We start from the raw sequence: 55,333 nt of genomic DNA on the forward strand, positions 1-55,333 counted from the left end.
CGCCGAATAGGCCAAAGTGGTCAATCGCCGCGGCGCTGATCAACTGGCCCAGCAGCACAAAGAACACTGCGTTTCCAACGCCGAAATGGGGCGCGATATAGGTGATGGACAGCACGTAAAAGGCAATCAGCACTCCGGCCAGCAACAGGTGCTTGGGCGCAGAGGCAACCTTGCTCAAACCCTGCGCGCCCGTCAGCACAAAGACGATGCTGGCCGAGCTGAGTGCAATCAGAAACAGAACCGTCGCCGCTGCTGCCGGGCTGCCCAGCCGCGTGCCAAGGGCCGCGTTCAGCGCCGCCAGAATGGGAATGCCGATCCCGGCAAGCAACATGATCAGCGCGTATTGGGCCATGGCAACGCCTCCTTCTTCTTCTTTCGTGTCGGGCTGTGTCGGGAACCTAGCCGCAAATTCCATTCAGTTCGACGCCGTCCCAGGGCAACCGCACGTCGTGCTGACGCGACTGCGGCAGCGCCTCGACGGGCATGGCGCCTGCGATCAGGGCATGCAAGCGCTTGGTTCGCGGCGCTTGTGGCGCCAGCGCACGACAGCACACGAACTCTTCCACGATCGACCCCTGCTGCTCATAGCCAAATTCCGAGAACGCCCGTTCCTCTGCAATATCAAACAGATAGGGATCACCGCCAAACTTGTGCTCCCGCGCGGCCTTGAGCGGGGAATACCCGGTCACCGCGCGGTTCTGCCATTGCCACACATGCGTCAACTCATGCGCCAGCAGCATCGCCGCAATCAGGTTGATCTCTCCGGGATAGTCGGGGACGTAGTCCTCCAGGTACCAATCCTCGTCAAACAGAACATGCGTCCACAGCGCCACGGCAGCGGGTTTTGCGGTCACGATTTCGTCCTTGGGCGGCGGGAGGATCAACTCGCGGCACGTGGTGCGCGGGCGTGCCTTGCGGCGGAAGGTGACCGCACGCGTCGGCGCGCCATCCACCAACCGCACCCGCGTCACATCCAGCGCATCACCATGCACGGTCCGGGCAAATGCAATCTCGGTCTCGGTCAGCGGACGCCCGCAACCGGCAACAAGAACAAAAATAACGATCAGGCGCAGAAACATGGCCGCAGTAGGGGCCAGATTGCGCGCAGGATCAAGACGCGAAAACGTGACTCACGCCGGAAGCGCAAAGGTCGCCGTCGCCAGGGCCACATCCTTGCGCGATGGCAGGGCGATCAACTGGCACTGGGCAAAGGCCAGCGCGCGGCCTGCGCGGGTCACCGTGGCGTGCGCGCGGATGGCGTCGCCCGCTCCGGGGCGCAGGAATTGCGTGTCCAGCGTGACTGTGGCCACAGGCAACATACGGCCCAGATGCGCCCCAACCGCCAGCACCATGGCCGTGTCCGCCAGCGTCGCCAGGGCTTGCCCGGACACAATGCCCCCAACGCGCGCGATCTGCGGCGTGATCGGAATATCCAGCGACACGCCATCAGGTCCAACATCGGTCACCTGCGGGCCTAACGCACAGACCCACGGGGCAAAATTCTCGTCGAGAAAGCGTTGAACCTGATCCACATCCACCATTGTGCCATGGTGCCGGTCCACGGCCACGCTGACAACCCTGTCGCGCGCCCGTGAACCCAAGTGATGAGCGTGTCCCTTTACCTGACAGCTTGTCGCACCCACCTCGATTGCATGAACGCAGGGCAAAGCGCCCCGCGGCACGCACCGCAGGCCACCACTCACGGGTTCCCGGCCTGCCTGGAAAGGAGAAAGACAATGGAAAAAGTGATCATTCCCACTGTTTTTGGGTTTGCCAGCATGATGGGCCTGTGGGCCGTTGTTGGCGCAGTGATCTGAGATCACACAGATACGTTGCCGCCCTGTCATGGACGTCTGGGGCGGCAACGGATGGGCGGCGGGTCAGGCGCAACTGTCCCCCCTTTTGAACGCTTCGTGCCCGCCGCCTCAAAATCGCCTTGGTGTTGCCCCGGTTTGGTAAACGCTCATTAACCTTTGACAGGGCATATGGAGGACAACACGGGCAGCGTATTGGCCCGTCTGGATTTAGCGAGTACCGGCGGGGGCGAAAGCCTCCGCCTTTTTCAAGCGTACAGCAACGCTGTGCGCGTCGCTCGCCAACTTGCTGGCGCGTAGCTTGGCAGCACATCGCAGCGCGATGTGTGAGAAAGCACGGAGCGATGCGCGAGAGGGTCCTCCGTCGCAATTCTTGAGCCGCACCACACCAAGCCCGTTCAATCTACGCACTCCAGGGCGGAATCAAGGCCGCAGGCCGCCGCCCCATCGCCGGGCCGCCCCCCGGCACGGCGATTTGGTTGATGTCTGCGCGTCGCTCTTATGGAAGATGTACGTGGCAGCTATAAAGTGCTGCCGCTCAGAAGTCAGATCGCCGTACCGCGGCCCGCCGATGGGGCGGGGAATAGGAACGAGCGTAGATCAATCGGTCGACGTTTCGCAGAAACTGACCAGCGCTCGCAGGATTGCGTCTGCATTCTTCAAAACCGTTTCAATGTCATTCATTGTGCAGGGTGTTTCTCGGAGCCTATGATCCTTTGGTTGTGCATTAATGTAGAAGGTGCTGCCCACCTGATAATGCCGCCCATGTATTGCTAGATGCCTTGCGTCAACGTTCTCTCTGGATAACCATCCAGTCAGTTCTTCGAAGTACTTCTTCCACGGATCCATTGCTTCTAGTCTTGCCGAGCACTTCTTCAGTTCAGAGATTTGAGAACTAATTGCACTAACGCGTAGGGTATCGTGTCTAGGCAGCCATTGCTCGTCAGACGGGTTCAAGCCTTCCGAGATGCAAATTGCGCTGCAGATATAGTATTCAATTTGTGCGCAGGACTGAGCATAAACACCCAGTCGGTAAAGGTAACTTGCGGGCAGCTTTTCTTCAACGTACCTTACTGCTTCACTCAAACATCCAACTCCTCCACAAACCGCGCGTTCTCCTGGATGTACTGAAACCGCATCTCCGGCTTCTTGCCCATCAGGCGCTCCACAAGGTCCCCGGTCTCGCCCGGTTCATCCTCGTCAATGCTCACCCGGATCAATTTCCGCGTCGCAGGGTTCATGGTGGTGTCTTTCAGGTCCTTCGCGTCCATCTCGCCCAGACCCTTAAAGCGGGACACGTCGATCTTGCCCTTGCCGCCCAGACCCGTCTCCATCAGCGCGGCTTTCTCGGCCTCGTCCAGACAGTACACACGCCGCGCGCCCTGGGTCAGGCGGAACAGGGGCGGGCAGGCGAGGTACAGGTGGCCCGCGTCGATCATCGGGCGCATCTGCGTGTAGAAAAACGTCATCAACAGCGCCGCGATATGCGCGCCGTCCACGTCCGCGTCCGTCATGATGATGACCTTGTCATAGCGCAGATCGTCCAGGTTGAACTTGGTCCCCAGACCCACGCCAAGCGCCTGCGTCAGGTCCGAAATCTCGGCGTTCGAGCCCAGTTTCGACGAGGCCGCCCCGAGCACGTTCAGGATCTTGCCGCGCAGGGGCAACAGCGCCTGCGTCTTGCGGTCCCGCGCCATCTTGGCCGACCCGCCCGCGCTGTCGCCTTCGACGATGAACAGCTCGGTGCCGTCGCGGTTGGTGGCGGAACAATCGACCAACTTGCCGGGCAGGCGCAGCTTTTTGGTGGCGGTCTTGCGCGCGGTCTCTTTCTCCTGACGGCGGCGCAGCCGTTCCTCGGCCCGCAGCACCAGAAAATCCAGGATTGCGCCCGCGGATTTCGTATCCGCCGCCAGCCAGTTGTCAAAATGGTCACGGACAGAGTTTTCGACCATCCGCTGCGCTTCGACCGTGGCCAGACGGTCCTTGGTCTGGCCCACGAATTCCGGTTCGCGGATAAAGCACGACACCAATGCGCCCGCGCCCGTGGTCAGGTCTTCGCGGGTGATCGTGCTGGCTTTCTTGTTGTTCACCAACTCGCCGTAGGCCTTTATCCCCTTGAGGATCGCGGCCCAGAACCCGGCCTCGTGCGTGCCGCCTTCGGGCGTGGGCACGGTGTTACAATAGCTCTGGATGAACCCGTCACGGCTGGGTGTCCAGTTGATCGCCCACTCGACCTTGCCCGGCACCTGGAATTTCTCGAACGACACCGACCCGGCAAAGGGGTTCTCGGCATAGGTGGTCGCACCGCCCATGGCTTCGGTCAGATAATCGGCCAGACCACCGGGAAAGTGGAACGTGGCCTCGCGCGGCGTCTCGCCGTCATCAATGCCGGACTTCCAGCGGATTTCAACGCCCGAAAAGAGATACGCCTTGGACCGCGCCATCTTGAACAGACGCCCGGGCTTCAGCTTGAGCGACCCGAAAATCTCGGCGTCGGGGTGAAAGGTCACGGCCGTGCCGCGCCGGTTGGGGGCGGCGCCGATCTTTGCCAGCGGGGCCTGCGGCACACCGCGCGAAAACTCCATCGCAAAGAGCTCGCGGTTGCGCGCCACCTCGACCCGCAAATGATCCGACAGCGCATTCACAACCGACGACCCAACCCCGTGCAGCCCCCCGGACGTCTCATAGGAATCGCCCGAAAACTTGCCGCCCGCATTCAACGTGCAAAAGATGATCTCGAGCGCGGTCTTGCTGGGGTCCTTGGGGTGCGGACCCACCGGAATGCCCCGCCCATTGTCGCGCACCGACACATGGCCGTTCTCATGCAGCTCCACCTCGATCCACGTGGCATGGCCCGCAACCGCTTCGTCCATCGAGTTGTCGATGATCTCGGCCACCATGTGGTGCAGCGCGCGGTCATCTTTGCCGCCGATATACATGCCGGGGCGCAGGCGGACGTGCTCCATATCCTCAAGGACCTGGATCGAAGAGGCGTCATAGTCCGAAGGCTCAGGCGCCCCGCTCAGTAGGTCTGTCATGGCAGCTGCTCTTTTTCATTGGTTGGCCGACAGTATGCCAGAGCGCGCGCATGTGGGGAAGGGGCCTAGCGCGCTGGCCAATGGCTCTCCAGCGCGCCATCCGCCTGCAATTTGGTCACCATCTCGCGGTAGCGCGCCATCTTGTGATCAAAACGCAGGAACTTGCGCTGGCCCACGCCTGTGCGGATGTTGCCCAGATGCTCGAACGACGACGGCAGGTCGCAGACCTTGTCGTCCAACCGGTTCAAACACAGGCACTTGGACGCGGGCGCTGGAACGGCTGTGCCACGCGTCACACGCGGCGCAGCAAAGGCGATGCCATGCACGTCATGGGTCCGCACCAGGATCTGTGTGGCCGCAGCGCCGAGGGAATGACCCACAATGAACTTGGGCTTGTACCCGTTCTGCCGCATCCAGTCGGATATGATCTTGGCGTGTTTCATGAACCCCTGATGCCAGGTCACATTCGATCCCCACGTCTCGGTCAGATCGTCATTCATGCGGTATTTCTTGCCGCCCAGGTTCAGAACCCGAAGGTTGAACATGATGTAGTCGCCAACCGAATTTGACCCGGGGATCAGCAGGATGTTCTGCGTCGTGAAGACTGCCTGCACGTGCCGGTCATTCAACGACCCCTTCACATTGCCTTTCAGCGAATTGCGCCGCTTGGGGTGTTTGAACAGCTCATAGGACGCCTCGACCATCTTGGCCGCCAGCGCAATATCGTATCTAAAACTCAATGCAATCAGTCCCTTCCAAATCTGCACACGACTATGAAGCGAAAAATGCAACCTGTGAAGAGGCCGGGCGTGGATCGGGTCAGGCCAGCCAATCCCGTATGGCTTGTGCCACCTTTTCAGGCGCCTGATGCAACAGCCAGTGATCCGCATCCGGGATCGCAACGCGCGTCAGATCGGGGGCAAAGGCCTCCAACCCTTCGGTCGAGATCGGCAGCAATGCGGTGTCGCCGTCACCCCACACCAACAGGTGCGGACATTGCACCCGCAACCGGTCCAAAGGCAGGTCCGGCATCGCCACAGGCACACCGGGGTCGGCCACGATCAGGGGCGACGCGCGATACCAGTTGATCATGCCGCGCAGTCCCGATTGCCGCCACACGGCCTTATAGGCATCCGCCCTGTCGCCCTGCATCCAGTCAAGGTCCATCTTGGCGGAGAAAAGCCGCAGCAAACGCGCAAAATCATCTGCTGCCAACGCGTCCTCGGACCCTGCCGCGCGCAGGTGGTTGATGTATTGCGAGGCCTCGGATTGCGCACCACCCGCCGCCATGGCCCGTTGGAACGGCACGGGGTGGACCCCGTTCGCGATGATCAGACGGCTGACCAGTTCAGGCCGGAACATCGCCAACCCATAAGCCACCGATGCGCCCCAGTCGTGGCCCATCACGATCACCGGCGCATCGTCTCCGATCACGGCGGCCATGTCCCCAACCAGTTTCGACAGGGTATAGTCGGCCACATCTTCAGGGGCATGGCTCGCGCCATAGCCGCGCTGGTCGGGTGCGATACAGTGATAGCTGTCGGACAACGCGGTGGCCACTTCGTCCCACGCCCCGCCATATTCGGGAAAACCGTGCAACATCAGGATCTTGGGCGCGCCGTCTTGGCCCCATTCACGGATGGTGAACGGTTTCCCGTCCAGATGCTGCGTGCGGACACGCATCATTCGTTGCGTGCCTTGCTTTCAAACCGCAGACCCTTTGCGGTGCGGGGGGCAAAGCCGCGCCAATAGGTATGATCCTCGGTGGGTGTGCCATTGTCGTCCAGATCGACCAGCCCGTCGCCCGCATTGGGGATCAGGTCCAGGTAGGTCGCTGCGTCGCCGTCCGCCTTGAGGTGTTGGCCCAGGAACGCGGTGGCAAAGTGCTGCGCGATGTTGTTCATGCGCACGCTGTCCCAGACGGCGTCGGCATAGTGCTCGAACGGCACGAAATCGAGCCCCTCAACCGGCGTCCAGCTTTCGGCAGGGGCGGGCATGGGGGCGGCGGCATTGTGGTTTGCGTGGTCAAAGGTCAGCAAATGGCGCTCGGTGCCGACCGCGCCGTCGAAAATGCCCCGGATCGCGTCATAGACCGACACGTCATCGGCCCCTCCGGCCATCAACAGCGTCGGCACCCGCAAACCGGCCAGCCCGTTGGTGTCCCAAAAGCCCGCATTATTGCCCCAGGGGCCAATGGCGATGATCGCCTTGACGCGCGGGTCCATCAGCGCCTCGTGGCTGTCGGACATCGCCATATGCTGGGCCAGCAGGCCGTTGGGCGTGCCCCAGCTGTATTCCGTCGAGGCCTGCGTGACGCCCGCACCCCCAAAGACCAGCGCGCCGTAGCCGCCCATCGAATAGCCGACGACGCCGGTGTTGTCGGCATCGACCAGCGCGCCCAACGGTCCGTCCAGCGACGCCATATGGTCCAGCACAAACGCCTGATCCAGCGGGCGGTTCAACAGGGTCGAGCCAAAGGCCGCCTGGTCGGAATAGGTGCTGTCTGTGTGGTCAATGGACACGGTGACGTATCCCTTGGACGCCAGGTTCTCGCCCAGATGGCTCATCAGATAGCGGTTGCCGGGATAGCCGTGGCTGATGATGACCAGCGGATAGCGTGCACCTGTGGCCGGTGTGGCATCGCGCATCGCCCGGCCCGTCAGCGTGACCTCGGTGGCCCCGTCGCGGATCATCGCACGGTAGGTGCCGCCCTGTGGCGTGTCCGGTGCCGCAGGATACCACACCTCCAGCGTCAGGGGGCGGTCATAGGTCGGCACCGTGTTGCCCTCGATGCCGAGCACGTCAATGCTGCCCGGTATGGTGACCTCCAGCGTCTGAACCCCGATTGGCAGATCGCCAAAGGCCGCCAGCGCCGGGGCATCGGGGCGTATCTGGTCAATGGGATTGGCGTGTGCGCCGGAAATGGCTGCTGTCAGGGCAATGCCGAGCGCGGCGGTTTTTGCAGTCGAAGACGTCATGTCGGTCAAGTCCTTGGATGGCCAAATTGGCTGGGATGCGCGGGCAACATGCTTCACCGTCTACAACCACACTGTGACAGAGCCATGCGAGGTCGATCAACCCGTGACCGATCACCCATCCGCGCGACCTTGCGCTTACGTGATCCTTACAGGGTTGAGGCCGCCATGACCACTCGCTACATCTGCGTTATGCAAATGCGCACCGCTCTCCTTTTGTCGTCCGTGATGTCGCTGGTCCCCGTCTGGGGCGCGGCCCACCCGCATGTCTTTGTGGACACCGAACTGACCGTCTATGTCGACGCCACAGGCCAGATGGAGGGGATCGAGGTCGCATGGACCTATGACGACTTCTATTCGCTGCTGATCCTCGCCGATCTCAAGCTGGACAATGACGGGGATGGGCGGCTCGACCCGTCCGAACTGCAACGGCTCGACGGGTTCGACCTGCAATGGGTCGAGGGCTATCAGGGCGACAGCTATGTCACCCGCAACGGCAAACCTGCGAGTTTGGGCGCGCCCGAAACGCGCGGCGTGTCGGTTGATCGCGGCCTGATCACCTCGCGCCACTTTCGCGCCCTGTCTGGCCCGGCCGATGGGGTCGAAATCAAGGCCTTCGACCCCACGTTCTACACCGCCTACAGCCTCACCGGGACCGTCACAGTCAAAGGCCCTTGCACAGCGACGCAGACACCTGCAGACCTCGACGCCGCCTACACGCTGGTCGAAGAATTGCTCTATGCCACCCCCGCCGCTGACCTCGAAGAGGGCTACCCCGAGGTTGGCGAAGCCTTTGCAGACACAGTAAGCCTGTCATGCACAAGCTGAGATTTGGCGTTCTGGCCGCCGTGGCAGTGGCGCTTGCGTGGCTCTTTGGGTTTGGCGGCATGGCCGACATCAGCGCATGGGCGGCAGAACAGCAACGCAGCACCCAAACCGCCCTTGCACAAGGGCTGCGCGCTGTGCGTGCGGGTGAACCGGGGGCGTGGCTGGCGCTGATGGGAGTCTGTGCGGCCTACGGGTTCTTTCACGCGGCGGGCCCCGGTCACGGCAAACTGGTGATTGGCGGCTATGGTGCTGCGGCACGTGTCACCGCGTGGCGCTTGTCTGGCCTTGCCGTCGCATCCTCGCTGGCTCAGGCAGTCATGGCCATCGTGCTGGTGGCGCTGGGCGCATTTGTGTTGGGCTGGGGGCGGACAGAGCTGACTGACACCGCCGAACGGGTCCTCGCACCGGCAAGCTATGCGGCGATTGCGCTGGTGGGCCTCTGGCTGCTGCTGCGCGGTGCGCGGCGGGTCTGGTCTGTGGCCCGGTCACAGGCCGACCATGCCCATACCCATGATCACGACCACGATCACACGGACGGGCACTGCCACACCTGCGGCCACGCCCACGGTCCCACAGTCGAAGAAGCCGCCGCCGTCACCTCTTGGCGCGACGCCGTCGCCATCGTGGCATCCATCGCCATACGGCCCTGTACGGGCGCGGTGTTCCTGCTGATCCTGTGTTTCGGCCTGGGCATCCCGCTTGCGGGTATCTCCGGTGCGCTGGTGATGGGCCTTGGCACGGCCAGCGTGACAGTGCTGGTGGCGCTGGCCGCTGTGGGCGCGCGCACATCCTTTCTGGCGAACTGGAGCGGGGCAGGCGCCCTGCGCGCCATGGCGCTGATCGAGATCGCCGCCGGTGGCCTGATTGCATTGGTCGCCACAGCCCTGCTGCTGCCCCTGATCTGAAAACGCATTTTTGGACCGCCTTGCCATGCGCCGGGGCGGCATCCCGTCACCCGTGGGGCAGGGGGGCTTTTATTGCACAAAAAGCAGGCTTAAGGGTGAGGGATGTCCACCACACCCATGTCATATCCCGCGCACGCGCGCGCCTCTCTGGTTCTGGGCCTGCCGCTGATTGGCGGGCACCTGGGGCAAGTGGCAATTGGTGTGACCGACACGATGATGCTGGGCTGGTACGGGGTGCCGGAACTGGCTGCACTGACGGCGGCAGGGTCGTGGTTCTTTGTGCTCTACCTGATGGGGTCGGGCTTTGCCTGGGCGGTGATGCCGATGGTCGCGGCCTTTCACGCCGAAGGGGACGAGACTCGGGTGCGCCGCGCCACGCGGATGGGCCTGTGGCTCAGTCTCGCCTTTGCGGTGCTGTCGATGCCGCTGATGCTGTGGTCCGAACCGATCCTGCTGGCACTGGGCCAGACACCCACCGTGGCGGCCCTGGGCAGCGAATACCTGATGATCGCGGGCTGGGGCATCTTTCCGGCCCTGATTGTCATGACACTCAAGAGCTATCTGGCGGCGCTGGAGCGTACGCAGATCGTGTTCTGGATCACTGCGCTGGCCGCTGCGGTGAACGCGATTGCCAATTATGTGCTGATCTTTGGATATTTTGGCGCGCCTGAAATGGGCATCACAGGCGCGGCGCTGGCGTCGGTCGCCACACAGATGGTGATGCTGCTGGGGGTGCTGGTCTATGCAGTCTGGGTCTTGCCGGAACACAGCCTGTTTCAGCGCCTTTGGCGCGCGGATTGGGACATGTTCGGGCAGGTGTTCCGCCTGGGCTGGCCCATTGGTCTGACCAGCCTGAGCGAAGTGGGTCTGTTTGCGGCCTCGGCCTTTATGATGGGCTGGCTGGGTGAGGTGCCGCAGGCCGCGCACGGGATTGCGCTGCAACTGGCGTCGATCACCTTCATGGTGCATCTGGGCCTCAGCAATGTGGCGACGATCCGGGCGGGCAATGCGCTGGGTCGGCACGATCTGCCGCATATGGTGCGGGGGGCGTGGACGGTCACGGCGCTGAGTGTTGCGATGGCGCTGGCCACGATTGTCCTGTTTGTGGCGGTGCCCGAACCGCTTGTGTCGCTGTTCATTGGCCGCGACGTAGATGCGCGGGCCGAGATCCTGTCGATTGGCGTGGTTCTGCTGGCGCTGGCGGCGCTGTTTCAACTGGTCGACGGGGCGCAGGTGATTGCGCTGGGCCTGTTGCGCGGGGTGCAGGACACGCGGGTGCCGATGGTTCTGGCGGGCGTGTCCTATTGGTTGATCGGGATGCCGGTGTCTTATGTGCTGGGCTTCGTTCTGGGCTGGGAAGGTGTTGGCGTGTGGCTGGGCCTTGTGTTTGGTCTGGCCTGTGCCGGTGTGGCGCTGATGTTGCGGTTCTGGACCGTGTCGGTGCCTGCCTTGCAACGCGCCGCCGGGTCGGACGCTGTTTCCACCCCCTGACGGGGGCGGAAAGACGCCCCGCCCGCCGTCCCGTTTGGTCTGTTGCGGCTGGGCTAGAGGATGAAGTCCGCCGCTTCGACCGCGTTCACCCATTCCAGCTCGATCATTTCGTCGACCACGCCGTCGCCATTGCTGTCGATCTGGACAAAGTCACCGTCGAAGAGCACCTCGCTTTGGGTGCCGGAAAAGGCAGTGCCGGTGACAAAGGTGAGGCCGCCGAAGTCCGTCAGGTCGATGCTGTCGATGATCGAGGTAAAGCCGCGGATGACGTCCATGGTGGCTGCCGTGGTGCCGCTGTCGCCCTGGTAGAAGACAAAGGTGTCGCGCGCCTCGATGTCTTCGTAGTCCAGCAGCAGATCGGCACCGGCGCGCCCCATGATGATGTCTTCGCCGTTGCCGCCCGACACCGTGTCGTTGCCGCTGCCGCCGGACACCGTATCGCGGCCATCGCCGCCGTGGATGTCGTCTGCGCCGCGCCCGCCAGAAATGCGGTCGTCACCGTCCTCGCCGCGCAGGCTGTCGTTGCCGCTGTCTCCGATCAGGCGGTCGTTGTCGTCGCCCCCGCGCAGCGTGTCGTTGCCGGAGCCGCCGTTGAGCAGGTCGTTGCCTTCCTGTCCGCCCAGGCTGTCGTTGCCCGCCTCTCCGAGCAGCGTGTCATTGCCGGTGCCGCCGCCCATGTCGTCATTGCCCGCCCCACCGCTGATCCGGTCATCGCCGTCGGCACCCCAGGCAGAGTCGTTGCCTGCGTTGAGGTAGATGAGGTCGTCACCGGCTCCGCCATCTGCGCGGTCATCGCCTTGTCCGCCAAAGATCCGGTCGTCGCCGTCATCCCCCCAGATGCGGTCATTGCCGTCGTCCCCGGTGAGATAGTCGTTGCCCGTCCCACCTGCGACGGTGTCTGCGTCCGCGCCTCCACGCAGCGTGTCATTGCCTGCATCGCCATAGATGCGGTCTTCGCCTGCGCCGCCTTCTGCGCGGTCGTCGCCGTCATTGCCGCCCAGCGTGTCGTCACCCGCCTCGCCAAAGAGCCGGTCATTGCCGGCATCGCCGTTCAGGTGGTCGTTGCCAGTGCCACCATAGAGGCGGTCCGCACCGTCACCGCCACCCGCGCGGTCGTCGCCCGCCCCGGCATAGATGCTGTCATTGCCCAACCCGCCCCAGACACGGTCGTCGCCGCCAAACGCCTGGAAAATCTCATCCGCCGCGGCATCCAGCGCGAAACTGTAGTGACCCGAATGCAGGGTCTCTCCGGCCTCGGTGCCATAGACCCGGTTCTGGCCGTTCACATAGTAGTTCATCCACCCCGCGATATCCTCGACCGTCTCATTGGCGTTGCCGTCTTCGTTCTGAAACCGCCCATCCACGATGGCGAACCCGACGTGGTAAATGGCATCCGCCACCGTATCCACAAAATCGCGCCCCTGGAAAATCAACGCGCCACCGTCGCCCTGCACCAGATGAAACCCGGTCTCCTCGTTGCCCTCGTCGTCGCCATGCCCTTCCAGGAACGTGGCATAAAGCCCGGCATCCGCGCGGATAAAGGCCGACAGCGTATAAAGATCACCGGGGGTCAACTTGCCGTCCGCATTGACGCCCGTCGCGGCGATGGCGGTCTCGATCACACCGTTCATCAGACGGGCCGCATCGGCCCCGGCCTGTATCTCATCCGGGTAAATGTTGGCGATCAAACCCGGCTCGGTCTCTACGATTTCGGCAATGGTTTCGAGGCTGATTGCTGGCTGTGTGGCTGGCATGATGATGTCCCTGCATTGGTCTGTTGTGCAGACCGCCGTGGCACGGGACGCCCCAATTTCACAGCACCAGCAAAAGACCGCCGCCCCATCAGCGGGAAAGCGGTGTTTTACACTCGGAACTGAACATAACTTCGGTCAGGATCTGCCGATGCCACACGGGCGCGGACGGCCTCAGCCGCGATCCACACCACTCAGCAGACGATCCGCCTTCTTGCGCACCAGCACGGACCGCAAATCATGCATCGCCAGCAACAGCGTATCGGTCACGTTCTCAAGCTGATCCTCGGTTGCGCGGCTTTGCGCCCACTGCGTCGTGAGGTTCAGGTAATCCACCGCGCGGTGAATGTCGTCAATGTCGCGGTGGGCCAGAACCTCGGCGCGGTCCGCCATCCATGCCTGAATGCGCTCCAGGTCCTCGGGCGACAACGTCCGGTCGCCATGCGGCTTGATCTCGCCATTGCGGATGTTGACGATCGCGATCTGATCCATCTCGATCCGTCGCTGACGGTTCTCGGTGTCCACACGAAACACCGCCGCCCCATTCTCGCGCACGCGGAAATAATAGTCAGGAAGCTCCGCACCCATAAAAAAACCCTCGTTACGTCAACCCGGCACAGAACGACTGAATACGGGTACAGGCCTCTTTCAGGGCCTCATCCGACGTAGCGTAGCTGACGCGGAAGTTTGGGGAAAGGCCGAAGGCCGCACCAAACACCACGGCCACACCCGTCTCTTCCAACAGTGCTGTGCAAAACGCCTCGTCATCCTTGATGGGCGTGCCAGCGGCAGATGTCTTGCCAATGCAGCCCGCAATCGACGGGTATACGTAAAACGCGCCATCCGGCACCGGGCAAGCAATCCCCTCTGCGGCGTTCAGCATGTCCACAACCAGATCGCGGCGACGCTTGAACACCTCGTTGTTGGGCGCAATGAACTCCTGCGTGCCGTTCAACGCCTCGACCGCCGCGTGCTGGCTGATCGAACAGGGGTTTGATGTCGATTGCGACTGCACCTTGCGCATCGCCTTGATCAATTCCTCGGGGCCAGCGGCATAGCCAATGCGCCAGCCGGTCATGGCATAGGCCTTGCTGACACCGTTCACGGTCAGCGTCCGGTCATAAAGGCGCGGCTCGATCTGGGCCGGGGTGGTGAATTCGAAATCGTCGTAAACGAGGTGCTCGTACATATCGTCCGTCATCACCCAGACATGGGGGTGCCGCATCAGAACATCTGTGATCTCTTTCAACTCCGCGCGGGTGTACCCGGCCCCGGTCGGGTTCGAGGGCGAGTTGAAAATCAGCCACTTCGTCTTGTCGGTGATCGCCGCTTCCAATTGGTCTGCGGTCAGCTTGAAACCGGTCTGCAACGACGCCTCCGCAACCACCGGCGTGCCGCCGGCCAGCAGAACCATATCGGGATAGCTCACCCAATAGGGCGCCGGGATCACAACCTCGTCCCCTTCGTTCAACGTCGCCATCAGCGCGTTATAGAGGATCTGCTTGCCGCCGGTGCCCACGGTGACCTGTGCGGGGGTATAGTCGAGGTCACTGTCGCGCTTGAACTTGTCGACAATCGCCTGCTTCAGCTCTGGAATGCCGTCCACGGGCGTGTATTTCGTCTTGCCAAGGGCAATCGCCACCACGGCCGCGTCCTTGATATTCTGCGGCGTGTCGAAATCCGGCTCACCTGCGCCCAGCCCGATGATGTCCTTGCCTTGCGCCTTCAGCGCGGCGACCTGCCCGGTCAGAGCGACGGTCGGGGACGGTTTGACGCGGTCGAGAGTCGCGGAAAGGAATGTCATTTTTGCCTCAGGGTGCTAGGTCACTGTCGAACCCCTCATAGGCGGCGCACCTTCTTCGATCAAGCGCTACCACCGAAACGGAGACACCCCATGGACGATCTGCAAGACTGGTACGGCGCTGACGCAGCCACATTCGGAGACCGGGTGGCCGGAGCACGCGAACAGGCGGGCATGACCCAAAAGCAGTTGGCCAAGCGGCTGGGCGTGCGCGTCGCAACCCTGCGCGCATGGGAAGAAGACCTGAGCGAGCCGCGCGCCAACCGGCTGTCGATGCTGGCGGGTTTGTTGAATGTCTCGATGATGTGGCTGATCAACGGCGAGGGTGAGGGGCTGGATGGTCCGGACGAGGGCGGCGCGCTCAACGTCGAAATGCGCGACATCCTGACCGAGGTGCGGGACTTGCGCGCTGACCTGCTGGCGCGCGCTGAACAGGTCGGGCGTCTGGAAAAGCGTCTGCGCACAGCACTGGCAGGGGGACAGAATGACTGAAGAACTGCGCAAACACCGTCTCAAGCGGCTGCACATGCGGTCGATGCGGCGTGGAATCAAGGAAATGGACCTGATCCTGTCGGCCTATGCGGCGCGGCATTTGGCCGAGATGGACGGGGATGCCCTTGACACCTATGACGCTTTGCTCAATGAAAATGATCAGGACCTCTATCGCTGGGTGACGGGCCAAGAGCCTGCGCCACAACAGTTTTCTGCGCTGATTGCCGATATTTCCCAGACCTTGCAGCGGCAGAACTGACCGGTTTTTGGGGTTTAACCGAATATTTCCGAATCACGCGCATTTTCTGTGAAGAGCAGACAAGTTCGGAGAACGCGCATGAGCATTCAGGAATCGATTGGCCCCAAATCGGGCCTGCCCGACAGTGGCGCCAAGGATGCCGGTTTTATGATCGGCTACCTGGAGGCGCTGTCTCTGGTGGAACGGCTGCATCGGCTGTTGCTGGATGTGATCAAGGACGAATTCGAGCGGGTGGGCGTGTTGGAAATCAACGCTGTTCAGGCTTTGCTTTTGTTCAACATCGGCGACAACGAGGTGACGGCGGGCGAACTCAAAAGCCGCGGCTACTACCAGGGCTCCAACGTCAGCTACAACCTCAAAAAGCTGGTCGAGATGGGCTACATGCACCACCAACGCTGCGAAATCGATCGCCGTTCGGTGCGCGTCAAACTGACGGAAAAAGGGCGCCATATCCGCGACGTCGTGGCCGAACTCTTTGGCCGCCACGCCGAGGGGTTGCAGGCCAAAGGTGTGCTGGGCCCCGAGGGCATCGTGGACATCACCGCCTCGCTCAAACGGATGGAACGCTACTGGACCGACCAGATCCGCTATATCTACTAGGGGTGTGTGTGACCGGTCTTGTGCGCTGACACCAGACCGTCCACCTGACCCAGGATCAGAGTTTCCAACTCACGTTCCAGCTTGCGCGCCATCGCCTCGGCATAGTCCTCGAACCCCAGCGCCGTCTCGACAAAGCTGTCTGATCCCACGATGACATTTTTTTGGAAATAGGCGGACAGGCCCGAAATCTCCGCTTGCCGCAAATCGCCCAGGGCTGGGGCATCCGCACCAATCACCAACGCATTGATCGTGATCCCGGTGGGCTCAATCTCCGGCTTTATGTCAACGGGCCGCGGCCCGAGGTTCGACTTCCCGTCACCCGAAATGTCCAGGGTCAGCTTCCAGCAGTCGGATTTCTCCGACAAATGCGCGACACCCTCTCGCATCGCCAGCCCCAGCGCCGTTCCGGGCGTGGCCTGCCGACGCTCCGTGGCGCGCAACGCACCAATCACCGCATCCAGAACCGGCGCACTGGTCACCGCCGTCCACGGCAAAATCACCGTCGGATCCTCCGGCCCGCTCCACTCGTAGACCAGCAACTCAACCGGCGTGCCCGGCAGGATCAGCAGCGCCTGACGCACCTTGGGGCTGTCCAACGCAGCCGCCAAACCGTCCATCTGCAACCGGTACTCCCGCGCATCAACCGACCCCGAAACATCAAGCCCCAGCGCCAGCGCCTGCCTGCAAGCCGCCTGCGCGATATCCCCCACGATCACCGCGCCGCACAAGGCTATGGCAGCGCACCCGATCCTCACCCGGCCCGCTCCGGCACCGCCACCGCACCAATGACCGGCGGCGTCAACTCCCGCTCCAACTTCCGCCGCATGGCCCGCTCATAGTCCTCAAACCCCTGCGCCACCTCAAGAAACGCGCCAGGCCCGTGCAACACTTCTTTCTCGAAAAACTCGATCAACATGGTCTCCGATGTGAACTCAGCCGCATTCACAACCAGACCATTCACCGTCACCTCGTCAAATGCAAACTCACGGTAGGCCAACAACGGGCCAAACCCCTCGTTGTTCTGCCCATCGCCCGCCATATCAATGGTCTGCCGCAAGCAACGCGGCGCGCGCGCCAGCATCTCCGCACCAAACCCCAGCGCATAACCCATGGCCGTCGGAAACTCGGCATGTGACCGAACGCTGGCCGCCACAGTCTCCGCCGCAAACAGCAACGCCGCCGGGCTGTCCACCAACGTCCAGTCCAGCACAACCTCCTGATTGTACCGCCCCGACCACTCGTAAACCGCCAAAGCCACAGGCATGTCATTGGCAAAAAACGCGGCCTGCACCTCGGGTGCCGTCAGGGCGGATACCAGTCCGCCCCGCTGCAACTGATCCTCTGTCGCATCAACAGAGGACGACACGTCCAGCGCCAGCAGCAACGCCAAACGGCACGCCGCCGCAGGCGAGGCCGCGACGCAGGCGGCCAAAATGGCCGCTGCTCTTACCAATGGCCCGTGTTGCCCATGCTGGCCCACGGCTCCTGAACCGGCAAATTCTCACCCGCCTGCAAAAGCTCGACCGACACGTTGTCAGGCGACCGGACAAAGGCCATCCGCCCCTCGCGCGGGGGGCGATTGATCGTCACGCCATTGTCCATAAGATACTGACATGTCTCGTAAATATTATCGACACTATAGGCCAGATGACCAAAGTGGCGGCTGTCATCCGGCAGCGCGTCGTCGCCATCCCAGTTATAGGTCAGCTCGACCGGGCAATCAGGCTGCTCAGGTGGTGCCATGAAAACCAGCGTAAACCGGCCGCCCTCGTTCTCGTGACGATGCGTTTCTTCCAACCCCAGCAAACGATAAAAGGCCATCGAGGCCTCCAGATCTTTGACGCGGACCATGGTGTGCAGATAGGTGATGGGCATGAGCGACGGCCTCCTTAAAGCAAATCGGGTATGCGCAACCTAGCATGTCCAGAGCAGGGGGCCAGCGTCTCTCAGAACTTTGATTGAATCCCGAGGCTGATCGTCGTTTCGCTGATGTCGAAACGGTTGACGTTCGACGACCTCTGACCGCTGCGCAACCGGATCGTGGGCGCAAACCCGGCAAAGTCGTAATCCGCAAAAAACAGCGACACATCGCCGTAGACCGACGTGTCCTGCCGCCCCCCGGCCACGGGGCTGACCAGCCGGTACTGGTCGTAATCGGTATAGCCCAACGTCACGCCCGCGGTGATCTGCGCCGGGCCGATCTGTTTGCCAAACGTGTAACTCGCCCGCAGGCTGGCGGTCTGGAAATCGGCATTGACGAAATCGCCGTTCACATCCTGTAGCGTCAGGCCCAGATTGACCCGCGCGCCGCTGTCCAGCTTCTGACTGTATTGCGCGCCCAAGGTATAGACGTGGCTGTCGCGCAGGTCGGACACCGTGGATTGGCGTTGTTCGGCCCCGCCGCGCAGGCTGAATTGACTGTTTGGCGACAGGCGCACGCTGCGCGCCAGCCCGATCTTGGCAAAATCATAGTTGCGTTCGCCGCCATACCAGCTTGCGCCCAAGGCCCCCGAAAGGGTGACAGAATTTCCCGGCTTGCCCAGGGCAAATTGGTGGTTCAGGCCCGTCTCCACATAGGTGGACGCAAAATCGCCGTCTGACAGGGAGGGGGCAAGCGCTTCGGCGCTATCCGACAACTCGACCCGTCGGGTATAGATGCGGCCCGTGGCCGTGGTGCGTGACAGATCGGTGGCGCGCAGCCGGTATTGCAGGCGCACGTCGAGCGTGCCGACCGTCCCCGACAACGCGCGCGAGCTGTTTCTGAAAATCCCCTGGGTCGGGATGCCGTTGTTGACCTCCAGCACGTTGTCGGTGCCGTTGTTCACGTTGTTCGAGGGGGCAACCGACAGATTGATGTTGAAACTGAAGGGGTTGGCGGCCCGGACTTTGCGGTAATCCTGCGCCAGCAGCTTGTCTTGCGACGGGGTGTCCGCATGTGTGGCCGCCACCCGCAGCCAGGCTTGGCTGACCGTCGGCCGCTCTTGTTGATACGAAATGCTCGCGGCGGTGCGCGCGGCGCCGAACTTGTCCTGTGGCGTGGTGCTGTACTTGTAAGACAGGCGCGCGGCGGCGCGCGCGAGGCGCGGATCGTTCAGACGCGAATGCGCCGCGGCAAGCACCCCGTAGGCATAGGCATCCTCAGGATCCGCCTGTAGCAGGCCCATGGCAATCTCGCGCGCCAGTTCAAACCGGCCTGCAAACAGCGCTTGCCGCGCAACCGCGCGGGCTTCGTCCAGGGTGATGGTTTCGGTGGGCGGCGGGGCGGTCTGCGCGGGCACGTGTGCCGTCGTGCCGCCGAGGCCCAGTGCAACAACCACCAGCCACAGTGCTGCGCGTCGTGTCAGCACCTGATCAGGGCTGGAACGAATTGACGCAAATCGGGTCTGTGTCGGTCACCTGGCACTGGTCCAGAACGAACACGCCGTACTCGATTTCGTTTTCCAGCAGGTCGGTATATTCGGCGACGGTTGTACCGCCCACGATCGCATTGCCGCCTGGTCCGCCGATCACACCTGCGAACTCGCCAACCGCGTTGCCAACGTCTCCGTCCACTTCGAGCATTCCGGTAAAGCCGCCGTCGTTGTCAATGGAACCATCGATCAGAACCAGGTCGGGCAGGCCAAGAAAGCCGGGCGTCGTGCTGTTTTCCGCAATCTGTCCTGTGGCCGGGTCCATGCCGAACACACCCGTCCGGTTATAGATCTCGCCCTCGATGGACATATCGTTCAGGTCGACGTTCACGAACATCAGCCCGCGCACATAAGCAGTCTGTTGCGGCAGGTCGACATCCACGTCCACACCCGGCGCGACAGGAAACCTGTCGGTCAGAGGGCCGGGCAGGTTCAGCCCGCCCGCGTAGTTGCCCACATAAGTGACGTCAAAAGCGGCATCGGGTGCCACCGGCGCTTCATACGCGCCTGTGCGCTCAAAGAACGACCCGCCAAAGAAGCGGTTGAACTGCCCCCCGGTCATCACCACCCCGGCCTGCAAACCGCCCTCGCGGCTGGCCACAAACGCCGTCGCATGGCGGCCAATGGGGTCATTCTGCCCGGTGAACGTCTCGAACCCGTCGACGAAACTTGTCGCCACATGGCGATACTCGTTGACCAACGGCACCCCGTCCTGCGTCAGCCCCGTGACCGTCAGCGTGTTGTTGCTGGCGTCAAAGCTGATGCGCTCCAGATCATTCAGGATCGCGCTGGGCACCTCGGTGGTGGTCGTGTCAGGGGTTTGTGCCACAGGGGTCGTCACTGTGGTGAACGGATTCCCGTCCCCGCACGCCGTTACCCCAAGGGCAAGCGCGCATACTGCTGCTGTCCGTTTCATGCCTGTAAAACCTTTTGCGGTTTATATGTCTGCCTCTTTTGCGGCCAGACTCTTCCCCAATCACCAAAAAGTCAACGAATTCTTGGCCCTGCCGCATCGCGCCTGACGGGAAGCGTTGCCAAAAAACGACCCCGATCTAGCGGTTCACGGATCAGCATCCACAATATAAGGTGAACCCCTGACAGATTCTGTGGATAAAGGATGGCCCCATGCCGCTCAGCCCCGAACAACAGTCCGAAATCGACGCGTTGCGCAGCCAGTCCTCGCAGACCCTCCGCGCCACCGTGCCGGGGATGGAGGCGCATCTCTACAAGGCCCAACAGGTCCTCGACCACGGCTTTGTCCGCGTCATCGACTACATGGGCGACGACGCCGCCATCTGCCAGGCCGCCCGCGTCAGCTACGGCAAAGGCACCAAATCCGTCCAGAACGACGAAGGCCTGATCCGCTACCTCATGCGCCACTGGCACTCCACACCCTTCGAGATGTGCGAGATCAAACTGCACGTCAAACTGCCCGTTTTCGTCGCCCGCCAGTGGATCCGCCACCGCACCGCCAACGTCAACGAATACTCCGCCCGCTACTCGATCCTCGACCGCGAATTCTACATCCCCGAACCCGACGCCCTTGCCGCCCAATCGGTCGTCAACAACCAGGGCCGCGGCGAAGCGCTCCAGGGCGAAGAGGCCCAACGCGTCCTCAACTACCTGCGCGACGACGCCATGCGCTCCTATGACCACTACGAAGAGATGATCTCCCAGGACGGCCAACAGGGCCTGGCCCGCGAACTGGCCCGCATGAACCTGCCCGCCAACATCTACACCCAATGGTACTGGAAAGTGGACCTGCACAACCTCTTCCACTTCCTCCGCCTGCGCGCCGACGCCCACGCCCAATACGAAATTCGCGTCTACGCCGATGCTATTTGTGAAATGGTCAAGGATTGGGTCCCCGCGGCCTACAAGGCGTTCGAGGACTACCGGATGGGCGGGGCGACACTTTCGGCAACGGCGCTGGAGTGTATGCGGCGGATGTTGAAGGGTGAAGAGGTCACGCAGGAGAACTCCGGCATGTCCAAGGGGGAATGGCGGGAGTTTATGGACGTGCTGGGGTGAATTGATTTAGATTAAGTTTCGTTTCACTTTGTTTCGGAGGCGATTTTTGGGTATACTTAGTAGATTGAAAGAAAAAGTAGCTGGCAAGAAGCTGCGCGAACGAGATTACTATTCCGAAGAATCTCAGCATTTAGTAGACATAGCCGATTTTCGAAAATTTCCAATATTGGACCTTATTTCGAAAATTGAAATAAAGCTTAATCAACTTGAAAAGCGAACAAACCGAAAATATATTTTTGGCTTCGTTACGCTGGCAATTCTTTTTGCCTCGATGAATGGTGTGGAGATCGAGATATCTATAATTGGTCTGAAGCTCTCGGGAGTAGCTGATCTCAAGGAATTTACTGTGCTTGGTCTCGCTGCCATAGGTTTGATTTTTTATAACGATGATGATGACAAAATGATGCTTCAAGAGTTGAGAAAGAACCTATTGAAAAAAAAGTACGGGGACGATTTGTACAACATATATAGCCTTGCTATCATGCCGGAAGCAACTGATCGACCAGCTGCCATGACTGGGTATGGCGAAAGGCTGATGGTTGGGGAGTTTGCCTCAAAACTCGCTGAGTGGAGAAGTTTCGCGGCACTCTCGACTGTTGCTCTAGTTATGATTGGTTTGTGTTATATGTATGCATTCATTCTCTCAAACATATGGCTTGAGCCGAATTGGAGTTTTTTTTGGGCGAGGTCCTTGGTGATTTTTGCGGGCCTTATGTTTGCGTTGGAAATGGTTGATGGAATTATTTTCTCCAATATGAAGCTAGTCTACGTTGATCGAGGAAAGTGGAACGAGTTCCCTTTACTGGATGAAAATGGTGATTTGACTGAGAAAGCAAAGAATATGTTGCGAGAACTATCAAGCTAACGGGCACGGAATCAAGGCCAAAGGCCGCCGTGCCAGCGCCGGACCGCCCCCCGGGCCGGCGCTACGTCACCACCACCACGCCGCCGAACCAAACTCACTAACATCACAACTATGAATCGCTGCAGCGCAACCCTAGCTGCGCCAACCCGCGGTCCGCCGCTGTCACGGCTCCGCGCTTAACGGCGCTACGTCTCCGGGGCTTCGCCCGTCAGCCATTCAAACCGTCCCCCGGACGGTTTGCCGCTACGCGGACCATGGCTGACCCACCACCACGCTGCCGAACCAAACTTACTAACATCACAACCATAAATCACGCCGCGCACCCGTAGCTGCGCCAACCCGTGGTCCGCCGCTGTCACGGCTCCACGCTCAACGATCCCCGGCCCTCTCATGCATTGCAAGCAATGCATTGCCGGGCGACGCGCCACCTGCGGTGACGCTGGTCCGGCGCGGCCACGGTTCAGTGCTCTGCCATTCAGACCCCCTCACACATCGAAGCCCGCCAACGCACCAGCACCGCCAACGCTTGTGCCTTTCCCTGCAAAAAACACGCCAATGCCTTTGCCTGCTTCCTCACAATCCAAAAACACGCCACCGGCCTCAAAAATGCGCTCCCCGCCGAAGCGGCAACGCCCCATGTTAACCCTTCGCCCGCACCCCGCGCCGTCCCGCATCCAAAACGTACAGTTTCCGGCAACATCTGCACATTTTGCCAAAATGGCCCCATGTCGACCGATCCCACCCCCGCGATTTCCGTACAGATTTGGCCCAGAACTGTACGTTTTCTCGGAATATCCCTGCCAAACCATCGGTCCGGCACCCACAGTCCTATGTGTAAACACAAGGTGCGCTGCCGCCCCTTTTCCCGCAACGGACGCGGATCGTTTCATCAAAAGTGACCAAACTATTTATCCACAGCGCGTCATAAATCTGTTACGTTTGAAACATGATCAGAGCAGCGTTTTTGGGCCTCTTTCTGACCGCCACGTCAGCCGCGGCCACACCCATCGCAGAGGTCCTCTGCGCGCCCAGTCACGAGATGCAGAAAAAGCTGGAACAGCAGTTCCGGTCGTCCCGCGCGGCCACGGGCATGCGCAGTCCGGATGAGATGATGGAAGTGTGGACGGACAAGCGCGGAGATTGGGCCATGGTCGTCCGTTACGCCGGTGGCACATCCTGCATCGTCGCGATGGGAGAGCATTGGGAAGTCACGGAAAATCCGGCTTAGGGGGTGGCGCGGTCCCGCAATTGGGCGACCAGCACGCCGTTCTCGACTTCCCAGGTTTTCCAGGCGCGATATCCTTCGATCTGTGCCTGTGGTCCGGTCAGGTCCCCGGCGAAATGCGCCTTGACCGCGTGGTAGTGACCCATGCAGCGGGCCCATTCGGTCGGCGAGGGGAATTGCGTCTCTGCGGTCACTTCGCAGGCATAGTAGAGGGCCAACAGTCGGATCAATTCGGTCATAGCGGTCACCGTTTGTGTCGTGGAGACTGTTTCCAGCTTAGCCACAAATCCCCAAAATTTGAGTAAATCATGCGCGCGCTGGCGTGAACGGGCAAATTTTCTGGACTTGTGACCCTGTCACAGGCATCGTGTGCCCATAGATTTCGTGGTTAACATACCAAACGAGGGAAGATATGCGTTTTACACGAGTTATCGCCGCCGCAGCGGCTGTGACGGTGTTCGGAGCCGTTTCGGCGATGGCACAGGGGCAAACGGCTGGTCCAAAGATCTACAGCTATCACAGCACCCACAATTATTGCCCGGCTGGCCTGCAGCCCGTGACCATGGACGGCAAAATCTGCTGTGGTCGTCCAAACCAGTCGATCAGCTACCAACAGGCGCTGGCCCATGCCGTTGCCAAGAAAAAGCGGGTCAAGCGCGTCCGTCACGTACGTCAGACGCATTGCCCCGTCGGCACCAAAGGCTGCACCTTCGACTGAGCCTGACGGTTTTTTCTGGATTACGGCGCATGGCGAAATGTCATGCGCCGCAAATATGTGCTGTTGCGATCAGAGCAATTTCAAATCGCCGGCCATCTGACGCCCATCGCGCCCTTCGAGCATCTCAAAGCTGACCTTTTGGTTGTCGGCAAGCCCGGTCAGACCGGACCTTTCGACGGCTGAAATGTGAACAAAAACGTCCTTGCCGCCCTCGTCAGGGGCGATAAATCCGTAGCCTTTTGTGGTGTTGAACCACTTCACGGTGCCAGTTGGCATATCCCGTGCCTCCTTTTGCATTGCAGTCTGTCCCGCACGCGGGCCGTCACTGCGCCAGCCCGTGCTTTGATGCATCACGCGCCGCCGCCAGTTTAAAAGATTGCGCAGATGGCTTGAAAATCAAGTCAGAGGACATTCAAAGGGGCGTGCGTGCTGTATTATTCAACGAAATCGTGAGGGATGTTATGGAAATATACGGTTTGAAAACCTGCGATACGTGCCGAAAGGCGATCAAGGCCTTGCCGCAAGCGCGATTTGTCGATGTCCGATCAGAAGGTGTGCCGGACGCGGTTATGGCGGCCGCACGTGACACCTTTGGCGATGCGTTGGTCAACACCCGTTCGACCACGTGGCGCGGCCTCGATGAGGCGGCGCGGCGGGGGACACCAGAGGCGTTGTTGTCTGAACATCCGACGCTGATGAAACGCCCCTTGATCGCGGATGGCGACCGCCTGTTTCTGGGGTGGACCAAAGATGTGCAGGCGGCCCTGGGCGTGACCTAGGCCGCAGGTGCGCGCGGTTTGAGGGCGCGGTCAAACGACAGCGGACCCGCTCCCTTGACCACCAACACGATCAGCAGGAACACCCAGAGCGACCGCTGGTCCATGATCAGGCTGTTTGAAGGCGCGTCAAACCATGCGCCCAGCACCAAACCGTCCCCCCATTTGTCGTGGCCATTCAGATCGGTCAGCGATTGCACAACGATGAATACAATCATCGCAAGCGAGGACAGCCGGGTCAAAAGCCCCACGATGATCAACAATGGCAGAATGAACTCTGCGACGGTGCCAACGGTCACGACAGCCCAATGATAGAAACTCAGCTGGGTGGTGTCATAGCCCACCGCCTCCATCGCCTTGGGGAAAATCTGCGCATATGCGCCGAGCGAGGGTTGGAAAATGCCCAGCACCCCATCGCCCAATTTGGTCATCCCCGACACCCAGAAATACGCGGCCAGCACTGCGGCAAAGAGAAAGCGCGCCAGTGTGGGCAGGATCCAATCGTTGCGATCGAGCGGGGCAAACAGGGATGTGTGCAGGCGGGACAAGGCGGTCATAAGTCAATCCTTCGGCGTGGTGATGTCGGCGATACAGCCCTGTTGCAACAACAGGGTCAGAAGCGGTGTGAGGTCAAAATCGGGGTCTATGCTGGCGGCGGCATCCTGAGCACCGGCCAAGGTGTTGCCGTCTTGCGTCGCCGCAACCCAAGCGGCCTGTGCCGTGGTGAGCGGGAAAGGCGCTGGGTCAAAAAGGCGGCGCGCCACGAGCACGGGTTGCGCGATGGCGCGCGGTTTGTCGGCACCTGCCTGCATGTTGTAGCGCCAGATATCAAAAAGCGGCCATTGCGAGGGAACCAGTTGGACAGCAGGCGCAAGGCGCAGGGTTGATGCCATCAGGCGGTCAGGCGTGATCTGCGACAGTCTTTCGGCGTCAAAGGGGGCCACGTCACCTGCATGATAAGCACGGCGCATTGCCAGTTCCAGGTGCGCCACGTCCGGCAGATAGCCGATATGGGCCAGCGGCTGAAACGCGGCCAGAAACTCCGGCATGTCCACACCATAGTGCATCATCATCGGCGTTCGCGGCGGGTGCGCCCGCGCATAGAGACGGGCTAGTGACGCAAAGTTTTCGTCGCCCAACAGCTTTTCGAGAACCGGAAAGGCCGACCGCAAGGCTTCGGTCAATGCCACGGTGACGTTGTTGCGGTAGACCGCAAAGCGTTTTTCAGTCGGCTGCCCATCGGCGCCGACGAGACCCTCGGGCACGGAGCGTTCAGGGTCAAGAAGTGCGGCCCGAAACTGTGATTGAACGCCGGACATGAGGTTACGATCCAGCGGTTGCGCTCTGCAACGCCAGTGCGGCGCGTTCGGCCTCGGCTTGCAGGATTGGCCATTCAGGTACGTCGTTGTCCCATTCCACCAGAACAGGCGCGGGCCCGGTGCGCTGTAGGGTATGGCGCAAAAGGTCCCAGACTGGTTCGGCGGTTTTGCGGCCGTGGCTGTCAATCAACAGCGGCGCACCCTGATCGTCGTGGTCATGGTCATGGCCGCCGACATGGATTTCCCCAACGGCGTCAATGGGGTAGGCATCGACGTAGCCTTGGGGCGTGTAGTCGAGATTGGTGGCGGAGATAAACACGTTGTTCACATCGAGCAGCAGCCCACACCCGGTACGACGGACCAACTCGGCCAGGAAATCCGTCTCGGACCACGTGCTTTGTGAGAAGGCGAGGTAGCTCGATGGGTTTTCCAAGAGCAGGCGACGACCCAGCCGTGTTTGCACCTGGTCGATATGTTCGGCCACACGCGCGAGGGTCGCGTCGGTGTAGGGCAGGGGCAGCAAGTCGTCGAGAAACTCGGCGCCGTGGGTGGACCAAGCAAGGTGTTCGGAAAAGCTTGCCGGTTCCAACCAGTCCAGCAAGTGTGCCAGCCGGGTCAGGTGGTCCTGATCAAGAGGCTGTTCACCGCCGATCGACAGGCCAACGCCGTGTACGGACACCGAAAACTGATCGCGCAGGGCGCGCAGTTGCGCGTGGGGGCGACCGCCGTCGCCCATGTAGTTTTCGGCGTGCACTTCGATCCATTTGACGGGACCCGGATCGTCACGCAAAGCATTGAAATGCTGCGCTTTGTAGCCAACGCCGGGTGCTGCTGGCAGGCGGGGAGGGGTCAGTGTCGCGTCCAGCATGTCGAGGCTCCTGGCGGTGGGAGTGCTGCGCCACAACGGGGCGGCGCAGCGCGGTCCGCATCAGGCGGGCAGGTCGCGGGTCAGTTCTTCGAGCGAACCGGTGCGTGCGGTGCCATCCGCCATTTGGGGCAGGTCGATTTCCGCGCATGTACCAGCGTCAACAAGGGTCCAAGCGTTGCCTTGGTAGTCCACAGTCGATGTGCCGGCGCAGGTGGTACCCGGTCCGGCGGCGCAGTCGTTTTCGCCTGCGAGCGAGATGCCATAGCATTTTTCCTTGGCGGCGGCTTCGGCGCTTGTGGCTGTGTGGGCGGTCATCGCGGCGGCGACGGCACCGACGATTGCTACTGTCTTCATGGTCTTCGACATCTTCAACGTCCCTTTCGGATATCGGTTACAATACGGTCGTGCGCTTTACATAGGGCACCATGTTCCAAAGTTACCACCCACGCAGGGCTGTGTCACAGAGGCGTTATCAGATGTCAGCAAAAAGGCCGGAATTTGCGTAAATTCCGGCCTTGCTGTGCGGTGTCATAGGCGCTCGCGGGGGTGAAACCGCGTCAGCGCAGGTCTGGTGGCGTGGCTTCCAGTCCCAATGTTTCAGTGATGTCTGCCAACGACTGCACGCTGGTTTGCTTTTCGCCCAACCGACGGACAGAGACGGTGCGTTCCTCGACCTCGCGCGCGCCAACGGCGAGGATCACGGGCACCTTGCCGACCGAGTGTTCGCGGACCTTGTAGTTGATCTTTTCGTTGCGGATATCCGCCTCGACTCGGACACCAGCGGCGCGCAGTGTCTCGACCACTTCGGCCACGTAATCGTCGGCCTCTGACGTGATTGAGGCCACAACCACCTGCCGGGGTGCGATCCAGAACGGCAGTTTGCCAGCGTGTTCCTCGATCAGAATGCCGATGAACCGCTCGAACGAGCCAAGGCAGGCGCGGTGCAGCATCACGGGGCGGTGCTTGGCGCCGTCGGCCCCGATATAGGTCGCGTCCAGACGCTCAGGCAGAACAAAGTCGACCTGGTGGGTGCCGCATTGCCAGTCACGCCCAATGGCGTCGGTCAGCACAAACTCCAGCTTGGGGCCGTAGAATGCGCCTTCGCCGGGGTTCAATTCTGGTTCGATACCCGCCGCGCGGGTCGCGGCCAAAAGTGCGGTTTCGGCCTTGTCCCAAATCTCGTCCGACCCGGACCGCTGTTCCGGCCGGTCGGAAAACTTCACGCGGAAGCTTTCGAACCCGAGGTCTTTGTACACGCTGGTCAGGTAGTCGATGTAGACGGCGGTTTCTTCTTCGATCTGGTCCTCGCGGCAGAAGATGTGACCATCGTCCTGGGTAAAGCCGCGCACCCGCATGATGCCGTGCAGCGCGCCCGACGGCTCGTACCGCGCGCAAGAACCGAACTCGGCCATGCGCAGCGGCAGATCGCGGTAAGACTTCAGACCTTGGTTGAAGATTTGCACGTGGCAGGGGCAGTTCATCGGCTTCAGGGCGTTCACGGCTTTTTCGCGCGCGTGATCCTCGTCCACTTCGACGATGAACATGTGTTCCTGATATTTGTCCCAGTGGCCCGATGCTTCCCACAGTTTGCGATCAACCACTTGCGGGGTGTTCACCTCGACGTAACCACCCGCGCGCTGCTTGCGCCGCATATAGTCCTGAAGGCCGGTGTAGATGTTCCAACCGTTCGGGTGCCAAAAGATTTGGCCCGGTGCTTCTTCCTGCATGTGGAACAGGTCCATCTCGCGACCCAGCTTGCGGTGGTCGCGTTTCGCGGCCTCTTCGAGCATGTTGAGGTGCGCGCGCAGCTTTTCCTTGCCGGTAAAGGCCACGCCATAGATGCGCTGGAGCATCGCGCGGTTGCTGTCACCGCGCCAGTACGCACCGGCGATGGACATCAGCTTGAACGCATCACCCGGCACCTGGCCGGTGTGTTGCAAGTGCGGGCCACGGCACAGGTCTTGCCAGTCGCCGTGCCAGTACATGCGCAGCGGCTCGTCGCCCGGAATGCTCTCGATCAACTCGACTTTGTAGGGCTCGCCCCGGTCCTTGTAGTACTGGATCGCCACGTCGCGGTCCCAGACTTCGGTCCGGACGCCGTCACGCTTGTTGATGATCTCTTTCATCTTTTTCTCGATCACACCCAGATCTTCGGGGGTGAAGGGTTCGGCGCGGTCAAAGTCATAGTACCAGCCATCCTTGATGACGGGGCCGATGGTGACCTTGGTGTCGGGCCAGATTTCCTGCACCGCGCGGGCCATGATGTGCGCCAGATCGTGGCGCACCAGTTCATTGGCCTGCTCTTCGTCGGCCATGGTGTGAATGGCAATCTGCGCGTCGGCGTCGATAGGCCATTGCAGGTCCCAATGCTGGCCGTCCACGGTGGCGCTGATGGCTTTCTTGGACAGGGATTTGGAAATGCTTTCGGCCACTGCGGCAGGGGTGATCCCCGCCTCATAGTCGCGTGCATTGCCATCAGGAAAAGTGAGAGAGATTCGGGCCATGTCGGCACTCCTCGTCAGTTTGGCGCCCACGGAACGCCCGGTTGCGGGTAAATGTGTCTGGCGGATGTGGCAGGACCGCCCGCGCAGGTCAAGCGCCTGCGTTGCCCTGCATACAATGGCATGCTGATTTTCCGACATTTTCGGGTCTTTTTGCGACGTTTTGGGCTGGACCTTTTGCGGTGGATACCTATTTTGCCAATCAGTTCACTATCGGAAACTTTTGATCGCAAGGGGAACGAACGTGCCCAAGTACAACACTACATTCGAGCTGTCGGTCGACGATCTGGACCTGATCGAAGACGCGCTGCGTGTCGCCAAACAGGCCAAGGCAGACGCCAAAGCGGCCAAGACCCGCAAAATCCATGATTTGTTGGGGCGGCTTCACAATCAAAAGACGTTCTTCCGCCCCGCCAAAGGCACTTACGTCAGCGGCTGATCCAGCGAAATGGCGAAACGCGGCCCACTGGGCAGGCGTGGGACGAACCCGCGCGTTTCATAGAATTGCGCCGCTGCGTGGTTGTCCGGATGCGTGCCGACCGTCATGAGAGAACAGCCCAGCGTGCGGCACAGATCGTGACAGGCCGCGACCAGCGCCCGCCCCACGCCGGTGCCGCGTGCAGAGGGGCGCACGAACAGGTGGTGCATATCCATCCCCTTTGCGCTGCTCTGCAATTGCCCAAGCGGCAACAGTGCGGCGTATCCAATCAGACCTTTTGACCCGGCCTCTGCCACCAGCACCCTGTACCAGGGCGAGGGCCCAATCACGTCCTTGCGCAATTGGTTGGGGTTCACGTTTGGTGTGTCACCGTGATGCGCGGCAAGCGCGCAGATCAGCTGGTGCAACTGAGGCAGGTCGGTTTCTGTGACGGGTCGGATTGTCGGTGCCATTTTGGCTCTCCTTTGTGCGCGGCACAGGGAGGTTGCAAATGACGGTGCCGCGGTTGCGGCGGGTGGGGTCAGATAGAAGACACGGCACAGGCACGCAGGATATGCGTCTGTGTAAAATACCAGTTTGTGCGCGTGTGTGTCATGCGCGGACCGTGCCGATTTCCGGTGCTCCGGTCAAGAGGGCGTTCTGTTGAAAACCGCCGGTCGTCCCGGTGCGATTTGTCATCGTTGCGGCGATGGCCCTTGCGTCAGTATGGACAGCGCCCCGCCAGACACCCATGATCCGCCCAACGCAATCGGGGGGTATCATGCACGCACCTAACACTTTTGAGACGCCGCAGGGGCGCAACATTGCCTACCACAAAACCGAAGGGCAGGGACCGTGCGTCGCCTTTCTGGGCGGTCTTAAGTCAGACATGGAGGGCACGAAGGCCATTCATCTCGAGGCGTGGTGCCGGGCGCAGGGGCGTGCGTTCCTTCGGTTTGACTATTCCGGGCATGGCCAAAGCTCTGGCACGTTCGAAGAGGGGTGCATTGGTGACTGGGCTGAGGATACGGCGGCGGCATTGGGGACGTTGACCGAGGGCAAGGTGATCGTCGTCGGCAGTTCCATGGGGGGCTGGCAATCGTTGTTGTTTGCCCGTGCGCAGCCTGACCGTGTTGCAGGTCTCGTGACCATCGCTGCCGCGCCGGATTTCACAGAAGACGGGTATTGGGCCACCTTCAGCGATGCGCAAAAGGCGGCACTGGCGCGGGATGGCCAAGTCGAAATGCCTTCGGACTATATGGAGCCGTACATCATCACCAAACGGTTGATCGAGGACGGTCGGCGCAACCTTGTACTGCGCGATCCGCTGCATCTGCCGTTTCCGGTGCGCTGTTTGCAAGGCACAGAGGACACGGCCGTGACCACCGCCACCGCCGTGCGGTTACTGGAGCATGCCGACAGCCCGGATATGCGCCTGACATTGGTCAAAGGGGCGGATCACCGGTTTTCGGACGGGCCGTGCCTTGGGATGATCGAGGCCGCCGTTCTTGATGTTCTGGGGGCCGCGCAATGAGGGCAATCGGGAAATTCATTGGCCGGCTGCTGCTGACATTTGTGGCATTGATCGCGGCGATGTGGACATTTGGACCCTATGAGGACGCGACCCTGACGCCGGCACCTGGCGCAACTGCCGTGGATGGCGACCTTGATGCCCATTTTGCAGGTGTCGAGGCCGCCTATGACGACATCACGCCGGGTGTCGAGAAACGGGTGATCTGGGCGGGCGATGCTGGCGCGCGGACAGACTGGTCGATCCTGTACGTCCACGGGTTTTCCGCCACGTCCGAAGAAATCCGCCCGGTTCCCGATCAGGTCGCGGCGGCGCTGGGTGCAAACCTGATCTATACCCGCTTGCAGGGGCATGGTCGCAGCGGTGCCGCAATGGCCGAAGGCAGTGTTCAGGGCTGGGTCAACGATCTCGCCGAAGGACTGGCGGCGGCGCGGTTGGCGGGCGACCGTGTGCTGGTGATGTCGACATCGACCGGCGGGACTTTGGTCGCGGCGACTGCGCAGAACAGTGACATGATGCAGGATGTGGCGGGGCTCGTGTTTATCTCGCCGAATTTCGGCTTAAACAACCCACTCGCCAAGCTGCTGAGCTGGCCCGCGGCGCGCTATTGGTTGCCGCCGCTGGCAGGCGCGGAACGCAGTTTCGAGCCGCGCAACGCCGAACATGGCACCTATTGGACAACGCAATATCCCAGCGTTGCGGTGATGCCGATGGCCGCCCTGATCGACGCAACAGTTGCGATGGATCACAGCAAACAGACCATTCCCGCCCTGTTCTGGTTCGCCGAGGCGGATACAGTGGTGCGGCCTGACATCACGGCGGACATAGCCGCCGCCTGGGGCGGTCCGACACAGGTGGTCAATCCGGTGATGGGGCCGCAGGACGATCCGCAATCGCATGTGATTGCGGGCAGGATCATGTCGCCAGGCCAAACGGATGATGCCGTCGCTGGGATTACCGAGTGGGTGCAGTCGCAGGTGGAGCGCTGATGGAACACCGTGTATCGCTGATCACTGTGGGCGCGCGCGACGTCGAAACACTTGCCGCATTTTATGAGGCGTTGGGGTGGACGCGCGTGGACAGTCCGGACGGCGTCATCGCTTTTGACCTGTTGGGGCAAAGTCTAGGCATCTATCCCTTGGCCGCTCTGGCCGACGAGATCGGTGTGCCGGAAAGCGACCTTGGCCACGGGGCCATGGCGCTAAGCCACAATGTCCGCGAAAAAGCGGACGTTGCCCCCTTGCTTGATCGGGCGCAAGCGGCGGGTGGGCGTTTGCTCAAGCCCGCGCAGGATGTGTTCTGGGGCGGGCATCACGGTTATTTTGCCGACCCCGAAGGCCACATTTGGGAAATCGCCTGGAACCCGTTTTCGGCCCTCGGGCCACGGGGTGAGTTCCAGTGGAACGGAATGGGCTGATGCGCCGCCCGGCCAGCATGTGGAGCCTTGAAACACTTGGGCGGGTGCGTCTGTCCAAACATTTCTACATGCGCGACTTTCTCTATTCAGAGATCGGAAACTTTCACCAAATCAAGAACATACCGGAGAACCCTGACCGTGCTATCGCGCATGGGAAGATGTTGTGTACGCTGTTGCTTGACCCGCTGGAGGAAACCTTTGGCCGGATTGCGATACGGTCCGGGTACAGGTCCCCGCGCCTCAATCAATATGGCAATGCGAACAAGCTGAATTGCGCGCGCAACGACAATCCAATTGAATGCCACATCTGGGATTGGGGCGAGGGCGAGGCGGCCATAGCGGGGACCTCGCTGGCTATTCCATGGTTCACCGACCAGTACGAGCTGGGGCGCGATTGGCGGGATTTGGCGTGGTGGATTCACGACCATTTGCCCTATTCCGGCATGTGGTTCTTTCCCAAACTGTGCGCGCTGAACCTCGACTGGCGCCCGACGCCGCATCGGATGATCGGCAGTTACATCGCACCCAAGGGGCTGTTGCTGAGGCGGGGCGATGCACCGGGTGAAAGCCAGGCCGAACGCGCCGCTCGCTATGCGGATTTTCCAACCTTTCGGGGAATCGCCTACCCATAGGGCGGTGATCGCCCATGGCCGATGTCAACATGTATACTTGATCACAATATCTAGCTTAGACATTGACGTACCCCAGCGAAATAAGGGATTTTCGCGCACATCGTGATCTGGGGGAAACGGGCATGAAACGATTCTTGGGCGCGGCGTTTGCTGCGTTGACGGCATCGGCTGTATCTGCGGCTGCGCAATCCTGTGGTGGTGTCTATACTGTTTCGGCAGGTGACAGCCTGTCGGCCATCGCGGACAGGCATTACAAGAACGTGTCTGCCTGGACCGAGGTGCATCGCAACAACCTGTCGGTGATCGGTGAGAACCCCAACGCCTTGCGGATCGGGATGAAACTGCGCCTCGGTTGTATCGACGGTCTGCCCCAAGGCCTCGAAGGCGGTTTGCCCGTCGTGACCGAAACAGCCGTGGCGCCCGCATCCACGCCCGCACCGGCCCCGTCCGCCCCGCGCCGCAAGTTGGAACAGACGATCAATATCGTGACGGCCGGTGATTTTGCACCTTTCACGGATCAGACCTTGGAAAACGAGGGGCTGATTACGGATGTGGTCAACACCGCGATGGGGCAATCTGCATCCAGCGAAGCCTACCGCGTGCATTGGGTCAACGATTGGTCCTCGCATCTGGATCCGCTGATGAGCACGGCGATGATGGATATGGCGTTCCCATGGTACAAACCGGACTGCGAAGGGTCCCCGGACAATTACCGTTGCACGAATTTCCATTTCTCCGACCCTATGTTCGAGATGCTGATCCTGCTGTTCGTGGACAAGACGCGGCCCATCCCCTTTGCGCAGGACAGCGACATCGAAGGGCGGACGCTGTGTCGCCCCGCCGGGTATTTCACCCATGATCTCGACCGGGCCGACCGCCGCTGGATCACGGATGGCAAGATCACGCTGGAACAGCCCAGCACGGTGCGCGCCTGTTTCGAGATGCTGGTGGCCGGAGAGGTCGACGCCGTAGCAATGAACGAGTTTACGGGGCGTGCCGCGATCAAATCGCTTGATCTGAAAGACCAGGTTGAGGTGGTGCAGGGCCGTCCGGTGTCCATCGAAGGGCTGCACGTGCTGGTTCACAAGGAACATCCGGAGGCTGACGCGCTGCTGGCCACCATCAACGGTGGTCTGGATGTGATCAAAGCGTCCGGTGCTTATCAACAGGTGATCGACCGCCACATGACCAAAATCTGGTCCGACTTCTGAGGAGAGGCGCGATGTTGCGCACTGTATTTCTGAGCGGTTTGAGTGGTGTGGCGCTGGCCGGTGCGGCCTCGGCCTGCCAGCCGACGCTGACGGTTGGGCCGGATGACACATTGTTTTCCATCGCCGAGGAACAGTTGGGCGATCTGTCCCGCTGGTCGCTGATCTTTTACAATAATCCCGACATTCAGGGTGGCAGCCTTCTGGAGTTGCCCGAAGGCACGGTTCTGTCGATCCCGTGCCCCGATGACGTGGTGCGCGCGCCTGATCCTACGCCCTTGCAGCAGCCCGACGATGACGCGGAGATGAAGCTGGTCACGGCCTCGAACTATGCCCCGTTCACGGATCTCGATTGGCCGGGGCAGGGCATGTTGACGGAGCTGGTGAACGCGGCCCTCGAGACCACGCCAAACCCTGTAACCTATTCGATCACTTGGGAAAACGACTGGTCCAAACACCTGTTTCCCATGCTTGATTCCAAAAAATTCGACATGGGTTTCCCTTGGTTTCAGCCGGACTGTGCTGGCAACCCCGGCCACGAACGCTGCGTGAATTTCCATTTTTCTGACCCGCTGGTCGATCTGGTGATCCTGCTGTTTTCCAAGAGTGACGACCCCATCACCTTTGAGACCGACAGTGACCTGCATGGAAAGGTTCTGTGCCGTCCGGCGGGGTATTTCACGCATGATCTGGACCGTGCAGACCGGCGTTGGCTGACCGACAATCTGGTGACGCTGGAACAACCGGCCACGCCTGATGCCTGTTTCGACATGCTGGTCGCAGGGGAGGTCGATGCGGTGGCGCTGAACGAGTTCCTGGGCGTCCAGAAGATGTTCGAGATGGGGCTGACGGATGTTGTCTCGCCAGCCGCACGTCCGCTGTCGGTCGAAGGGCTGCACGTGCTGATTTCCAAGAAGCATTGGCGCGGCACGGCGCACCTATACCGGTTCAACGCGGGTCTGGCCAAGCTCAAGCAGACGGACCGCTACAACGAGATTGTCAGCCGTCATCTCGCGCTGTTTTGGGATCAGATCAAAGGCTGACAGGCGCAAGTTGGACTTGCCGCGCACCCCGTGGTGAGACATGGTGCTCAAAAGGCAAAACGGCAGGCAGCAGATGGCGGTAAACGCAGGGCAGGGGCATGGCTGAGCCTCTGGTATTCCTTCCCGGTATGATGTGTGATGCGCGGCTTTTTGGGCCGCAGATCGCGGCGTTGTCCTCCGAATTTTCGGTGATGGTGTCCCCTGTCACACGCGGTGAACGGATCGAAGAGATTGCGAGCGGGTTGCTGGACGAACTGCCGCAACGCTTTGCGCTGGCGGGGCTTTCGATGGGCGGGATCGTCGCGATGGAGCTGTTGCGTCGTGCGCCTGACCGGATCACGCGGTTGGCGTTGATGGACACCAACCCCCTGGCCGAGACACCACAGGTCGCCGCCGCCCGCGAGCCGCAAATCGTCAAGGTGCGCGCGGGCCGCATGTTTGATGTCATGCGCGAAGAGATGAAGCCCAATTACCTTGCGCCGGGGCCGTTTCGGAATGAAATCTTGGATCTGGTGATGGATATGGCCGAAGCCTTGGGCCCCGACGTGTTTATCCGCCAGTCTCGCGCATTGCAGCGCCGGCGGGACCAGCAGGGGACGTTGCGCAAATGCAAAGTGCCTACGATGGTTTTGTGCGGTGCGCACGATGCCTTGTGTCCGGTCAAGCGTCACACGTTCATGGCCGAACTGATCCATGGGGCAGAGCTGCGGGTGCTGGAACATGCGGGCCATTTGCCCACGCTTGAAATGCCGGATGAAACCACGCAAGCGATACGCGACTGGATGCGTCAGCCACTGGTCCTGCGCTGACGCACAACGGATTGGGACACGACGCCCGGCTTTTGAATGAATTGCATTTGGATCAGCCGTCGGGCAGCAGCGCGGCGCGTTCTGCATCTGTCACGACATAAACGTCGCGCACGGGGGTTTTTGTGCCGGGTTCAAAAAACGGCGTATCTTTCCACCGTCCTGTGACGCGACGCGACAAGGCGCGTCCTGCAAATCCCATCAGAAACCGCCAGCCGCCTTCGTGACCGCGTTTGCCGTTGGGTTTGCGCGCAAACGCGCGCGCGACGATGGGGCCAAGTGGGCTGGGGTCCGCCAAACGGTCCGTTCTGAAAGAGGCAAATGATACTTTTGGCGTGCGCATCGTGTTGAACAGCACCGCACCGCAACAGCGTGCCTGCCAGCGCAGCAAACCGGTTTCCGACAGTGAGAACGCGGCCAACTGGTCAAGCCCTGCGTCAAACCGCACCCGGTCAGGCACGGTTTGATAAAGCTGCACGCCGCCGGGTGCCGGGTCGGGCTGGCCCGCAAACAGTTCCGTTGCGCGGCAGTCGTGGCAATAGCATTCGGCGCGGGTGCCATTGGTTGGCGAAACGCCCAAAAGCGTTCCGCGCAGTTTCCCGCAGTCACAGGCAAAGGGCAGATCAACGCCCGCCACAGGTCAGGCCGCCGCGTTCTTGTTGGCCGCCTTTTTCTTGGGCTTAGGCGAGTTTGCATCGATGAAATCGAGCACCAGCGGGCGGATATTGTTGCGCCAGCTGCGCCCGGCAAAGATGCCATAGTGACCGGCGCCCGGTTCGACGTGGCTGGCCTTTTTGCTGTCGGGCAGGCCCGTGCACAGATCGAGTGCGGCAACACATTGGCCGGGGGCGGAGATGTCGTCGTTCGCGCCCTCGACCGTTTTCACGGCAACGGTTGTGATCTTGCCGATGTCGACGCGTTTGCCTTTGACGGTAAAGACGTTCTTGGCAATCTCGGCACGTTTGAAGATGCGGTCCACGGTGGACAGGTAGAACTCGGCCGTCATGTCCATCACGGCGAGGTATTCGTCGTAGAACGTGTTGTGTTTGTCGTGATCGCCTGCATCGCCACGGGCGACGGCGCTGATCTGGTCGGTGAACGCCTTGGAGTGCTTTTCCCCGTTCATCGACATGAATGACGCCAGTTGCAGCAGACCGGGATACACTTTGCGTCCCACGCCGGGGTATTTGAACCCGACGCGTTGGATCATCATTTCCTCAAGCTGGCCCATGGTGACCCGGCGGCCAAAATCCGTGACGTCCGTGGCGTTGGCGTCCGGGTCGATTGGCCCGCCGATCAGGGTCAGGGATCGCGGCTGCGCCTCTGGGTCCTCTTCGGCGAGGTATGCGGTGGCGGCCAATGTCAGGGGGGCGGGTTGGCAAACAGCAATCACATGTGTGTCTGGCCCCATGTGGCGCATATAGTCGACAAGGTAGAGGGTATAGTCCTCGACATCGAATTTGCCTGCACTGACCGGGATGTCACGGGCGTTGTGCCAGTCTGTGACATAGACCTCGCAGTCCTGCATCAGCGAAATAACGGTGGAGCGCAGCAGCGTCGCGTAGTGCCCCGACATGGGTGCAACCAGCAGAACCTTGCGCTTGCGTGGCTTGCGCCCCGCGACGTTGAAATGGATCAGGTCGCCGAAATCGCCCGGAACGGCGATGTCGATGCTGACCAGATGATCCTTGCCGTCTTCGGCGGAAAAGGACGGGATGCCCCAGTCGGGTTTGACCACCATGCGCTGAAAGGTGCGTTCCGTGACCTCACCCCAAGCACGCATCCATTGCATCGCCGGGTTCGGGATCATTGAAAACGCGGGGTAGGCGCCCAGTGCTTGTGCGGTTGCCCCAAGCCACTGGTTGGTGTTCCGCATGGTTTCCATCAGATCGTAACTGGCCATATAGCGCATAACAGTTCCTTCGTACCCGGTTGGCCCGCGCGGATATCATTCCACGTCGGACGGTTTGTCGCTTTGCGCCCTGAAACATGCGACCATACATACGCCGCAACCGCGGTTCTGCGGATGCTGCACGTGCGAAGACTACGGGGAAGACGTTAACATGACAACCAATGACACAACCGATGGTGCTGTGTCGGGCGAAAACCTCGACAAATTGAATGCAAATCTTCGTAAAGTCGAAGAGTTAACGCAGCGACTCACCCAGGTTTTGACGCACCGCAGCACGCACAATACGGCGTTGGACGGGCCGAATCAGGAATTGTTCGCCAAGGCCGCGACCGCCTATTGGCATGAGGCGTTTCGCGAACCGGCCAAGGTGCTGGAGCATCAGCTGCAATTCTGGTCGAAATCCGTAACGCATTTCGTCGAGGCGCAACAGGCGCTGGCCTCGGGCAAGTTGCAGGCGCCCGAAGATCCCGGACCAAAGGATCGGCGTTTTGCCAATCCGTTGTGGGAAACGCACCCCTATTTCAATTACGTTAAACAACAGTACCTGATCAACGCGGATGCTGTGCGTCAGGCGGTCGAGGATGTGGGTGATCTGGAGCCGCTCGAAAAACAGCGGTTGGCGTATTTTTCCCGCCAAATCGTCGACATGATGAGCCCGACCAATTTCCTGGCGACAAACCCCGACGCTCTGGAAAAGGCAGTGGCCACCGAAGGACAATCGCTGGTGCAGGGGCTTGAGAACCTGATTTCCGACCTTGAGGCCAACAACGGCGAACTGATTGTCAAACTGGCCGACGACCGTGCGTTTGAGCTGGGCGGCAATATCGCGACCTCACCAGGCAAGGTTGTCTATCGCAACCGCATGATGGAGCTGATCCAATACAGCCCGACTACGGAAACGGTTCACAAAACCCCTGTCGTTCTGTTTCCGCCCTGGATCAACAAATTCTACATTCTGGACCTCAAGCAGCAAAACAGCCTGGTCAAATGGATCGTCGATCAAGGGCATACGTTGTTTGTGGTCAGCTGGGTCAACCCTGACGCGGCCTATGCCGAGGTCGGTCTCGAAGAGTATATCGAAGAGGGCTATCTGGCCGCGATCCGCGAAGCCAAGGCAATCACCAACGAGAAACAGGTCAATGCCATCGGGTATTGCATCGCCGGCACCACGCTGTCGTTGACGCTAAGCTTGCTCAAGCAGCGCAAGGACAAGTCGATAAAGTCCGCGACCTTCTTTACCGCGCTGACGGATTTTGGGGATCAGGGCGAGTTTACGCCGTTCCTGACCGATGACTTTATTGACGGGATCGAGGCAGAGACCAAAGACAAGGGTATTCTGCCGTCGGTGATCATGGCGCGGACGTTCACGTTCCTGCGGTCCAATGACCTCGTCTATACGCCAGCCATCAAAAGCTACATGATGGGCGAGACGCCCCCGGCCTTTGACCTGCTCTATTGGAATGGGGATGGGGCCAATCTGCCGGGCAAGATGGCGATGCAATATTTGCGTGGGCTGTGCCAGCGCAATGAACTGGCCACGGGCGGGTTCGACCTCATGGGGCATCACCTTGAACTTGGTGACATTGACGTGCCGCTGTGCGCCATCGCCTGCGAGACGGATCACATCGCGCCTTGGAAAGACTGTTACCGCGGTGTGCAACAGATGGGGTCCAAGGACCGCACGTTCATCATGACGCAATCGGGTCACATCGCGGGCATCGTCAATCCGCCCAGCAAGAACAAGTACGGCCACTACACCAACACCGATTTGGCGTTGGATCATGGGGACTGGCTTGAGGGCGCAAAATTCCATCAAGGGTCCTGGTGGCCGCGTTGGGGCACGTGGCTGAAAAAACGCGCAGGCGCACAAGTTCCTGCACGCACTCCGGGAGATTCGGAACATCCTGTGCTGTGTGATGCACCCGGCACCTACGTTGCCGTTAAGGCAAAGCCCTGATTCAAAAACAGTTTTACCCAAGGTAAGGCTATTTTGCCGCACTGCAGCAAAATGCTTGAAATGCTGCGGCGCAGCATCTATGTTGTTTGCAGACGCAGAAACGCGGGGTGTTCCCGCAGCGACGCAAAAGGAATTTAGGCAATGGCCAAGACACAAGATATGACCGCGATGTTCAAAGACGTTATGGGCTCTTTCCCCGTTGATACAGCAGCGATGGAAGACGCATTCAAAACAGCCACATCGCTGAACGAAAAACTGAGCACCGTCGCCATCGACGCCGCTGAAAAATCCACCGAGATCTCCTCGAAGTGGACAAAAGAGACACTCGCCAAACTGGCCGACATGTCCAAAGCGAAAACAGAGCCTGCCGACTACGCCAAGGCGATGACCGACTTCGCATCGGCCTACGCCGAAGTGACAGCCGAGCACATGGCAGCCTTCGCGGAAGTTGCGAAGAAAGTCCAAATGGACACAGTCGAGCTGATGATGGCCGCTGGCAAAGACATGAGCGAAGACGCATCTGCCGCCGTGAAAAAAGCCACAGGCGACATGACTGCTGCTGCGAAAAAAGCGGCTGCTAAGTAAGTCACACAAGAGATATCGCGCCACCTTTCCTCCCTGAAAGGCGCGATGACTTTGGCGGGCCCCGCGTGGCCCGCCTTTTTCTTTGTCCGAAGCCCGTTGGCAGGTTCTGCAGAGTGGGTTGGGTGACGCCGGATCGGCGTCTCAATCGGTATCAGACCAGATTTTGCGCCAACCAGTCGTAAACGCGGCGGACACGCGGGATGCGACGCAGATCGGAATGAGCAGTCAGCCAAAGCGGCATGCCCCCCACATCTATGTCGCCGGATAGGCGCACAACACGCGGGTCGTTGTCGCCAACCCGTTGCGGTGCAAAACCGATGCCGTAGCCCGCGGTGACCATGTGCCAGCACAGAACCTGATCGTCGCTCCGAAATGCGAAAAAGCTGCGCCCGACTTCAAATCCGCGCAATGCAAATCCATCTATGATCAGGGTGCTGCGATCATAGCCAATCACACTGTGCCTGTGCAGATCGTCGACGGTTTCTGGCGCGCCGTGTGTTTCAACATATTGCGGCGTGGCATACATCCCCAGATCCAGGTTGGTGACGTGTTTTGCAATGACGTCAGGCTGCGTGGGGCGGTACATCCGCAGCGCGATATCTGCTTCGCGGCGCAACAGGTTTTCACTTGTATCGGATGCAACGACTTCGATTTCGATATCGGGATAGCGGTCGTGCAGCGCGCACAGGATGGGCGGCAGGATGAAATTGGCGACCACATGGCTTGCCGTCAGCCGAACGGTTCCTGCGATGTTTTGCCCTGTGCCGTCCTTGTCCGTGGCAAAGCGCGCAGCGGCGTCCGCCATGACCGTGGCGTGGCCCAAGAGGTCCGTGCCCTCGGTCGTCAGGGACATGCCACCGCTTTGCCGTTCAAACAATCGCATGCCCAGCGTCGCCTCCAACTGGGCGATATGGCGGCTGAGTGTTGGCTGGCTGATCTGGATCGCACGCGCCGCTGCGGACAGGGACCCGTGTTCGGCCACCGCGGCAAAGGATTGGATCTGAGACCAGTCTGGTGTGTTATCCAATTTTGAATAACCTATTGCAATTTATCCCAAGTGATATCCGTTTTTGTGACCTGTATCTATACGAAAGGCAAACCAAAATAGGAGAAAAGCCATGTCATCAGTGATCGTTTTGGGGGCAAAGGGACGGTTCGGCCGTGCCGCGGCTCAGGCATTTGCAAACGCAGGTTGGAACGTCGTACGCGCAGGGCGCGGTCTGTCCGGAGCCGGGACTGTCGAGGTGGATGCCACTGATGCGGCGGCCTTGTCGTTGGTGTGCATGGGGCATGATGTGATCGTGAACGCCGTTCACCCGCCATACACCGAGTGGGAGGGAACAGTTCCGCGTGTGACCGATGCGGTGATCACCGCTGCGCGCAAGAGCGGTGCCACCGTGATGCTGCCGGGAAACATCTACAACTACGGCAATCTGTTGCCCAATCGACTGACAGAACGCACGCCTTGGGTGGGCAATTACCGCAAGGCAAAGATACGGATTCGTATGGAGGATACGTATCGCGACAGCGGTGTGCGCACGATCGTGCTGCGGGCGGGTGATTTTATTGAAGCCTCGAAGAGCGGCAATTGGTTTGACACCTATATCGCGCACAAGGCGGCCAAGGGGCAGGTGACGTATCCCGGTCCTCGTGATCAGGTGCATGCCTGGGCCTATTTGCCGGACATGGCGCGGGCAATGGTTGGGCTGGCAGAACAGCGCGCGTCCTTCGAGGCCTATGAAGAATTCGGTTTCGGTGGCTATGCACTGACCGGGGAAGAAATGGTGGCCTTGATTGAAAAGGCCGTGGAGCGCCCGATGCGTGTACAGGCGTTTCCATGGTGGTTCCTGAAGGTTGCACAGCTTTGGTCGCCACTGATGCGCGAGGTTTTGGAGGTCCGGTATCTGTGGGAACGGCCGCATTTCGTGGATGATGCCAAGCTGCGCGCGCAGTTGCCCCAGTTTCAGCCCACGCCGGCATCCACTGCCATCGCAGAAGTGTTGGCGCAACATACGGAGGTGGATGTTTCTGCGCCTGTTACCGCCTGATTTTGCCGCAGGTGCACATACCCTTTCTTTTTGTCCACGCCGCGCCTAAGCTGCAACGCAGCACGGCATCGGGGAGACAGGCACGTGACAGACAAACCAGCACCATTGTTGATCAAACGCTATGCCAGCAGGCGTTTGTACAACACAGAGACCAGCGATTACGTCACGCTCGAAGACATTTCCGGTTTCATCCGGGACGGTCGTGAGGTGCAGATTGTGGACTTGAAGACCGGCGATGATCTGACGCGCCAGTATCTGTTACAGATCATCGCCGAACACGAAAGCCGTGGCGAAAGCGTGTTGCCCGTGGACGTGTTGAACGATCTGGTGCGCAGCTACATGGGCGGCGGGGCATCGGTTGTGCCACAGTTCCTGCAAGCCTCGTTCGAGATGTTGCGGGATGGTCAGAGCAAGGTCATGGAGAACATGACAGCGATCAACCCAATGACCAAAATGCCGGGCTTTGAGATGATGCAGGCGCAGCAAGAGGCCTTCATCAAGGCGATGACAGGCGGTTTGTCGTCCGGCTGGACCGGTGGTAGCGGCGGCCCGGAAGCCGAGGCACAGCCCGAGGGTGAAGACCTTGATGCGATCAAAAAGCAGCTGGCGGAACTGCAGGACAAGTTATCGAAACTGTCCTGAGCGGCGGGGGGCGCGCGTCTAGGCGGCGCGCTGCTCGGTCGCGTCGGCCACCGCGGCCAGCAATACATCTGCGATTGCCTTCAGCGTGTCCGTAGGCAAGTGCACGGGCAGTCGCACATCGCAGGCACGCATCAGCATCTGGCGGGTTTTCGGCAGTTCGGGCAGATCCGGGATGAATTGCCAGTTCCAAAAGGCCCGCGCGTTGTCGGTGCTGGCGCCGAAGACCTGAACTTTCACACCATTGGCCGCTGCGGTTTCAACAAAGGTGGCGACCTGCGCATCGGTTACATCGACCAGGTTGAACTGAATGGAATCCGGTGCGCGGACCTCACCGGCAAGTGGGGCAGGCACGTGGATGTGGGCGCTTTGGTCCAGCAGGTCCGCCACGAAGTCGTGGTTGCGTCGCCCGTCTTCGACACGGCGAGCCAGATGCGGCAATTGCGGACGGATGACCGCGGCGCTGAGGTTCGACATGCGCAAATTGTAGAGCGGCCATTGGTTTTGGTGCGTGGCAAAGGCGGTTTGCAGCACCGGGTGCTTTTTCCAATTGTGCTCGTATGCGCCGGACATGATGATCGCGCGGGCGACGAGATCGGCATCGTCGGTGATCATGATCCCGCCTTCGCCCGCGTTGATCATCTTGTAAGACTGGAACGAGAAACAGCCGATCCGCCCCAGCGTCCCAATCTTGGCCCCGTTCCAGGTTGTGCCCAGCGAGTGCGCGGCATCTTCGATCAGGGGGACGCCCGCTGCGTCGCACAGCTCCTTGATTGCATCCATATCCGACGTGTGACCCCGCATATGGCTGACAATGACGGCCTGAACGGACGGAAGTTTGGCCGCGAAATCGTCCATATCAATGCGGTAGTTGTCGCCCACCTCGCAAAGAACGGGCAAACAGTCGGCGTGCAGAACAGCCGACGGCACCGCCGCAAAGGTAAATCCGGGGATCAACACCCGTGCATCGCGGGGCAGGGCCAGGGCTTTGAGCGACAAAAACAAAGCGGCGGAGCATGAGGAAACGGCAAGTGCGAATTTGGACCCCATGAGGTCGGCAAACTCAGCCTCGAGCAATGTGACAGGTGCATCTGACGCCGCAGTGTACCGAAACAGGTCGCCAGAGCTGAGCAGGCGATCAATCTCGGCGCGTGCCTCTTGCGGAATGGCTTCGGCACTGTGCATGTCAGGCAGCGTCATATTTCAGATTCCTTATGTATCATTGTTGGTTTATTAAAACTGTTAAGCGGAAAAAGAAACGCTTTTGTGACCTATGCGCTGTCACTTGCTGAAATTACGTGTGGTCGGGGTTGGGATCAAAAACCGAGGCGGTCGCGCAGGCTGTACCAGGTCATTGCCAGCGCCAGCAGCGGCGTACGCGCCATTGCGCCACCGGGGAACGGGTGCGTCGGAATGGCTGCCATGGTGTCAAACCCGTCGCTGTCGCCCTGGACAGCGTGGGCCATCAGTTGCCCAGCATGGATTGCCGTGCCCACGCCGTGACCGGAGTAGCCGGACGCCGACAGCACATTGGGCGCCACGCGGGCAAGGTAAGGCAGGCGTTTCATCGTGATGGCCAAAGTCCCACCCCAGGCGTAGTCGATGGGCGTGTCTGCCAGATGGGGAAAAATCTCTGTCATCGGACCGCGCACTTTGGCGGCAATATCGCTTGGAAAGCGGTAGCCATAACTTTCGCCACCCCCGAACAACAGGCGACCATCCTCGCTCAGGCGAAAGTAATTCACCACAAAGCGACTGTCAGAAACGGCGATGTCACGTGCCAGCACGCGCGCCGCGTCATCCCCCAAAGGGGCCGTTGCCGCGATAAAGTTGTTGATCGGCATGACGCGCGCCGCGACTTTGCGGTCCAGCCCACCAAGATAGCCGTTGCAGGCGAGGATCACGTGATCTGCCGTTACAACGCCGCCATCCGTGTGGACACGCGCCTGCGCGCCGTGGGTGATGTGATGCACGGCGCTGCGCTCACAAAGGGTTGCACCCGCCGCCTCTGCCGCCTTGGCGAGGCCAAGTGCAAGGCGCAACGGATGCAGGTGGGCTGCGTCCCAATCGAGGATACCGCCCTTGTAGGCGGGCGATGGGCAAATGTCGTGGAACGCCTCGGCATCCAGCACATCAAGCGGATAGTCGTATTGGCGGGCCATATGATCGGCGTAGTGGCGCAGATCATCCACGTCACCTGCACGCTCTGCCGTCCATGCAATGCCGGGTCGCAGGGCGCAGTCGATATTGTGCCGGGCGATCAGATCCTTGACCAGCGCCTTGGCATCCTGCCCCAGATCCCAAAGCTGGCGGGCGGTGTCGATCCCCAGCATCTGCTCAAGATAGGGCTGTTCGACCCGCTGGCCCGATCCCAACTGTCCGCCATTGCGACCGGATGCGCCGAACCCAACGCGGTGCGCATCGACCACCACCACCCGGCGCCCGGCCTCGGCCAGATGCAAAGCTGCCGACAGGCCCGTATATCCCGCACCCACGATGCACACGTCCGCACTCTGCTCTCCGCGCAAGGGCGGGCGTTCCGGCGTGACCTCTGCCGTCGCGGCATACCAACTTGGCGGATAGGTCCCGGCACGGTCATTGGCAAAAAGCAGGTTCATCAGACGCGCCCCCAGTTTCGGTCCAGCAGGATCAATGCGCCGATCAGACGTTCAGCAGCAGGTGTTCCCGTTCCCACGGTGAAATCACTTGCAAGAACTCGTCATATTCTGCGCGCTTCACGATGGAGTAGACCCGCGCAAACTCAGGCCCCAGAACGCCGTGCAGATCAGTGGCCGCATCAAACAGGTCCAGCGCCGATCCCAAAACGCGGGGAATGTCGCCGTTGCCCTCGTAAGCATCACCGCGAAACTGCGGCGAGGGGCGGCGTTCTTGGATCAAGCCGAGATAGCCACACGCCAGCGATGCCGCGATGCCCAAGTAAGGGTTACAGTCCATGCCCGCGATCCGGTTTTCGACCCGGCGCGCCTGTGGGTCGGACAGGGGGATGCGGATTCCGGTTGTCCGGTTGTCGCGCCCCCATGCCAGATTGATCGGGGCGGCGTGGTCTTTGACATAGCGGCGGTAGCTGTTGACGAAGGGCGCCATCACCGCAAGGGCTGCGGGCAGGTGGTTTTGCAATCCGGCGATAAAGTGGAAGAAGGCGTCAGTATCGCCCCCTTGTGGTCCGACAAACAGGTTTTCACCACTGGCTTTGTCGATGATCGAATGGTGGATGTGCATTGCACTGCCGGGTTCATCCTCGATCGGTTTGGCCATGAATGTCGCAAAGCAATCGTGCCGCAGCGCGGCCTCACGGATCAGCCGTTTGAAGTAGAACACCTCGTCCGCCAGCTTGACGGGATCGCCATGACGCAAGTTGATCTCCAGCTGACCAGCGCCGCCTTCTTGGGTGATGCCGTCGATCTCGAACCCTTGCGCCTCGGCAAAGTCATAGATGTCGTCGATCACGGGGCCAAATTCATCCACCGCTGTCATGGAATAGGCTTGTCGCGCAGCGGCAGGCCGGCCTGAGCGGCCAACCATCGGCTGGATTTCCTGCGCAGGGTCCAGATTGCGCGCAATGAGGAAAAATTCCATTTCCGGGGCCACAATCGGCTCCCACCCCCGGTCGTGATAAAGTTGCACAACCCGCTTGAGAACATTGCGCGGGCTGAACGGCACGGGAACGCCCTTGCGGTCGAAGGCGTCATGGATGACCTGCAACGTCCAATCCCCGGTCCACGGTGCGGCAGTTGCCGTGCTCATGTCCGGGCGCAGGATCATGTCCTTTTCGATGAACCCGTCCTCGTCCGCGGCCTCGCCCCAATCGCCTGTGATGGTCTGATAGAAAATGCTGTCAGGCAGGTGAAAATAGTCCTGCCGCGCAAATTTGGAGGCAGGCACCGCCTTGCCACGGGCAATGCCCGGCAGGTCGGAAATGATACATTCAACCTCATCGAGGCGTTTGCCCTCGAGGTACTGTTGCGCGGCGTCCGGCAGATCGGGAATTGTCAAATCGGCCATGCGTCAGACCTCGCGCTTGAGAAAGGCAGCCATGTGCGCAGCGATGGCCGCGTTGGACACAGGGTCGGGCAGGGTGGCGCGGGCGGCGTCCAACTGGTCGTCAGGAACGACGCCGGGGCCACGGTGGGTGGCCAGCGCCTCGACCATGTCGGCGTCGAATTCCGGATGTGGCTGGATCGTCCAGATGCGGTCGCCATAGACGAGGGCCGCGTTTTCGCAAAAGTCATTCGTCGCTGTCACGGTGGCACCTGGCGGGACTTCGACAACCTGATCCTGATGCCAGGCATTCAGCGCCACGGTCTCATCGTTCAACGTGTATTCCGTTCGCCCCACGCGCCAGCCGCCGTCGAACTTGACCACACGCCCACCCATGGCTTGCGCGATGATCTGATGCCCAAAACAGATGCCAACCAGGGGCCGGCCCGAGGCATGGACCGCGCGGATCAAGTCCTCGAGCGGGGGGATGAATGCGTGGTCTTCGTATGCGCCGTGTTTTGAGCCGGTGATCAACCAACCGTCGCAGACCTCGGGCCTGTCAGGAAAGGCCATATCGACCACGTTGTAGGTTTCAAATTCAAAACCATGCCCATCCAAAAGACGATGGAACATGGCGTCATAGTCACCGATCGTTCCCAACACTTCGTCGGGCGCGTGACCGGTTTGCAAAATGCCGATTTTCATGGATCACCTGAGGGTTACACCGCCTTGATAAAGCGCGGCTTACACAGTGTCGAGATAGATTTCAGTTTGCTCTTCGACGCTCAATTCCGCCATCTCGCGCAGCTCTTGCCGTTTTGTCAGTACCATGTTGGCGACCAGCTCGGGCGCAAAGATGCGCGCGACCTCTTTGCTGTGCTCAAAGGTGTCGATGGCATCGGACCAATTGGCCGGAACGCGCGGCAGGTCCTGCGCATAGGCGTTGCCGGTGATGGGGGCAGGCGGATCCTGCCTGTCCTCGATCCCGTTCAATGCCGCACCCAAGACCGCCGCCACAGACAGATAGGGGTTCACATCCCCGCCGGCGAGGCGGTGTTCGATGCGCCGTGCTGCGGTCGGCCCGGATGGTACACGAATGGCGGCCGTCCGGTTTTCGTAGGCCCAGGCAATGCCAGTCGGCGCATGCGCCCCCGGCACGAACCGCGCATAGGAATTGGCATGGGGCGCAAAGATCAGCGTCGCGCCCGGCATTGCCGCCAAACAGCCCTGTATCGCATGACGCAACATGTCGCTGCCGCGTTCGGTTCCATCGTCAAAGACGTTGCGGCCCTCACCATCCAAAACCGAAAAGTGCATGTGAAGCCCAGAACCCGCATAGTCCTCATAAGGCTTGGCCATGAATGAAGCCGCAAACCCATGTTTGCGTGCCATGCCTTTGACCAGCATCTTGAACAACCACGCATCATCCGCGGCTTTCAACGCATCGGCCTGATGCATCAAGTTGATCTCGAACTGGCCCAAACCCGCTTCGGAAATGGCAGTGTCGGCAGGAATGTCCATCGCCTCGCAGGCATCGTACAGCTCGGTAAAAAACGCATCAAACTGGTCCAGAGCCCGTAGCGACAGGATTTCGCCTGCCACACGGCGTTTGCCTGACCGTGGCGACGGCGGCACACGTAGCCGCGTGCCAGCATCATCAATCAGAAAGAATTCAAGCTCTACCGCAACAACGGGGGTCAAGCCCTTGGCTTCGAACCGTTTCTGCACATCGGCCAAGGCGTGTCGCGGATCACCCATAAACGGGCGACCATCTTCGTGATACATCCAGATCGGCAACAGACCGGTGGGCGTTTCCAACCATGGCATCGGCATAAAACCACGCTCGGTCGGGCGCAGCACGCCGTCCCGGTCCCCGCTTTCCATCACAAGCGGGCTGTCCTCGATGTCTTCGCCCCAAATGTCGAGATTCAATACAGACAACGGAAACCGCGTCCCCGTTTCTGTCACCTTGTCAGCAAAGCGCACTGGCATGCGTTTGCCCCGTGCCACACCGTTCAAATCGGACGCCGCCACACGGATCGCGCGGATTTCAGGGTTTTCAATCAGCCAATCGTGCATGGGGCTTCATTGTTCCAAAAATATGCCCGCCGGAGGCATGAAACCTGTCAGCGGATGAGGTTGAGGCGCAGTTTCATCTTGCTGCGCGCGTTCGCGGGCAAGTGTCGGTTGAGCCGCCGGTTCACCAATCCAAAGAGGCCGATGATCACCAGGGTCAGCAAAATGAAATACCCGGCCAGGATCGGGTAAGGGACAAAGGGGTTGAACGTCTTGTCCGCAAAGTAGCTTGCATAATACAGCGCGTCGCCCCGTTGCTGCCACGCCGGAAACCCCGAGAAATAGACAAGCGTGGTGGCGTGAAACAGAAAGATTGCCTCGTTCGTATAGGCGGGCCAGGCCAGCCGCAGCATCGTGGGCCAGACGATCCGACGAAACCGCGACCATCCCGACAGCCCATAGGCATCCGCCGCCTCGACCTCGCCTTTGGGAATGGATTGCAGCGCGCCATAGAAAATCTGCGCCGAATAGGCACCTGTGTTCAGGAACAGCACAATCAACGCACCCAGCCACGCCGCCGTAAAGGGATCAAAAAACGGGTACGCGCCTTTGAGATTCAGAAACAGGAAGTAGGCAAAGAAGAACTGGATAAACAGCGGCGAACCCCGGAAGAGAAAGATGAACCATTCCGCAGGTTTGCGCAGCCAAGGGTTTGCCGAACCTTTGCCAAGCGCAATTGCCGTGGCGAGGAAAAAGCCCGTCGTCAGCGCCATGAGGCCGAAATAGACGTTCCAGATCATACCCGATCCGATCAGCACCACCTGTTCGCACAAGGTGAAGTCGCTGCGCGGCAACAACCGTTCGCCGATGCCGATAGACCGCAAGCTGTAGGATTGTATGGTCTCAAGGCAACTCACGCGGGCGCCCCCTTGCGCTGTGCCTCACCACCCGTGGTGGCCTGACCACGTGTCAGCCGCGCCATGATCCGCGACAACACCTTTTCCGACCCCCAGGTCATAAAGAGGTAGAACACCAACAGAGCGAGGAAATACCACATGCGCCAATCGCCATGCGGATACGCCGTAAAACGAGCCGTCTTGGTCCCACCCAGTTCACGGGCCCAATACACCACGTCCTCGATGCCCAACAGAAACAGCAGGGGCGTCGCCTTGATCAGAACCTGCCACAGGTTCGACAGACCGGGCAGGGCATAGACCCACATTTGCGGCACAAGAATGCGCCAGAACGTCTGACGCGGTGACATGCCATAGGCCTCTGCGGTCTCGAGTTGCGCCTTGGGCACGGCGCGCATCGCGCCAAAGATCACGTTGGCCACAAAGGCCCCGAACACCAAGGCAAAGGTCATGACGGCCAGGGCAAAAGCATATGCCTGATGGACCGCCTGGGGGGCCGTACCCAGCGGCAGCTTGGCCTGCGGGCACACGAGAAAGTCGTTGCCTTGCCTGATCGGGTCAGTCCAGTCGGGACACAGCGCCTGATGGCGCAGCCATTCAAAGCCCTGATCCAGCGCGATGACGAAAAACAGGAAAAATGCGATGTCCGGTACACCGCGCACAATGGCGATATAGGCCTTGCCCAACCAGGACACCGGCAGGATTTGCGACCGTGCCGACATCGCACCCGCGAACCCAAAGGCAAGCGCCACTGGGGCTGTGACCGCCAGAATGCCAATCACCTTCAAAAAGCTCAGGTAGAAAGAAAAATGCACGCCTGTGGTAAGGTAGCAGCTAAGCCACCAGAGCCGCTCCAACGTGTCGGGATCACTGCAATACGAAAACACTAGCGCCACCACTGCCGATGAAAGTGGTGGTGATGTGCGGCACCGAAATGTCTGACGCGCCCAACCTGCTGCAAGTAGGCGTCGGGCAAAGGGAAGTCTCTGATGTCGTCGGGCCGCATGGTTTCGATCGAGACCTCAACACCCTCAGCAACATCCGGGTAGTCGATCGCCAGCTCACGCGCTTTGACTTCGTGCAACTCTTGCACGGCCACCATCATCTCGATGCCGGTCTTTGGTGTGTAGTCGGCGCGCACGCGGAACAAGTATCCAATAATAGGTTGGGGGTCCGCCGTACGGCGTAGTCCGCGCAGCAGACCCCACATGGTTTAGTACTGGGCCGTTTCTTCGCCGAACCACTTGACCAGCAGCGCGTTCAGCGTGCCGTCTTCTTTCATCGAGGTGATGGCCGCGTCAAACTTGCCTTTCAGCTCGCCATCGCTTTCGCGCAGACCCATGCCGACGCCGCCGCCAAGGCCCACGTCCTCACCAACAAACATCAGCTCGCCACCCGATGCCTCGACCAGCGGGACAAGGTAGTCCTTGTCTGCAAAGACCGCGTCAGCCTCGCCATTGCGGACGGCCGCAACTGTCTCTTCAGGCGTTGCAAACTCGATCAGAGCTGCATTGCCTTCGGCAATGTAGCCCGCTTGGATCGTGGCTGTTTGTGCTGCGATCACGCCGCCTGTCAGGTCCGCGTCTGCACTGGCCGCAACAAAGGCCGAAGAGGCGGGCGGTACGTAGTTCTGTGTGAAATCAATGACTTCGTCGCGCTCGTCCGTGATCGACATGCCGGCGATGATTGTGTCGTAGTTGGACGACACCAGGTTCGGGATGATGCTGTCCCAGTCGTTCTTGACCCACTCGCAGGTCAGCTCGGCACGCAGGCACAACTCGTCGCCCAGTTCGCGCTCGAACCCGTCAATTTCGCCCGCATCGTTGATGAAGTTGTACGGAGGGTAGGCGCCCTCGGTGCCCATGCGCACGACCGAATGACCGTCGGCCAGTGCAAGCGTCGCAGTGACCGCGACGGCAACCGTAGAAAGAAGGATGGATTTCATGAGTGATACTCCCGTTGTTTTATTGGTTTACGCGGCGTGGGTCGCAGAAAGGAACCCGCGCAGACGTTCTGATTTGGGCGCGCCGAACAGCGTGTCGGGCGGGCCCTGTTCCTCAATCAGGCCTTGATGCAGGAACACGACATGGTCGCTCACATCGTGGGCCAGTTTCATGTCGTGTGTGACGATCAGCATCGTGCGCCCTTCGGCGGCCAAGTCCTTGATGACCTTGATGACTTCCTGTTCCAGCTCTGGGTCTAGCGCGCTGGTCGGCTCGTCAAACAGCAGCGCCTCAGGCTCCATGCACAGGGCGCGGGCAATCGCTGCGCGCTGCTGTTGGCCGCCGGACAATTGGGCCGGATACACATCGCATTTGTCGCCGATACCGACCTTGTCCAGATAGGCGCGCGCCGCTTTTTCGACCTCGGCAGGATCGCGGCGCAGCACTGTGACGGGTGCTTCCATCACGTTCTGCAGGATCGTCATATGGGCCCACAGATTGAACTGCTGGAACACCATAGACAGGTTGGTGCGGATGCGCAGCACCTGTTTGGGATCAGCGGGCCGGCGGGCGTGGTTTGACCCTTGCCATGTCACCGGCTCACCTTTGAACGTGACATCACCCTGCTGGCTGTCTTCGAGCAGGTTACAACAGCGCAACAGCGTCGACTTGCCCGATCCGGATGACCCGATCAGCGACACCACGTCGCCGCGTTTTGCGGCAATATCCACGCCTTTCAGCACTTCGAGCGCGCCATAGGCTTTGTGGAGGTTGCGGATTTCGATAACGGGTGTGTCGGTCAAGGGGCACGCTGCGCTAATTGTGTCAGCGGGTATAAGGACGCAATTTTTCAGCCGAGTCTACGGGCAAATCGACGGTTTCGGGGTGCATCTGCCCGATTTGACGCCAAGTGACGCCGGATTGATCAGGGCATCGCCGGTATGGGCAGCGCACGGTACGTGTCCGCGTCGATCCGAGCCAGCCCTTTTAGGTGCAGAATGTCACGGTCAGACGCCGACATCTGTGCAATGGCATTGCGGACCGCATGGGCGATGGGGGCAGGATCGCGCCCCTTAGCAGTGATCAGGGGCAAGCCCGGCGTGGGGTCGGTGCGGATAAACGTCTCGATACCTCGGGCCGTTTCGGGGTTTGCGTGTTGCCACATCAGGTAGGTGATGGCGTCAATGCCTGCGAAATCGGCGCGACGTTCCAGCACGGCATGAATGGACGCCACATGCGCACCCGTTTCCAAGGTGGCCGGAACCGTCAGGTTCAACGCCCCTGCGGCAGCGACGGGGGCCGCCCAGCCGGATTGCGACAGCCCGTCATTATAGGCCAAGATGCCCGAACGGGCCAAGGAACGCAGATCCCTGTCGTCCCCGCGCCGCCTGATGATATAGCTGTAGTAGTACCCGCTGGGGCAATCGCGCAGGCCATAGTCCGGCGTGCCGACCAGCGTCACCTGACCATACAGGCGCGCCCGAAACGGCAGCCCGCATGTCTGCGCCAGCAAAAGGTCCGGCGATTGCCAGATGCCCCAACTGTCGTGCGTTCTGTCCAGTTTTTCGGGGCCATAGCCCAACGCGTCGCGTATGCCGTCCCAAAAGCGATCATAGGCGTCGCGTGCATGGGGCATGTCATACATGCCCAGCGATGCGATCATCCGCTGACCCGTTGCCGCGCCATGGCACTGTCCGGGTCCGAAATCCCCAGCAGGTTTGTCACCAATCTCAAGAGCGCGTCTTCTTCTTGCGCGCGCTGGCCGTCTGCCAGGACAACTTTCCACAGTGCCTCGATCACCGCCAATCGGTCCTCATAGGCGACGGCAGCCTTGATCGCGCGGGTAAACCGGACGGTGTCAGGTGCCTCGGCTTCCATGGCCTCGGCCTCATCGCGCAGGGCTTGGGCGTCACCGGCCGTAAGGCCATAGCGGTCCTGTGTGATCTGATCGATCAAGGCGCGTTCATCACCACTGTAATCGTTGTCAGAGCGGGCGACGCGCACCAACAGGGCGGTCAGTGCCAAACGCGCATCGGCATCCGCGATGGGGGCGGGGTCAGGCTGTGTCAGCCGGCGAAGGAGGTCTTGGAACATACCCGCTATATATGGACGTTGCGCAGATTAGCCAAGCGCACGCGTCTTGATATCGGCGCTATCCTCCGGCGTGATGCCCAGTGCGGCTTCGATCTCGTGCAGTGTTGCCTCTTCGATCGCGGCATGTTCGCCATCTGCCAACAGCACCTGCCACATCGCAAACGCCAGACCCAATCGGTCGGCGTATGGCACGGCGTCGCGCAGGATTTCGGCAAACTCCGGCGTGCCCGGGGCATGGCGCTCCAGCGCCTCGCAGGTGGCACGCAGTTTTGCGGCCTCGAGCGGTTTCAAATCGAACGTGCCGGATAGGATCTTGTCAATCGCCGCAACTTCCGGAGCCTGGTATTCGCGGTCGCTCATCGCGATGCGCACCAGCAAAGCACCCAGTGCCAACTGGGGTGTCGGTTCGGGCAACGGTTTGGTTTCTCTGGGTCTTTTGGGAAATAGGCGTTCAAACATGGGCATCACTTCAGTTGGTCAAAGCGATTTTTCAGCTTTGCGGCC

At 60.6% G+C, this 55,333-nt stretch carries 64 protein-coding genes (2 of these 64 running past the window's edge); 23 read left to right on the top strand and 41 right to left on the bottom strand.

Going from position 1 to position 55,333, the window contains the following annotated elements:
• The 8 genes from Q0936_RS11835 to Q0936_RS11870 all read right to left on the bottom strand — a co-directional run.
• Positions 1-352, bottom strand: partial view of a DMT family transporter gene (locus Q0936_RS11835; RefSeq protein WP_299297726.1) — the 5' portion only. The gene continues 83 nt to the left of window position 1, outside the view; 352 of the gene's 435 nt are visible here — the first part of the coding sequence; it begins with the start codon at positions 350-352; the stop codon falls past the left edge of the window.
• Between the two features lie 46 nt (positions 353-398).
• A complete protein-coding gene (locus tag Q0936_RS11840) occupies positions 399-1,079 on the bottom strand; it encodes a hypothetical protein (protein WP_299165414.1) in 681 nt (226 codons plus the stop codon).
• 51 nt (positions 1,080-1,130) lie between these two features.
• Complete coding sequence (locus tag Q0936_RS11845; RefSeq protein ID WP_299297725.1) at positions 1,131-1,601, bottom strand: PaaI family thioesterase; 471 nt, start codon at positions 1,599-1,601, stop codon at positions 1,131-1,133.
• A gap of 813 nt (positions 1,602-2,414) precedes the next feature.
• Positions 2,415-2,900 carry a hypothetical protein gene (locus Q0936_RS11850; protein ID WP_299144726.1) on the bottom strand — a complete coding sequence of 162 codons (486 nt, stop codon included), beginning with the start codon at positions 2,898-2,900 and terminating at the stop codon, positions 2,415-2,417.
• A complete protein-coding gene (locus Q0936_RS11855; RefSeq protein ID WP_299295978.1) occupies positions 2,897-4,852 on the bottom strand; it encodes a DNA topoisomerase IV subunit B in 1,956 nt (651 codons plus the stop codon). Before Q0936_RS11855 ends, Q0936_RS11850 begins: the two co-directional genes overlap by 4 nt.
• 65 nt (positions 4,853-4,917) lie before the next feature.
• Positions 4,918-5,592: a hypothetical protein gene (locus Q0936_RS11860; protein ID WP_299295975.1), complete on the bottom strand. Its 675-nt coding sequence runs from the start codon at positions 5,590-5,592 to the stop codon at positions 4,918-4,920.
• A 79-nt stretch (positions 5,593-5,671) separates the two neighbouring features.
• A complete protein-coding gene (locus Q0936_RS11865; RefSeq protein WP_299295984.1) occupies positions 5,672-6,535 on the bottom strand; it encodes an alpha/beta hydrolase in 864 nt (287 codons plus the stop codon).
• Positions 6,535-7,830 carry an alpha/beta fold hydrolase gene (locus Q0936_RS11870; protein ID WP_299295972.1) on the bottom strand — a complete coding sequence of 432 codons (1,296 nt, stop codon included), beginning with the start codon at positions 7,828-7,830 and terminating at the stop codon, positions 6,535-6,537. The genes Q0936_RS11865 and Q0936_RS11870 overlap by 1 nt, the downstream gene beginning before the upstream one ends.
• A gap of 165 nt (positions 7,831-7,995) precedes the next feature.
• Here Q0936_RS11870 and Q0936_RS11875 point away from each other — a divergent pair, with 165 nt between their 5' ends.
• From Q0936_RS11875 to Q0936_RS11885, 3 genes are all read left to right on the top strand, one after another.
• Positions 7,996-8,655 (top strand): DUF1007 family protein, encoded by a 660-nt coding sequence (locus Q0936_RS11875; RefSeq protein WP_299295969.1) that lies wholly within the window; start codon positions 7,996-7,998, stop codon positions 8,653-8,655.
• On the top strand, positions 8,643-9,560 hold the full coding sequence (locus Q0936_RS11880; RefSeq protein ID WP_299295967.1) for a hypothetical protein: 918 nt from the start codon (positions 8,643-8,645) through the stop codon (positions 9,558-9,560). Before Q0936_RS11875 ends, Q0936_RS11880 begins: the two co-directional genes overlap by 13 nt.
• A gap of 102 nt (positions 9,561-9,662) precedes the next feature.
• The gene (locus Q0936_RS11885; RefSeq protein ID WP_299295965.1) at positions 9,663-11,051 is read left to right on the top strand and encodes an MATE family efflux transporter; all 1,389 of its coding nucleotides are present in this window, start codon (positions 9,663-9,665) and stop codon (positions 11,049-11,051) included.
• Positions 11,052-11,104: 53 nt separating this feature from the next.
• Here Q0936_RS11885 and Q0936_RS11890 read toward each other — a convergent pair whose 3' ends face one another.
• The 3 genes from Q0936_RS11890 to Q0936_RS11900 all read right to left on the bottom strand — a co-directional run bounded on the left by Q0936_RS11890 (position 11,105) and on the right by Q0936_RS11900 (position 14,606).
• Positions 11,105-12,805: a calcium-binding protein gene (locus Q0936_RS11890; RefSeq protein ID WP_299144738.1), complete on the bottom strand. Its 1,701-nt coding sequence runs from the start codon at positions 12,803-12,805 to the stop codon at positions 11,105-11,107.
• Positions 12,806-12,976: 171 nt separating this feature from the next.
• Positions 12,977-13,390, bottom strand: a complete 414-nt coding sequence (locus Q0936_RS11895; RefSeq protein ID WP_299144741.1) for a hypothetical protein — start codon at positions 13,388-13,390, stop codon at positions 12,977-12,979.
• A 13-nt stretch (positions 13,391-13,403) separates the two neighbouring features.
• Positions 13,404-14,606, bottom strand: a complete 1,203-nt coding sequence (locus tag Q0936_RS11900) for a pyridoxal phosphate-dependent aminotransferase (RefSeq protein WP_299295962.1) — start codon at positions 14,604-14,606, stop codon at positions 13,404-13,406.
• A gap of 90 nt (positions 14,607-14,696) precedes the next feature.
• Here Q0936_RS11900 and Q0936_RS11905 point away from each other — a divergent pair, with 90 nt between their 5' ends.
• From Q0936_RS11905 to Q0936_RS11915, 3 genes are all read left to right on the top strand, one after another.
• On the top strand, positions 14,697-15,095 hold the full coding sequence (locus tag Q0936_RS11905; RefSeq protein WP_299144745.1) for a helix-turn-helix domain-containing protein: 399 nt from the start codon (positions 14,697-14,699) through the stop codon (positions 15,093-15,095).
• Positions 15,088-15,354 (top strand): succinate dehydrogenase assembly factor 2, encoded by a 267-nt coding sequence (locus Q0936_RS11910; RefSeq protein WP_299295960.1) that lies wholly within the window; start codon positions 15,088-15,090, stop codon positions 15,352-15,354. The genes Q0936_RS11905 and Q0936_RS11910 overlap by 8 nt, the downstream gene beginning before the upstream one ends.
• 147 nt (positions 15,355-15,501) lie before the next feature.
• Positions 15,502-15,954 (top strand): winged helix DNA-binding protein, encoded by a 453-nt coding sequence (locus Q0936_RS11915; RefSeq protein ID WP_299144774.1) that lies wholly within the window; start codon positions 15,502-15,504, stop codon positions 15,952-15,954.
• Here the strand turns inward: Q0936_RS11915 and Q0936_RS11920 are convergent.
• The 5 genes from Q0936_RS11920 to Q0936_RS11940 all read right to left on the bottom strand — a co-directional run bounded on the left by Q0936_RS11920 (position 15,951) and on the right by Q0936_RS11940 (position 20,280).
• Positions 15,951-16,709, bottom strand: a complete 759-nt coding sequence (locus tag Q0936_RS11920; RefSeq protein WP_363323283.1) for a DUF1194 domain-containing protein — start codon at positions 16,707-16,709, stop codon at positions 15,951-15,953. The two genes, Q0936_RS11915 and Q0936_RS11920, sit on opposite strands and share 4 nt — an antisense overlap.
• On the bottom strand, positions 16,706-17,386 hold the full coding sequence (locus Q0936_RS11925; RefSeq protein ID WP_299378138.1) for a DUF1194 domain-containing protein: 681 nt from the start codon (positions 17,384-17,386) through the stop codon (positions 16,706-16,708). Before Q0936_RS11925 ends, Q0936_RS11920 begins: the two co-directional genes overlap by 4 nt.
• Before the next feature lie 14 nt (positions 17,387-17,400).
• Positions 17,401-17,829 carry a VOC family protein gene (locus Q0936_RS11930; RefSeq protein ID WP_299144751.1) on the bottom strand — a complete coding sequence of 143 codons (429 nt, stop codon included), beginning with the start codon at positions 17,827-17,829 and terminating at the stop codon, positions 17,401-17,403.
• Positions 17,830-17,900: 71 nt separating this feature from the next.
• Positions 17,901-19,301 (bottom strand): surface lipoprotein assembly modifier, encoded by a 1,401-nt coding sequence (locus Q0936_RS11935; RefSeq protein WP_299295958.1) that lies wholly within the window; start codon positions 19,299-19,301, stop codon positions 17,901-17,903.
• Between the two features lie 4 nt (positions 19,302-19,305).
• Positions 19,306-20,280, bottom strand: coding sequence for a hypothetical protein (locus Q0936_RS11940; RefSeq protein ID WP_299144756.1), 975 nt, complete (start codon positions 20,278-20,280; stop codon positions 19,306-19,308).
• Between the two features lie 209 nt (positions 20,281-20,489).
• Between Q0936_RS11940 and thyX the strand changes: the two genes are divergently transcribed.
• The 3 genes from thyX (at position 20,490) to Q0936_RS11955 (ending at position 23,488) form a co-directional block, all read left to right on the top strand.
• Positions 20,490-21,395, top strand: a complete 906-nt coding sequence (thyX, locus tag Q0936_RS11945; RefSeq protein ID WP_299292456.1) for an FAD-dependent thymidylate synthase — start codon at positions 20,490-20,492, stop codon at positions 21,393-21,395.
• Positions 21,396-21,459: 64 nt separating this feature from the next.
• Positions 21,460-22,260, top strand: a complete 801-nt coding sequence (locus Q0936_RS11950) for a hypothetical protein (RefSeq protein ID WP_299292454.1) — start codon at positions 21,460-21,462, stop codon at positions 22,258-22,260.
• 946 nt (positions 22,261-23,206) lie between these two features.
• Positions 23,207-23,488: a hypothetical protein gene (locus Q0936_RS11955; RefSeq protein ID WP_299292452.1), complete on the top strand. Its 282-nt coding sequence runs from the start codon at positions 23,207-23,209 to the stop codon at positions 23,486-23,488.
• Here the strand turns inward: Q0936_RS11955 and Q0936_RS11960 are convergent.
• Positions 23,485-23,724: a hypothetical protein gene (locus Q0936_RS11960; RefSeq protein ID WP_299292450.1), complete on the bottom strand. Its 240-nt coding sequence runs from the start codon at positions 23,722-23,724 to the stop codon at positions 23,485-23,487. The genes Q0936_RS11955 and Q0936_RS11960 overlap by 4 nt on opposite strands.
• Before the next feature lie 173 nt (positions 23,725-23,897).
• On the opposite strand from Q0936_RS11960, the gene Q0936_RS11965 reads away from it, so the two are divergent.
• Positions 23,898-24,203 carry a hypothetical protein gene (locus tag Q0936_RS11965; protein WP_299292448.1) on the top strand — a complete coding sequence of 102 codons (306 nt, stop codon included), beginning with the start codon at positions 23,898-23,900 and terminating at the stop codon, positions 24,201-24,203.
• Between the two features lie 69 nt (positions 24,204-24,272).
• Here the strand turns inward: Q0936_RS11965 and Q0936_RS11970 are convergent, their stop codons facing one another.
• The gene (locus Q0936_RS11970; RefSeq protein ID WP_299146433.1) at positions 24,273-24,479 is read right to left on the bottom strand and encodes a cold-shock protein; all 207 of its coding nucleotides are present in this window, start codon (positions 24,477-24,479) and stop codon (positions 24,273-24,275) included.
• A gap of 185 nt (positions 24,480-24,664) precedes the next feature.
• Between Q0936_RS11970 and Q0936_RS11975 the strand changes: the two genes are divergently transcribed.
• Positions 24,665-24,982, top strand: a complete 318-nt coding sequence (locus Q0936_RS11975) for an ArsC/Spx/MgsR family protein (RefSeq protein ID WP_299292464.1) — start codon at positions 24,665-24,667, stop codon at positions 24,980-24,982.
• Here the strand turns inward: Q0936_RS11975 and Q0936_RS11980 are convergent.
• From Q0936_RS11980 to thrS, 5 genes are all read right to left on the bottom strand, one after another.
• Positions 24,979-25,536: a DoxX family protein gene (locus tag Q0936_RS11980; RefSeq protein ID WP_299292446.1), complete on the bottom strand. Its 558-nt coding sequence runs from the start codon at positions 25,534-25,536 to the stop codon at positions 24,979-24,981. The two genes, Q0936_RS11975 and Q0936_RS11980, sit on opposite strands and share 4 nt — an antisense overlap.
• Positions 25,537-25,539: 3 nt before the next feature.
• Entirely contained in the window at positions 25,540-26,298 is a 759-nt protein-coding gene (locus tag Q0936_RS11985) for a DNA-binding domain-containing protein (protein WP_299292444.1), read from the bottom strand.
• A 4-nt stretch (positions 26,299-26,302) separates the two neighbouring features.
• Positions 26,303-27,166 carry a DUF692 domain-containing protein gene (locus Q0936_RS11990; RefSeq protein ID WP_299292442.1) on the bottom strand — a complete coding sequence of 288 codons (864 nt, stop codon included), beginning with the start codon at positions 27,164-27,166 and terminating at the stop codon, positions 26,303-26,305.
• A 60-nt stretch (positions 27,167-27,226) separates the two neighbouring features.
• A complete protein-coding gene (locus tag Q0936_RS11995) occupies positions 27,227-27,532 on the bottom strand; it encodes a DUF2282 domain-containing protein (RefSeq protein WP_299292440.1) in 306 nt (101 codons plus the stop codon).
• A 191-nt stretch (positions 27,533-27,723) separates the two neighbouring features.
• On the bottom strand, positions 27,724-29,670 hold the full coding sequence (thrS, locus tag Q0936_RS12000; RefSeq protein WP_299292438.1) for a threonine--tRNA ligase: 1,947 nt from the start codon (positions 29,668-29,670) through the stop codon (positions 27,724-27,726).
• A 241-nt stretch (positions 29,671-29,911) separates the two neighbouring features.
• On the opposite strand from thrS, the gene Q0936_RS12005 reads away from it, so the two are divergent.
• A complete protein-coding gene (locus Q0936_RS12005; protein ID WP_299146440.1) occupies positions 29,912-30,106 on the top strand; it encodes a hypothetical protein in 195 nt (64 codons plus the stop codon).
• On the opposite strand, the gene Q0936_RS12010 is transcribed toward Q0936_RS12005, so the two are convergent.
• Positions 30,091-30,558, bottom strand: a complete 468-nt coding sequence (locus tag Q0936_RS12010) for a GNAT family N-acetyltransferase (protein ID WP_299292436.1) — start codon at positions 30,556-30,558, stop codon at positions 30,091-30,093. The two genes, Q0936_RS12005 and Q0936_RS12010, sit on opposite strands and share 16 nt — an antisense overlap.
• Positions 30,559-30,866: 308 nt before the next feature.
• Here Q0936_RS12010 and Q0936_RS12015 point away from each other — a divergent pair, with 308 nt between their 5' ends.
• From Q0936_RS12015 to Q0936_RS12045, 7 genes are all read left to right on the top strand, one after another.
• Positions 30,867-31,619 carry an alpha/beta hydrolase gene (locus tag Q0936_RS12015; RefSeq protein WP_299378142.1) on the top strand — a complete coding sequence of 251 codons (753 nt, stop codon included), beginning with the start codon at positions 30,867-30,869 and terminating at the stop codon, positions 31,617-31,619.
• Entirely contained in the window at positions 31,616-32,605 is a 990-nt protein-coding gene (locus Q0936_RS12020) for an alpha/beta hydrolase (RefSeq protein WP_299292432.1), read from the top strand. Before Q0936_RS12015 ends, Q0936_RS12020 begins: the two co-directional genes overlap by 4 nt.
• Positions 32,605-33,033, top strand: coding sequence for a VOC family protein (locus Q0936_RS12025; RefSeq protein ID WP_299292430.1), 429 nt, complete (start codon positions 32,605-32,607; stop codon positions 33,031-33,033). Before Q0936_RS12020 ends, Q0936_RS12025 begins: the two co-directional genes overlap by 1 nt.
• Before the next feature lie 17 nt (positions 33,034-33,050).
• Positions 33,051-33,665 carry a hypothetical protein gene (locus Q0936_RS12030; protein ID WP_299292462.1) on the top strand — a complete coding sequence of 205 codons (615 nt, stop codon included), beginning with the start codon at positions 33,051-33,053 and terminating at the stop codon, positions 33,663-33,665.
• 122 nt (positions 33,666-33,787) lie between these two features.
• Positions 33,788-34,876: a transporter substrate-binding domain-containing protein gene (locus Q0936_RS12035; RefSeq protein WP_299292428.1), complete on the top strand. Its 1,089-nt coding sequence runs from the start codon at positions 33,788-33,790 to the stop codon at positions 34,874-34,876.
• Between the two features lie 11 nt (positions 34,877-34,887).
• Entirely contained in the window at positions 34,888-35,916 is a 1,029-nt protein-coding gene (locus Q0936_RS12040) for a transporter substrate-binding domain-containing protein (protein WP_299292426.1), read from the top strand.
• Between the two features lie 98 nt (positions 35,917-36,014).
• Positions 36,015-36,725, top strand: coding sequence for an alpha/beta fold hydrolase (locus Q0936_RS12045; protein ID WP_299146447.1), 711 nt, complete (start codon positions 36,015-36,017; stop codon positions 36,723-36,725).
• 52 nt (positions 36,726-36,777) lie between these two features.
• Here the strand turns inward: Q0936_RS12045 and Q0936_RS12050 are convergent, their stop codons facing one another.
• Positions 36,778-37,359, bottom strand: coding sequence for a DUF6151 family protein (locus Q0936_RS12050; protein ID WP_299292424.1), 582 nt, complete (start codon positions 37,357-37,359; stop codon positions 36,778-36,780).
• Positions 37,360-37,362: 3 nt separating this feature from the next.
• Entirely contained in the window at positions 37,363-38,634 is a 1,272-nt protein-coding gene (gene phaZ, locus Q0936_RS12055) for a polyhydroxyalkanoate depolymerase (RefSeq protein ID WP_299292422.1), read from the bottom strand.
• A 151-nt stretch (positions 38,635-38,785) separates the two neighbouring features.
• On the opposite strand from phaZ, the gene phaC reads away from it, so the two are divergent.
• Both phaC and Q0936_RS12065 read left to right on the top strand, forming a co-directional pair.
• The gene (phaC, locus tag Q0936_RS12060) at positions 38,786-40,591 is read left to right on the top strand and encodes a class I poly(R)-hydroxyalkanoic acid synthase (protein WP_299146450.1); all 1,806 of its coding nucleotides are present in this window, start codon (positions 38,786-38,788) and stop codon (positions 40,589-40,591) included.
• A gap of 141 nt (positions 40,592-40,732) precedes the next feature.
• Positions 40,733-41,176: a phasin family protein gene (locus Q0936_RS12065; protein ID WP_299146451.1), complete on the top strand. Its 444-nt coding sequence runs from the start codon at positions 40,733-40,735 to the stop codon at positions 41,174-41,176.
• Between the two features lie 151 nt (positions 41,177-41,327).
• Here the strand turns inward: Q0936_RS12065 and Q0936_RS12070 are convergent, their stop codons facing one another.
• On the bottom strand, positions 41,328-42,203 hold the full coding sequence (locus tag Q0936_RS12070) for a LysR family transcriptional regulator (protein ID WP_299292420.1): 876 nt from the start codon (positions 42,201-42,203) through the stop codon (positions 41,328-41,330).
• A gap of 91 nt (positions 42,204-42,294) precedes the next feature.
• Between Q0936_RS12070 and Q0936_RS12075 the strand changes: the two genes are divergently transcribed.
• Both Q0936_RS12075 and phaR read left to right on the top strand, forming a co-directional pair.
• Entirely contained in the window at positions 42,295-43,224 is a 930-nt protein-coding gene (locus Q0936_RS12075; protein ID WP_299292418.1) for an NAD-dependent epimerase/dehydratase family protein, read from the top strand.
• 84 nt (positions 43,225-43,308) lie between these two features.
• Positions 43,309-43,866 (top strand): polyhydroxyalkanoate synthesis repressor PhaR, encoded by a 558-nt coding sequence (gene phaR / locus Q0936_RS12080; RefSeq protein ID WP_299292416.1) that lies wholly within the window; start codon positions 43,309-43,311, stop codon positions 43,864-43,866.
• 18 nt (positions 43,867-43,884) lie between these two features.
• Here phaR and Q0936_RS12085 read toward each other — a convergent pair whose 3' ends face one another.
• The 14 genes from Q0936_RS12085 to rlmJ form a co-directional block, all read right to left on the bottom strand.
• Positions 43,885-45,063: a DegT/DnrJ/EryC1/StrS family aminotransferase gene (locus Q0936_RS12085; RefSeq protein ID WP_299292414.1), complete on the bottom strand. Its 1,179-nt coding sequence runs from the start codon at positions 45,061-45,063 to the stop codon at positions 43,885-43,887.
• 116 nt (positions 45,064-45,179) lie between these two features.
• On the bottom strand, positions 45,180-46,481 hold the full coding sequence (locus tag Q0936_RS12090; protein ID WP_299292412.1) for an FAD-binding oxidoreductase: 1,302 nt from the start codon (positions 46,479-46,481) through the stop codon (positions 45,180-45,182).
• Positions 46,482-46,524: 43 nt separating this feature from the next.
• Positions 46,525-47,886 carry a glutamine synthetase family protein gene (locus tag Q0936_RS12095; protein WP_299292410.1) on the bottom strand — a complete coding sequence of 454 codons (1,362 nt, stop codon included), beginning with the start codon at positions 47,884-47,886 and terminating at the stop codon, positions 46,525-46,527.
• Positions 47,887-47,889: 3 nt separating this feature from the next.
• On the bottom strand, positions 47,890-48,567 hold the full coding sequence (locus Q0936_RS12100; protein ID WP_299292408.1) for a type 1 glutamine amidotransferase: 678 nt from the start codon (positions 48,565-48,567) through the stop codon (positions 47,890-47,892).
• A 39-nt stretch (positions 48,568-48,606) separates the two neighbouring features.
• A complete protein-coding gene (locus Q0936_RS12105; RefSeq protein ID WP_299292406.1) occupies positions 48,607-49,941 on the bottom strand; it encodes a glutamine synthetase family protein in 1,335 nt (444 codons plus the stop codon).
• A 47-nt stretch (positions 49,942-49,988) separates the two neighbouring features.
• The gene (locus Q0936_RS12110; protein ID WP_299292404.1) at positions 49,989-50,795 is read right to left on the bottom strand and encodes an ABC transporter permease subunit; all 807 of its coding nucleotides are present in this window, start codon (positions 50,793-50,795) and stop codon (positions 49,989-49,991) included.
• Positions 50,792-51,679: an ABC transporter permease subunit gene (locus Q0936_RS12115; protein WP_299292460.1), complete on the bottom strand. Its 888-nt coding sequence runs from the start codon at positions 51,677-51,679 to the stop codon at positions 50,792-50,794. The genes Q0936_RS12110 and Q0936_RS12115 overlap by 4 nt, the downstream gene beginning before the upstream one ends.
• Positions 51,679-51,933 (bottom strand): hypothetical protein, encoded by a 255-nt coding sequence (locus tag Q0936_RS12120; RefSeq protein ID WP_299292402.1) that lies wholly within the window; start codon positions 51,931-51,933, stop codon positions 51,679-51,681. The genes Q0936_RS12115 and Q0936_RS12120 overlap by 1 nt, the downstream gene beginning before the upstream one ends.
• Before the next feature lie 72 nt (positions 51,934-52,005).
• Complete coding sequence (locus tag Q0936_RS12125; RefSeq protein ID WP_299146463.1) at positions 52,006-52,737, bottom strand: transporter substrate-binding domain-containing protein; 732 nt, start codon at positions 52,735-52,737, stop codon at positions 52,006-52,008.
• Positions 52,738-52,764: 27 nt separating this feature from the next.
• Positions 52,765-53,538, bottom strand: coding sequence for an amino acid ABC transporter ATP-binding protein (locus tag Q0936_RS12130; protein WP_299146464.1), 774 nt, complete (start codon positions 53,536-53,538; stop codon positions 52,765-52,767).
• Between the two features lie 122 nt (positions 53,539-53,660).
• The gene (locus Q0936_RS12135; protein WP_299292400.1) at positions 53,661-54,398 is read right to left on the bottom strand and encodes a PhnD/SsuA/transferrin family substrate-binding protein; all 738 of its coding nucleotides are present in this window, start codon (positions 54,396-54,398) and stop codon (positions 53,661-53,663) included.
• Positions 54,395-54,829, bottom strand: coding sequence for a TerB family tellurite resistance protein (locus Q0936_RS12140; protein WP_299292398.1), 435 nt, complete (start codon positions 54,827-54,829; stop codon positions 54,395-54,397). The genes Q0936_RS12135 and Q0936_RS12140 overlap by 4 nt, the downstream gene beginning before the upstream one ends.
• A 27-nt stretch (positions 54,830-54,856) precedes the next feature.
• Positions 54,857-55,288, bottom strand: coding sequence for a TerB family tellurite resistance protein (locus tag Q0936_RS12145; protein WP_299146467.1), 432 nt, complete (start codon positions 55,286-55,288; stop codon positions 54,857-54,859).
• Positions 55,289-55,293: 5 nt separating this feature from the next.
• On the bottom strand, positions 55,294-55,333 hold the 3' end of the coding sequence (rlmJ, locus tag Q0936_RS12150) for a 23S rRNA (adenine(2030)-N(6))-methyltransferase RlmJ (RefSeq protein ID WP_299292396.1). It continues 734 nt past the right edge of the window; only the last 40 of its 774 coding nucleotides appear in the window; its start codon lies beyond the right edge, outside the window — the gene reads right to left on this strand; its stop codon occupies positions 55,294-55,296.

The sequence above is a fragment of the uncultured Tateyamaria sp. genome, assembly GCF_947488715.1.
GTDB lineage: Bacteria > Pseudomonadota > Alphaproteobacteria > Rhodobacterales > Rhodobacteraceae > Tateyamaria.

Coding starts and splice junctions, on each gene's coding strand:
- Q0936_RS12015 (WP_299378142.1), top strand. CDS start 30,867: ATGCACGCACCTAACACTTTTGAGACGCCGCAGGGGCGCAACATTGCC.
- Q0936_RS12010 (WP_299292436.1), bottom strand. CDS start 30,558: ATGGCACCGACAATCCGACCCGTCACAGAAACCGACCTGCCTCAGTTG.
- Q0936_RS12095 (WP_299292410.1), bottom strand. CDS start 47,886: ATGGCCGATTTGACAATTCCCGATCTGCCGGACGCCGCGCAACAGTAC.
- Q0936_RS11965 (WP_299292448.1), top strand. CDS start 23,898: ATGCGTTTTACACGAGTTATCGCCGCCGCAGCGGCTGTGACGGTGTTC.
- Q0936_RS12065 (WP_299146451.1), top strand. CDS start 40,733: ATGGCCAAGACACAAGATATGACCGCGATGTTCAAAGACGTTATGGGC.
- Q0936_RS11875 (WP_299295969.1), top strand. CDS start 7,996: ATGACCACTCGCTACATCTGCGTTATGCAAATGCGCACCGCTCTCCTT.
- Q0936_RS12125 (WP_299146463.1), bottom strand. CDS start 52,737: ATGAAATCCATCCTTCTTTCTACGGTTGCCGTCGCGGTCACTGCGACG.
- phaZ (WP_299292422.1), bottom strand. CDS start 38,634: ATGCGCTATATGGCCAGTTACGATCTGATGGAAACCATGCGGAACACC.
- Q0936_RS11840 (WP_299165414.1), bottom strand. CDS start 1,079: ATGTTTCTGCGCCTGATCGTTATTTTTGTTCTTGTTGCCGGTTGCGGG.
- thrS (WP_299292438.1), bottom strand. CDS start 29,670: ATGGCCCGAATCTCTCTCACTTTTCCTGATGGCAATGCACGCGACTAT.
- Q0936_RS11995 (WP_299292440.1), bottom strand. CDS start 27,532: ATGTCGAAGACCATGAAGACAGTAGCAATCGTCGGTGCCGTCGCCGCC.
- Q0936_RS11855 (WP_299295978.1), bottom strand. CDS start 4,852: ATGACAGACCTACTGAGCGGGGCGCCTGAGCCTTCGGACTATGACGCC.
- Q0936_RS11955 (WP_299292452.1), top strand. CDS start 23,207: ATGATCAGAGCAGCGTTTTTGGGCCTCTTTCTGACCGCCACGTCAGCC.
- Q0936_RS11980 (WP_299292446.1), bottom strand. CDS start 25,536: ATGACCGCCTTGTCCCGCCTGCACACATCCCTGTTTGCCCCGCTCGAT.
- Q0936_RS11870 (WP_299295972.1), bottom strand. CDS start 7,830: ATGACGTCTTCGACTGCAAAAACCGCCGCGCTCGGCATTGCCCTGACA.
- Q0936_RS12085 (WP_299292414.1), bottom strand. CDS start 45,063: ATGACGCTGCCTGACATGCACAGTGCCGAAGCCATTCCGCAAGAGGCA.
- Q0936_RS11905 (WP_299144745.1), top strand. CDS start 14,697: ATGGACGATCTGCAAGACTGGTACGGCGCTGACGCAGCCACATTCGGA.
- Q0936_RS11975 (WP_299292464.1), top strand. CDS start 24,665: ATGGAAATATACGGTTTGAAAACCTGCGATACGTGCCGAAAGGCGATC.
- Q0936_RS11940 (WP_299144756.1), bottom strand. CDS start 20,280: ATGAAACGGACAGCAGCAGTATGCGCGCTTGCCCTTGGGGTAACGGCG.
- Q0936_RS11865 (WP_299295984.1), bottom strand. CDS start 6,535: ATGCGTGTCCGCACGCAGCATCTGGACGGGAAACCGTTCACCATCCGT.
- Q0936_RS12075 (WP_299292418.1), top strand. CDS start 42,295: ATGTCATCAGTGATCGTTTTGGGGGCAAAGGGACGGTTCGGCCGTGCC.
- Q0936_RS12105 (WP_299292406.1), bottom strand. CDS start 49,941: ATGCACGATTGGCTGATTGAAAACCCTGAAATCCGCGCGATCCGTGTG.
- Q0936_RS12030 (WP_299292462.1), top strand. CDS start 33,051: ATGTGGAGCCTTGAAACACTTGGGCGGGTGCGTCTGTCCAAACATTTC.
- Q0936_RS12045 (WP_299146447.1), top strand. CDS start 36,015: ATGGCTGAGCCTCTGGTATTCCTTCCCGGTATGATGTGTGATGCGCGG.
- Q0936_RS11890 (WP_299144738.1), bottom strand. CDS start 12,805: ATGCCAGCCACACAGCCAGCAATCAGCCTCGAAACCATTGCCGAAATC.
- thyX (WP_299292456.1), top strand. CDS start 20,490: ATGCCGCTCAGCCCCGAACAACAGTCCGAAATCGACGCGTTGCGCAGC.
- Q0936_RS12090 (WP_299292412.1), bottom strand. CDS start 46,481: ATGAACCTGCTTTTTGCCAATGACCGTGCCGGGACCTATCCGCCAAGT.
- Q0936_RS11930 (WP_299144751.1), bottom strand. CDS start 17,829: ATGCCCATCACCTATCTGCACACCATGGTCCGCGTCAAAGATCTGGAG.
- Q0936_RS11880 (WP_299295967.1), top strand. CDS start 8,643: ATGCACAAGCTGAGATTTGGCGTTCTGGCCGCCGTGGCAGTGGCGCTT.
- Q0936_RS11910 (WP_299295960.1), top strand. CDS start 15,088: ATGACTGAAGAACTGCGCAAACACCGTCTCAAGCGGCTGCACATGCGG.
- phaC (WP_299146450.1), top strand. CDS start 38,786: ATGACAACCAATGACACAACCGATGGTGCTGTGTCGGGCGAAAACCTC.
- Q0936_RS11915 (WP_299144774.1), top strand. CDS start 15,502: ATGATCGGCTACCTGGAGGCGCTGTCTCTGGTGGAACGGCTGCATCGG.
- Q0936_RS12040 (WP_299292426.1), top strand. CDS start 34,888: ATGTTGCGCACTGTATTTCTGAGCGGTTTGAGTGGTGTGGCGCTGGCC.
- Q0936_RS12020 (WP_299292432.1), top strand. CDS start 31,616: ATGAGGGCAATCGGGAAATTCATTGGCCGGCTGCTGCTGACATTTGTG.
- Q0936_RS12100 (WP_299292408.1), bottom strand. CDS start 48,567: ATGAAAATCGGCATTTTGCAAACCGGTCACGCGCCCGACGAAGTGTTG.
- Q0936_RS11885 (WP_299295965.1), top strand. CDS start 9,663: ATGTCCACCACACCCATGTCATATCCCGCGCACGCGCGCGCCTCTCTG.
- Q0936_RS12035 (WP_299292428.1), top strand. CDS start 33,788: ATGAAACGATTCTTGGGCGCGGCGTTTGCTGCGTTGACGGCATCGGCT.
- Q0936_RS11985 (WP_299292444.1), bottom strand. CDS start 26,298: ATGTCCGGCGTTCAATCACAGTTTCGGGCCGCACTTCTTGACCCTGAA.
- Q0936_RS11900 (WP_299295962.1), bottom strand. CDS start 14,606: ATGACATTCCTTTCCGCGACTCTCGACCGCGTCAAACCGTCCCCGACC.
- Q0936_RS11970 (WP_299146433.1), bottom strand. CDS start 24,479: ATGCCAACTGGCACCGTGAAGTGGTTCAACACCACAAAAGGCTACGGA.
- Q0936_RS12145 (WP_299146467.1), bottom strand. CDS start 55,288: ATGTTTGAACGCCTATTTCCCAAAAGACCCAGAGAAACCAAACCGTTG.
- Q0936_RS11895 (WP_299144741.1), bottom strand. CDS start 13,390: ATGGGTGCGGAGCTTCCTGACTATTATTTCCGCGTGCGCGAGAATGGG.
- Q0936_RS12025 (WP_299292430.1), top strand. CDS start 32,605: ATGGAACACCGTGTATCGCTGATCACTGTGGGCGCGCGCGACGTCGAA.
- Q0936_RS11960 (WP_299292450.1), bottom strand. CDS start 23,724: ATGACCGAATTGATCCGACTGTTGGCCCTCTACTATGCCTGCGAAGTG.
- Q0936_RS12135 (WP_299292400.1), bottom strand. CDS start 54,398: ATGATCGCATCGCTGGGCATGTATGACATGCCCCATGCACGCGACGCC.
- Q0936_RS12140 (WP_299292398.1), bottom strand. CDS start 54,829: ATGTTCCAAGACCTCCTTCGCCGGCTGACACAGCCTGACCCCGCCCCC.
- Q0936_RS11990 (WP_299292442.1), bottom strand. CDS start 27,166: ATGCTGGACGCGACACTGACCCCTCCCCGCCTGCCAGCAGCACCCGGC.